We start from the raw sequence: 57,494 nt of genomic DNA, 5'->3' as shown, positions 1-57,494 counted from the left end.
TCACAGCCGGACAACCGCTTCCTATCGTCCTGGATCATGAGCCCTCCCGTCGCACCCCCCGGTTGGAGCCGCTGGCTCGTCCCGCCGGCCGCCCTGTCGGTCCACCTCTCCATCGGCCAGGCCTACGCCTGGAGCGTCTTCAAGCCGCCGCTCGAATCCGCGCTCGGTCTCAGCGGGACGCAGAGCGCGCTGCCCTTCCAGCTCGCCATCGTGATGCTCGGCCTGTCGGCCGCGTTCGGCGGCACCCTCGTCGAGCGCAACGGCCCGCGCTGGGCCATGACCGTCGCCCTGGTCTGCTTCTCGTCCGGCTTCCTCATCTCCGCGCTCGGCGCGGCCACCGAGCAGTACTGGCTGATCGTCCTCGGCTACGGCTTCGTCGGCGGCACCGGCCTCGGCATCGGCTACATCTCACCGGTCTCCACACTGATCAAGTGGTTCCCGGACCGGCCAGGAATGGCCACCGGCATCGCGATCATGGGCTTCGGCGGCGGCGCGCTGATCGCCTCGCCCTGGTCCGCCCAGATGCTGAAGTCGTTCGGTTCCGACTCCTCCGGGATCGCCGTCGCCTTCCTCGTGCACGGACTGTCGTACGCCGTGTTCATGACCCTCGGCGTGCTGCTGGTGCGCGTCCCGCGCGGCGAGACACCGGCCCCGTCCGGGCCGAGCGCCCTCGACGGGGTCCAGGTCTCCGCCCGCAACGCCGTCCGCACCCCGCAGTTCTGGCTGCTGTGGGTCGTCCTGTGCATGAACGTCACCGCGGGCATCGGCATCCTGGAGAAGGCCGCCCCGATGATCACGGACTTCTTCGCGGACAGTTCCACTCCGGTCACCGCCACCGCGGCGGCCGGATTCGTCGCCCTGCTCTCCGCCGCCAACATGGCCGGCCGGATCGGCTGGTCCTCGACCTCCGACCTGATCGGCCGCAAGAACGTCTACCGGGTCTACCTCGGGGCCGGCGCCCTGATGTACGCGCTCATCGCGTGGTTCGGAGATTCCTCCAAGCCCCTGTTCATCCTGAGCGCGCTGGTGATCCTCTCCTTCTACGGCGGAGGCTTCGCCACGGTCCCGGCCTATCTGAAGGACCTGTTCGGCACGTACCAGGTCGGCGCCATCCACGGACGGCTGCTCACCGCCTGGTCCACCGCCGGCGTCCTCGGGCCGCTGATCGTGAACCGGATCGCCGACCACCAGGAGGCCGCGGGCAAGCACGGCTCGTCCCTGTACGGACTGTCGTTCCTGATCATGATCGGGCTGCTCGCCGTCGGCTTCGTCGCCAACGAGTTCGTCCGCCCCGTGCACCCCCGCCATCACATCCCCGCGCCCAGGGAGGCCGCCGATGTCGCACGACAGCAGTCCGAGTCCGCCTGACGCCGCCGGTGTCCCCGCCGCTGTCCCGGGCCCCCGCGCCCGGCCGGCCCTGACCGCGTTCGCGTGGCTGTGGGTCGGTGCGCCCCTGTGCTACGGCGTCTACGAGCTCGTACAGAAGGCCACTCAACTGTTCTCGGGGTAGTTGTTCGGACGTCCCAAGGTCTGACAGAAGCCGACAAGCCTGGCGGCGCAATCCTGTGGCATCACCTGCCGTCGTACCCGCGAGTCACTGATCAGACTGGTGGATCCCGCTACCCGAAGCACGAGGGGGACCACATGAACGGCACACGGATCGCCGCCGTCGGCCATTATCAGCCCGCCAAGGTACTCACCAACGAGGATCTGGCGGGCATGGTCGACACCAGTGACGAGTGGATCCGGAGCCGTGTGGGCATCCGGACCCGCCATGTCGCCGGGCCCGACGAACCGGTCGACGAGCTGGCGGCGCACGCGGCCGCCAAGGCGCTCGCCTCGGCCGGTCTGACGCCCGGCGACATCGACCTCGTCCTCGTCGCCACCTCCACGGCCGTCGACCGGTCCCCGAACATGGCCGCCCGGGTCGCCGCCCGTCTCGGCATCCCCTCCCCGGCCGCGATGGACGTCAACGTCGTCTGCGCCGGGTTCACCCACGCCCTCGCCACCGCCGACCACACCGTGCGGGCCGGCGCCGCGACCCGGGCGCTCGTCATCGGCGCCGACAAGATGACCGACGTGACGGACTGGACCGACCGCACCACGTGCGTTCTCGTCGGCGACGGCGCGGGGGCCGCCGTGGTCGAGGCCTGCCCCGCGGGCGAGGAGCCCGGCATCGGGCCGGTGCTGTGGGGCTCGGTCCCCGAGATGGGGCACGCGGTGCGCATCGAGGGCACCCCCTCCCGGTTCGCGCAGGAGGGACAGAGCGTCTACCGCTGGGCCACCACCCAGCTCCCGCCGATCGCCCGGAAGGCCTGCGAGCGCGCCGGCCTCGCCCCCGAGGACCTGGCCGGGGTCGTCCTGCACCAGGCCAACCTGCGGATCATCGAGCCGCTCGCCCTGAAGATCGGCGCGGTCAACGCGGTCGTCGCGCGCGATGTGGTCGACTCCGGGAACACCTCGGCCGCCAGCATCCCGCTCGCCTTCTCCAAGCTGGTCGAGCGCGGCGAGATCTCCACCGGCGACCCCGTCCTGCTGTTCGGCTTCGGCGGCAACCTCTCCTACGCGGGGCAGGTCGTCCGCTGCCCGTGAGGCGGACCGGACGGCGGACCGGCCCTTCGCGGGACGGAGCCGTCGCTGAGGTGATCCGGGCCGTCCGCGGGTCCGAGCCGTCCGCCCGGCGCCCGGGTCCCCGGGTGTGACAAGCCCAACTCCCGTGCCGGTCGGCTCGTTTGTGCGCCGTAGACTGTAGGCGAAAGACAATTGATAATCGACTTTCCTTATCGCGGCGACGACGCTGCCCAGGGAGGGACCGTGATGTTGTCGACAGGCCTGCCTCAGGGAGCGGTACCGAAGCTGGAGCGGCCCGGCCCGCTCCGTGACCGTGTCTACGAAGCGCTGCTCGAACTCATCACCACCCGCGCCCTCCAGCCGGGCCAGCACCTGGTCGAGAGCGAGCTCGCCGGTCATCTCGGAGTGTCACGGCAGCCGGTGCGCGAGGCCCTGCAACGGCTGAGCACGGACGGCTGGGTCGACCTCCGGCCCGCCCAGGGCGCGTTCGTACACGAGCCGACCGAGGAGGAGGCCGACCAGCTCCTCACCGTCCGTACGCTCCTGGAGGCGGAGGCGGCCCGGCTCGCCGCCGCCAACGCGAGTCCGGCGGCCGTCAGCGCGCTCGAAGAGCTGTGCACCGAGGGTGAACGGGCGGTCGCCGCCGACGACGTCGACGCCGCGGTCGCGACGAACGCGCGACTGCACGCCAAGGTCATGGAACTCGCGGGCAACGCGGTCCTCGCCGAACTCGCCGCGCAGGTCGACCGCCGAGTCCGCTGGTACTACACGCCGGTGGCCCGGCAGCGCGGGCGGCAGTCCTGGATCGAGCACCGCGAGCTGATCGCCGCGATAGCGGAGCGCGACGGACAGCGGGCCACCACGGTCATGCGCGCGCACACCGAGCACACACGGCAGATGTACCACGACCGCGAAAAGTAGCCGAGACGGCGGACGCCGCCGTCTCGGCTGGTCCTCTCCTGGCCCTCTTCTGGTCCTCTGCTTGTCGTCTCCGCTCGTCAGCCGGTGGGCGCCGGCGCCGTCCGGGGGCCGGGTCGGGAGGGTGACCAGCGGGCCTCCGCGCCGAGCATCACCACCAACACCCCCACCAGCGCCAGCAGTTCGGTGACCGCCGAGAAACGGATGCCGAGCAGCGCCGTGGCCGCCGCGACGGGCACCGCGACCGCGCGGAACGTCACCGGCCACAGCCGCAGCACCGAACGGAACGCCACGTCCCCGGCGAGGAACAGGGCGACCCCGCCCGCGAGCGTCAGCGCGGGCCCGGTGGCGGACTGCTCGGTGAGATGGCCGAGCGTCTTCTTCACCCCGGTCGCGCAGTAGGCGATGCCGAGCAGCATGGGCAGGAAGGCGTAGTAGTACGCGTTCATCGCCAGGCGCCAGCGACGGTCCGGCGGTGTCGCCGTGAACACGGCCTCCGCCGCGTGCTCGTCGCGTACGAAGTACGTCCACCACAGGGCACCGGCCAGCGCGAGCGCGAGGAAGGCTCCGACGAACAGATCCACGGTGAGCGGCCGGCTCCCGATCCCGATGCCGATCGCGATGACGGACTCGCCGAACGCGACGATGAGCAGCAGCCCGTGCCGCTCGACGAAGTGGGCCGGGTCGAGCGCGCCCAACTGTGCCCGCAGCACCGCGGCGTCCCGCCCGCCCCGGCGCCTGGCCCCGTGTTCGGCGAAGAACGGCGTGACGAACTGGAGGACCACGGCCAGCAGCCACAGACCGTCGGCGCCCGGGCCGTCGAACAGGCCAGCCGCCGTGACGGCCAGCGCGGCGAGCGCGTTCGGCACCGCGTACCAGATGACGTCACGGCCGTGGCTGCGGGTGTAGAGCGCGCTGTGCACGAGGACGACGCCCAGGAAGCCCAGGCCGAAGACCACACCGCCGTCGTCGAAGGCGCGCGGGATGGCCAGCGCGCACACCAGGAACGCGCCCATGCCGAGCATCAGCAGGATCCGCCGTGAAGGCCGGTCCGGCGGAACCTGGTTGGTGAGATACGCGTACGCGCCGTACATCCAGAACAGCACCACGAAGATCAGCGCGACGCGGGCCGCCGTCGCGAACGACAGGTCGGCGGCGAGCAGCACCGTGAGCTGGGTGAGGGTGAAGACGAAGACGAGGTCGAAGAAGAGCTCCAGCGTACTGACGCGCCGCCCCGCCTCGTCGCCCGCGGGCCGTCCGGTCCCGCCGACCTCGTCGCCCGTCGGCTGTCCGGTCCCGCCCGCCGAGTACGTGGTCCCCGGCACCTCGGACGGCTCAGCCTCGGCCACCGGCCCGTGCCCCGGCGCCTCGGACGGCTCAGCCTCGGTCACCGGCCTGGGCCCCGCACCGTCCCCTGTCCTGTTCATGTGTCCCCCCGTGACAGATGGTCTGCGGAGATCGTAAGGGGCCGCCTGGCCTCGAGCCCGGTCCTTCGCCCGCCGATCTCCCTTTGTCCTGGGAGTGGGAAAAGTCTGCTGCAATCCGTGCACGACTTCTTCCAACTCCCGGCAGCCGCTGCTACGTTCCCCTCGAAAGCGCGACCGGTGACGGTGGCCGGAATGTGACCGACGCAGGTGTCGGCCGAGGCGGGAGGGGTTCGTGAGACGGATGACGGCACGACCCGCGAACGCCCATCAGGCCCGGCTGCTGCGTCTGTTGCGTGACGGCGGCCCCAACTCCCGTGCCCAGCTCGGCGATCGCGTCGACCTCTCCCGGTCGAAGCTGGCCGTCGAGGTGGACCGGCTCCTGGAGACCGGCCTCGTGGTGGCCGACGGACTCGCCGCCTCGCGGGGCGGCCGCCGTTCCCACAACGTCCGGCTCTCCCCGGCGCTGCGGTTCCTGGGCGTCGACATCGGGGCGACGTCGGTCGACGTGGCCGTCACCAACGCGGAGCTGGAGATCCTCGGGCACCTCAACCAGCCCATGGACGTACGCGAGGGACCGGTCGCGGTCTGCGAGCAAGTGCTCTCCATGGCGGCCAAGTTGAAGGCCTCGGGGATCGCGGAGGGGTTCGACGGGGCGGGGATCGGCGTTCCCGGTCCGGTCCGTTTCCCCGAGGGGGTCCCGGTCGCCCCGCCGATCATGCCGGGCTGGGACGGCTTCCCGGTCCGTGAGGCACTCGGCCAGGAACTCGGCTGTCCGGTCATGGTCGACAACGACGTGAACCTGATGGCCATGGGGGAGCAGCACGCGGGCGTCGCCCGCTCCGTGGGCGACTTCCTCTGCGTCAAGATCGGTACCGGCATCGGCTGCGGCATCGTCGTCGGCGGAGAGGTCCACCGCGGCGCGACCGGCAGCGCGGGCGACATCGGGCACATCCAGGCCGTGCCCGACGGGCGTCCGTGCGCCTGCGGCAACCGGGGCTGCCTGGAGGCCCACTTCAGCGGTGCCGCGCTGGCGCGCGACGCCGTGGAGGCGGTCCAGCAGGGCCGCTCGGCCGAACTCGCCGCACGGCTGGCGGCGAACGGCGCGCTGAGCGCCGTCGACGTCGCCGCGGCCGCCGCGGCGGGCGACGCCACCGCGCTCGATCTGATCCGGGAGGGCGGCAACCGCACCGGACAGGTCATCGCGGCGCTCGTCAGCTTCTTCAATCCCGCCCTGGTGGTGATCGGCGGCGGGGTGACCGGTCTCGGCCACACCCTGCTCGCCGCGATCCGCACCCAGGTCTACCGCCAGTCGCTGCCGCTCGCGACCGGCAATCTGCCCATCGTCCTCGGGGAGCTGGGCCCGGCAGCCGGAGTCATCGGCGGGGCCCGGCTGATCAGCGACCACCTGTTCTCGCCCGCGTAAGCCACCTCCTCCCGCGCGCGCACCAGCTCCTCGCGCCCGCACCAGCCGTCTCCGCACCAGCCGTCTCCGCACCGACCGTCTCCAGGAATCGGACCACCGGCGCCGCGACCGGCCGCCCCCGTGCCCGAACCACCCCCCGCCCGTACGCGCACCGCCCGGCAACCGGCCCGCACGCCTGCCCCAGGGAACCGTCATGGCACCAGAACCACCACTGCTCACGATGTCCGGCATCACCAAGTCGTTCCCCGGAGTCCGGGCCCTCGACGGCGTCGACCTCGACGTCCAGGCCGGCGAGGTGCACTGTCTGCTCGGCCAGAACGGCGCCGGGAAGTCCACCCTCATCAAGGTCCTGTCCGGTGCCCACCAGCCCGACGACGGCACCATCACCTGGCGCGGCGAGCCGGTCACCCTCAAGTCCCCGATCGCCGCCATGCGCCTCGGCATCGCCACCATCTACCAGGAACTCGACCTGGTGGAGGGCCTGTCGGTCGCCGAGAACGTCCACCTGGGACACGAACCGACCACCGCGGGGTTCGTCGTCAGGGGCAAGGCCGCCAGGACCGCGACCGCGCTGCTGCTCGAACGGCTCGGCCACCCGGAGATCGACTCGGCCCGGCTCGTCGGTGAACTCTCCGCCGCCCAGCGGCAGATCGTCTCCATGGCGCGGGCGCTCTCCCACGACGTACGGCTCATCGTCATGGACGAGCCGTCCGCGGCGCTCGACCCCGACGAGGTCGGCAACCTCTTCCGGATCGTCGCCCAACTGACCGCTGACGGCGTCGCCGTGGTCTACATCTCGCACCGCCTGGAGGAGATCCGGCGCATCGGCGACCGGGTCACGGTCCTGAAGGACGGACGCGCGGTCGCGGGCGGGCTGCCCGCCCGATCGACCCCCACCCGCGAGGTGGTCTCCCTCATGACCGGGCGCAGCGTCGAGTACGTCTTCCCCGACCGGCCCCGTGAACGGCCACCGGCCGAGCCGGTGCTCTCGGTCCAAGGACTCTCCCGCCAGGGCGAGTTCGCCCCGTTCGACCTCGACGTACGACCGGGTGAGATCGTCGGACTGGCCGGGCTGGTCGGCTCGGGCCGCTCCGAGATCCTGGAGACGATCTACGGAGCGCGCAGGCCCACCACCGGCCGGGTGAGCGTCGGCGGGAAGCCGCTGCGCACCGGCAGCGTCCGGGCCGCGGTGCGCGCCGGCCTCGGACTGGCCCCCGAGGAACGCAAGGCGCAGGCCCTGCTGATGCTGGAGTCGGTCACCCGCAACGTCTCCGTCTCCTCCATGTCCCGCTACGCGCGCGGGGGCTGGATCGACCGGCGGGCCGAGCGCGGAGCGGCACGGGCCGCCACCCGTGAGCTCTCCCTGCGCCCCGACGATCCCGCCCTCCCGGTCAGGACCCTGTCCGGCGGCAACCAGCAGAAGGCCGTGCTGGCGCGCTGGCTGCTGCGCGGCTGCCGCGTCCTGCTCCTCGACGAGCCCACCCGCGGCGTCGACGTCGGGGCGCGCGCCGAGCTGTACGCGGTGATCCGCCGGCTCGCCGACGAGGGCCTCGCCGTCCTCATGGTCTCCAGCGAGGTCCCCGAGGTGCTCGGACTCGCCGACCGCGTCCTGGTGCTGCGCGAGGGCCGGGTCGTGCACACGGCGCCCGCCCGGGACCTCGACGAACACCGCGTACTCGACCTCGTGCTGGAAGGAGGCCCCGTGGCCAGTGAAGGGAGTCAGGCGTCATGACGCAGTTCGTGTCCCCGCCCCGGGACGGCACCGGCAAGGTGCCCGCCACGGGCGAAGCCCCCGCGTGGCGCACCGTGGTGGCCCGCGCCGACGTCCGCACGCTCTCGCTCCTCGGCGTCCTGGCCGTCCTCGTCGTCATCGGCGGCGTCACCCGGCCCGACGAGTTCCTCGACACCCGCAACCTCCAACTCGTGCTCACCCAGGCCTCGGTGATCGGCGTCGTCACCGTCGGCATGACCTTCGTCATCACCTCGGGCGGCATCGATCTGTCGGTGGGCGCGATCGTCGCCCTCGCCTCGGTCTGGGCCACGACGGTCGCCACCCAGGAGTACGGCTTCACCGGCATCCTCGTCACCGCCGTGCTCGTCGGACTCGGCTGCGGCCTGGTCAACGGACTGCTCGTCGCGTACGGCGGGATGGTCCCCTTCATCGCGACGCTCGCCATGCTCGCCTCGGCCCGCGGGCTGGCCCTCCAGATCACCGACGGCCGGACCCAGATCGTCACCGTGGACGGAATCCTGAAGCTCGGCGAACGCGACTCCTACGTCCTGGGCGTCCCGCCGCTCGTCCTGGTCTTCGCCCTCGTCACCGTCATCGGCTGGCTGGTGCTCAACCGCACCACCTTCGGCCGGCGCACGGTCGCCGTCGGAGGCAACGCGGAGGCGGCCCGGCTCGCCGGCATCGACGTACGACGCCAGCGCCTGTACCTGTACCTGCTCTCCGGACTGTGCTGCGGCATCGCCGCGTTCCTGCTGGTCATCCTGTCCGGCTCGGGCCAGAACACCAACGGCAACCTCTACGAGCTCGACGCCATCGCGGCGGCGATCATCGGCGGCACCCTGCTCAGCGGGGGCCGCGGCACCATCACCGGTTCGGTGCTCGGCGTGCTGATCTTCACGACGATCACCGACATCTTCGCGCTGAACAACCTCCAGAGCGACGTCCAGCAGATCGCCAAGGGCGCGATCATCGTCGCCGCGGTCCTGGTCCAGCGGCGCACAGCAAGCACGACCTGACACGGGAAGGGTCCACCGCCATGCCAGTACCAACGAGCCCGACCAGCCGCAGAGGACTTCTCCTCGGGACCGCCGCCGTCTCGGCCGGTGCCCTCCTCACCGGCTGCACCAGCAACGACACCAAGGACGCGAACCCCGCCGCGAACTCCGGCCCGGCCGCCGACGGCAAGCCCGGCAAGCACGTCACGATCGGCTTCGCCGGGCCCCAGGCCGACCACGGCTGGCTCAACGCCATCAACGACAACGCCAAGAGCCGCGCCGGGAAGTACAAGGACGTGACCCTGGAGATCACCGAGGGCTCCAACGACACGGCGGCGCAGATCGGCCAGATCGAGACCCTGATCAACAAGAAGGTCGACGTCCTGGTCGTGCTGCCCGCCGACGGCAAGGCGCTGACCCAGGTCGGCCTCAAGGCGATGCGCGCCGGCATCCCGGTCGTCAACCTCGACCGCATCTTCAACTCGCCCCAGGCGTACCGCTGCTGGATCGGCGGCGACAACTACGGCATGGGCCTCAGCGCCGGCCACTACATCGGCGAGAAGCTCAAGGGCAGGAAGAACGCCAAGGTCATCGAGCTCGCGGGGCTCGACAACCTGGAACTCACCAAGCAGCGCACCGAGGGCTTCGACGCCGCTCTGAAGAACTACCCGAACATCACCAAGGTCGCCCGCCAGGCCGCCGAGTTCACCGTCGAGTCCGGCCAGGCCAAGATGTCCCAGCTCCTCCAGGCCCAGCCGGAGTTCGACGCGCTGTGGAACCACGACGACGACCAGGGCGTGGGAGCGCTGCGGGCCATCAAGCAGGCCGGCCGCGACGGCTTCCTCATGGTCGGCGGAGCCGGAGCGCTCTCCGCCTTCCAGGCCATCGACGCCGACAACAGCGTCCTGAAGGCCACCGTCCTGTACCCGCCGACCATGGCGGCCTCCGCGATCGACCTCGCCCGCACCCTCGGCCAGGGCAAGGGCATCAGCGGGCTCGCCGAGTTCGAGATCCCCGCCTCGCTCACGCTCTACTCGGCCGTCGTCGACAAGGACAACGTCCAGCAGTACATGGCCACCGGCTTCCGGTGATGCGAACCGCCGCCCGCGGGGCCCGGTCCGGCGGGACCGGGCCCCACCCCCACCGCGCCACGACCACGAGGAGGACCACCGCATGGGACAGCCGGACCAGGGCGACGAGGCCGCGAAACCGCCCCTGGGCGTGGGCATGGTCGGTTACGCGTTCATGGGCGCCGCCCACTCACAGGGCTGGCGCACCGTGGGCCGCGTCTTCGACCTGCCGCGCCGCCCGGTCCTCGCCGCCGTCTGCGGCCGCGACGAACAGGCCGTACGCGCCATGGCCGGCCGGCACGGCTGGGGAGCCGCCGAGACCGACTGGCGCGCCCTGATCACCCGGGACGACGTCGACGTCGTCGACATCTGCACCCCTGGCGACAGCCACGCCGAGATCGCCGTCGCCGCGCTGGCCGCGGGCAAGCACGTGCTGTGCGAGAAGCCGCTCGCCAACACCGTCGAGGAGGCGGAGGCGATGGCGGCGGCCGCGGCCGAGGCCGCCGCACGCGGCCAGATGTCGATGGTGGGCTTCAACTACCGCCGCCTCCCCGCCACGGCGCTGGCCCGCGCGATGGTGGCCGAGGGCCGCCTCGGCACCCTGCGGCACGTGCGGGTGACGTACCTTCAGGACTGGCTGACCGACCCCGAGTTCCCGCTCACCTGGCGGCTCCGCAAGGAGAGGGCCGGCTCCGGCGCCCTCGGCGATCTCGGGGCCCACATCGTCGACCTCGCGCAGTACCTGGCGGGGGAGCCGCTCGGCGGGGTCTCCGCGCTCACCGAGACCTTCGTACGCCGACGGCCCCTGCCCGCACGGCCGGCCGGCGGGCTGTCGGCCTCCGGGCCCGCGCGGGGATCCCGTTCGGACGCCGTCACCGTCGACGACGCCGCCCTGTTCACCGCCCGCTTCGCCTCCGGCGCCCTCGCCTCCTTCGAGGCCTCCCGCTTCGCGGCCGGGCGCAAGAACTCCCTGCGCCTCGAACTCAACGGAGACCGCGGTTCGCTGGCCTTCGACCTGGAACGGCTCAACGAACTCTCCTACCACGACCACACCGAACCCGCCGCCCACGCCGGCTTCCGGCGCATCCTCGTCACCGAGCCCGACCACCCCTACCTCGACGCCTGGTGGCCGCCGGGCCACGGTCTCGGCTACGAGCACACCTTCGCGCACCAGGCCCGCGACTTCGTGCGGGCCATCGCGGACGGGCGGCCACCCGAACCGTCCTTCGCCGACGGACTCCAGGTCCAGCGCGTCCTCGCCGCGGTCGAGGAGAGCGCCGGCAAGAACTCCACGTACACCCCCGTAGCGGTCTGAGGAGGCCCCGAAATGCCGCGCGACTTCACGCTCTTCACCGGCCAGTGGGCCGACCTGCCTCTCGAGGAGGTCTGCCGGCTGGCCCGCGACTTCGGCTACGACGGACTCGAACTCGCCTGCTGGGGCGACCACTTCGAGGTCGACAAAGCGCTCGCGGATCCCTCCTACGTGGAGTCCCGGCGCGCGCTCCTCGACAAGTACGGTCTCAAGTGCCTGGCGATCTCCAACCATCTGGTCGGCCAGGCCGTCTGCGACGCCATCATCGACGAACGCCATCTGGCGATCCTGCCCGCCCGTGTCTGGGGCGACGGCGAACCGGAGGGAGTCCGCAGGCGGGCCGCCGCCGAGATCGCCGACACCGCCCGCGCGGCGGCCGCCCTCGGCGTCGACACCGTCATCGGATTCACCGGCTCGGCGATCTGGCACCTCGTCGCCATGTTCCCGCCCGTGCCCGAAGCGATGATCGAGCGGGGTTACGAGGACTTCGCCACCCGCTGGAACCCCGTCCTCGACGTCTTCGACGCCGAGGGCGTCCGCTTCGCGCACGAGGTCCACCCGAGCGAGATCGCCTACGACTACTGGACCACGCACAAGGCCCTGGAGGCGATCGGCCACCGGCCCGCCTTCGGCCTCAACTTCGACCCCTCCCATTTCGTCTGGCAGGACCTCGACCCCGTCGGATTCCTCTACGACTTCCGCGACCGCATCTACCACGTCGACTGCAAGGAGGCCCGGACCCGCCTCGACGGCCGCAACGGACGGCTCGGCTCCCATCTGCCCTGGGGAGACCCGCGCCGCGGCTGGGACTTCGTCTCGGCGGGCCACGGCGACGTCCCCTGGGAGGACGTCTTCCGCATGCTGCGCTCCATCGGCTACGCCGGGCCCGTCTCGGTCGAGTGGGAGGACGCCGGCATGGACCGCCTCCACGGCGCGCCCGAGGCCCTGGCCCGGCTCAAGACGTACGACTTCGAGCCGCCGTCGGCGTCGTTCGACGCGGCGTTCGGCGGCAACGGCTAGGCCGGGGGACCGGGGGATCGGGGGGCGTAGGCCCGGGGGCGGGGAACAGGACCCCGGGAACGCGGGGGAGGGGCCGGGTACGGGGGTCCCGGCCCCTTGCGCGGAAGCGGCCCCCCTCGCCACACGGCGAGGGGGACCGCTTCTCCGCGGGGCCCGCCGCCGCTCAGCCCACCGGCTGCGGCTGCGGTGCCGAGGTGTCCGCGGTACTGCGCCCCGGCTGCCGCAGCAGCAGGGCGACCGCGGCCGCCACCATGGAGATGCCGCCGGCCAGCGCGTACGCGCCGTCGTAGCCCCAGGCGGCGACCACCATCGAGCCGAGTCCGCCGCCGAACAGACCGCTGATCAGCTTTCCGCTGTACACCAGCCCGTAGTTGGTGGCGTTGTAGTTCTCGCCGAAGTAGTCCGGGGTCAGCGCCGCGAACATCGGGTAGAACGCCCCGCCGCCGAATCCGGAGAGGAAGGCGAAGAACAGGAACAGCGCCTCGCTGTGGACGTCGCCGGCCCAGATCACGCCGAACTGCGCGAGTCCCAGGACCACGATCACGAAGACCAGCGTCTGCTTGCGCCCCCAGGTGTCGGAGAGCCAGCCCACCACACCCCGGCCCACACCGTTGACGACCGCCATCACTCCCATGGACGAGGCCGCCACCAGCGGTCCGAAGCCCACCTCCTTGGCGAAGTCGACCTGGAAGGAGATCCCGAAGATCGACACACCGGCGGTCATCACCAGCGCGACCCACATCAGCGGGAGCATGCCGGTCCTGATCGCCTCCTTGGGGGTGTACTGCTTCACGGCCGGAGGGTTCTTCGCGAGGCCCGCGGCCGCCTTCCCGGAACCGCCGTGGGCCAGCGGGTCGACGTCCGCCGGCCACCAGTTCTTCGGCGGGTCCTTGAAGAAGAACGCGGCGGTCAGCACCACGACCATCACGTAACAGCCGATGAGGTCCAGCACGCGGTGGTAATTGGCCGTGTCGAAGGCGTAGTTGAAGATGAAGATGAACGGCAGGGAGCCGTACGCGAAGCCGCCGTTGACGAACCCCGTCCGCGCGCCACGCCGTTCGGGGTACCACTTCCCGACCATGTTGATGCAGGTCGCGTACACCAGACCGGACCCGACACCGCCGACGACGCCGAAGCCCAGGATCGCCAGGAGCACGTCGTCCAGATGAGACAGGGCCAGGAACCCGGCCGCGCACATGACCGAGCCCACGTACATGGCCTGACGTGCCGTCAAGATGCCCCTCTCCCGCAGCCAGCCCGCCGGGAAGGCGATGCCGGCCTGGAAGAACACCCAGACGCTGAGGATCCAGAAGGTGTTGCTCTGCGTCCAGCCGTGGGCGTGGGACAGGGTGTCCTCGGCCGAGCCGTAGGCGTACTCGAAGACACTGATGGCCATCATGGCGACCCAGGGCAGGTAGACCATGAACGCGCGCGAATGGCCGAGGATGTCCCGGTCGCTCTCGCCGACCCGGTAGACGCGGCCCCGGGCGTCCGTCAGCTCCCGGTACGCGCGCCCCCGGGCGCCGGGCTCGTCCGGCGAGTCCTTCGCCGCCGTCGGTTCCGCCGTCATGACGCCATCTCCTCGCCGAGCGGGTGTGGATTGGGGACGATGCCGCGGGCCGTGGGCCGGCCCGGCGCCTTGAGGAACAGGGCCAGCACGGCGGACGCCAGACCGATGGACCCGGCGAGCACGAAGGCTCCGTGGTAGTCCCACGCGCCGACGACGACCGCGCCCATGCCGGAGCCCACGAGGCCCGAGATGAGCTTCGAGCTGTAGACCATCCCGTAGTTCGAGGCGTTGTTGTTCTCACCGAAGTAGTCCGCGGTCATGGCCGCGAACAGCGGGAAGATCGCGCCGCCCCCGAAGCCGGAGACCATGGAGCAGAACAGGAAGAACGGCATGCTGCCCATCTGGCCCGAGACCAGCACACCGAACTGGGCCGAACCCAGCACCAGACACACGATGATCAGCGTGTGACGCCGTCCGGCGCGGTCGGAGATCCAGCCGATGACCCCGCGACCGGTGCCGTTGACGATCGCCTTCAGCGACATCGCCGTGGCCACGATCCCGCCCGCGAAGCCCATGTCCTTGCCGAACGGGACCTGGAAGGCGATGCCGAAGATGTTGATCCCGGCCGTGCACAGCAGACAGAACCACATCATCCACAGAACAGGGGTACGCGCGGCCTCCTTCGGGGTGTACTGCTTCACGGCCGGCGGGTTCTTCTCCAGCGCCCGCCGGATCCTCGGGTCGTCCGGCACCTTCAACGGGTCCACGTCCGGCGGCCACCAGCCCTTCGGCGGGTCCTTGAAGAACCAGCCGGCCGCCGCGACCAGGGCACAGCAGACCAGGCCGACGCCCACCAGGACGCCCCGGTAGTTGCCCAGGTCCATGTACGAGGTGAACAGGAAGACGAAGGGCACGGACCCGTAGGCGAAACCGCCGTTGACGAAGCCCGTCTTGCCGCCCTTGCGCTCCGGATACCACTTGCCGACCATGTTCACGCAGGTCGCGTAGACGAGACCCGCTCCGATGCCGCTGCACATGCCGAAGCCGAGATAGGCGACCGCCACATGCGGGGCGAACGCCAGGGACACATAGCCGAGCAGCGTGCCGAGCGCGCCCAGCAGCATGGCCGTACGGGCGGGGAGCCTGCCGCTCTCCCGCAGCCGCCCGGCCGGGAAGGCCACGGCCGCCTGGAAGAAGATCCAGACGCCCATCAGCCAGAAGATGTGTCCGCTGCTCCACAGATGAGCCTCGTGAAGGGTGTCCTCCGCGGAGGTGAACGCGTACTCGGCCGAGCTGATGCCCAGCATGCCCGCCCAGGGCAGGACGACCATCCACGCGCGTCTGCGGCCCATGATGTCGATGTCGGTCTCGCCGACGCGGTACACGCGTCCGTTCCGGTCCTTCACCTCTCGGGGTGGAACCGATGTCGAGTAGCCGGTGGTTGTCATGTCGATCGAGATCCCCTTGCGTCGAAAGATCTGGTCAGCGCCCCCTGCCACATGCCTTTCGTGCGCTCACGGGTCCCGGGGGCGGCCGACGCGCACCGTCGGCCGGCCCCCCGCGTCCTCAGGTCATGAACGACCCCCCAACAGGCCCGCAGCACGCGCCCAGCGGTACTTCGCGCCGAGGACGGCCACCGGCATCTCGGTGGTGTACGGGTAGGCCACGACCCCCCGCTCGTACAGGTACCGGCACGCCTCCTCGACCTCGACGTCGCCCGCGAGCGACGCCACCACGGGCTTCTCGACGCCGCGTTCGCGGAACTCGGCCACCACGCGCGCGGTGAGCTCGGCGAAGACCATGGGCGGGGTGACGACGGTGTGCCAGTAGCCGAGGACCAGCGCGTGGACGCGCGGGTCCTCCAGACCGAGCCGGATCGTCGCCTCGTACGTCGACGGCGGTTCGCCGCCCGTGATGTCCACCGGGTTGCCCGCGGCCCCGAAGGGCGGGATGAACTCCCGGAAGGAGGCGTCGAGGTCCGGCGGGATCTCCATCAGGGACAGCCCGTTGTCCGTGACCGCGTCCGACAGCAGCACCCCGCTTCCGCCCGCTCCGGTGATGATCACGACGTTGTCGCCCCGGGGGGCGGGCAGCACCGGCAGGGCGCGCGCGTACTCCAGCATGTCGGTCAGGCCGGGAGCCCTGATGACCCCGGCCTGCCGGAGGATGTCGTCGTACACGGCGTCGTCGCCCGCGAGGGCCCCGGTGTGCGAGCCCGCGGCCCGCGCGCCGGCGGCGGTCCGCCCCGCCTTCAGGACGATGACGGGCTTCTTCGGGACGGTGGCGCGGGCCGCCTCCACGAAGGCGCGGCCGTCCTTGAGGTCCTCCAGGTGCATCGCCACGCACCGGGTGTGCGGGTCCTCGCCGAACCAGGTGAGCAGGTCGTCCTCGTCCAGGTCCGCCTTGTTGCCGAGCCCGACGATCGCCGAGACACCCGTCTTCGTCGTCCGGGCGAACCCCAGCACGGCCATGCCGATCCCGCCGGACTGCGAGGAGAGCGCGACACCGCCCTTCACGTCGTAGGGCGTGCAGAACGTGGCGCACACGTCGTGCCAGGTCGAGTAGTAGCCGTAGATGTTCGGACCGAGCAGCCGGATGCCGTGGCGCTCGCCGATGGCCGTGATCTCGTCCTGGAGGGCCGCTTCGCCGGTCTCCGCGAAACCGGAGGGGATCAGGACCGCGTTGGGGATGTTCTTGCGTCCGGCCTCCTCCAGGACGCGGGGCACCGCGCGGGCGGGGACGGCGAAGACCGCGACGTCCACCTCGCCGGGGACGTCCGTGACACTCGCGTAGGCCTTGCGGCCCTGGATGTCGTCGGCCTTGGGGTTCACCGGGTGGATCTCGCCCGCGAAGCCTCCGTCGACGAGGTTGCGCAGCACCGCGTGACCGATCTTGCCCGGGACGTCGGAGGCGCCGATCACGGCGATCGACCTCGGCCGCATCAGCCGGTCCATGGAGGCGAGGATCTCCTCACGGGTGTACCGGCGCCGCCCGGCCGGGGCGCTCGCGCCGAGGATCACGCGGATGTCCGCCGCGACCGCGCCGTCCGGGGACGCGATCACCGGGTTGAGGTCGACCTCGGCGATCTCGGGGAAGTCCGTGACGAGTTCGGAGACGCGGCGGATCTGTTCGGCGAGGGCCGTCCGGTCCACCGCCGGCCCGCCGCGCACCCCGCGCAGGATCTGCGCCGAGCGGATCGAGTCGAGCATCGACAGCGCCTCGTCGGTGTCCACCGGAGCGAGCCGGAAGGTGACGTCCTTGAGCACCTCGACGAGCACACCGCCGAGCCCGAAGGCGACGACCTTCCCGAAGGTCGGGTCGGTCACCGCGCCGACGATGACCTCCTGTCCGGGCGGGATCAGCTCCTGCACCTGGACGCCGTCGACGCGGGCGCGGGCGTCGTACGAGCGGGCGTTGGCGACCAGCGTCCGGAACGCGGCCCGTACGTCCGCTTCCCCCTCCACACCGACCAGCACCCCGCCCGCGTCGGTCTTGTGCAGGATGTCGGGGGAGACGATCTTCATCACCACGGGGCCGCCGAACCCTTCCGCGTGGCGCACGGCCTCGTCCTCGTCGCGGGCGGTCTCCTCACCGGGCACCGCGATCCCGTAGGCGTCGGCGATCCGCTTGCCCTCGGGGGCCGTCAGCGCGGTGCGGCCCTCGCGCCGTACGCCGTCGAGGAGCGCCCGCACCCGTGCCACCCGGTCCTGAGTCGCCACCTCAGATCACCCCGCCCGTCCGGAGAAGCCGCAATTCCTCGTCACCGAGGCCGAGTTCGCCGATGTAGATCTCCTCGTTGTGCTCACCGAGCAGCGGGGAGGCGGTGATGTCGACGGGGGAGTCGGAGAGTTTGAGCGGGCTGCCGACGGTGACGTACGAGCCGCGCTCGGGGTGCGGCACCTCGACGACCATGTCGTTGGCGGCGAGCGAGGCGTCCTCGATGATCTCCTTGGTGGACAGGATCGGTCCGCACGGGATGTTCTCGGCGTTGAGCTTCTCCAGCACCTGCCATTTGGGCAACGTCGTGGTCCATTCCTCGATGAGCTGGAACATCTTGGCGAGCCTGGGCAGCCGGGCCCGCGGGGTGGACCAGCCGGGGTCGTCGGCCAGTTCGGGGCGGCCGATCAGCCGGGTGATCGGTTTCCAGCCGGTGGGCTGGACGATGACGTAGACGTAGTCGTTGGGGCCGCCCGGCGCGCACTTGACGGCCCAGCCGGGCTGGCCGCCGCCGGAGGCGTTGCCCGAGCGGGGGACCTCGTCGCCGAAGTCGTCGTTCGGGTACTCGGCGAGCGGACCGTGGGCCAGGCGCTGCTGGTCGCGCAGCTTGACCCGGCAGAGGTTGAGGACGGCGTGCTGCATGGCCACGTTGACGCGCTGGCCGCGTCCGGTGCGGGTGCGCTGGAGCAGCGCGGCGAGGACGGCGGCGACGGCGTGGACGCCGGTGCCCGAGTCGCCGATCTGGGCGCCGGTGGCCATCGGCGGCCCGTCCTCGAACCCGGTGGTGGCCATGGAGCCGCCCATCGCCTGCGCGACCACCTCGTACGCCTTGAAGTCGGTGTACGGGCCGTCCCCGAAGCCCTTGATGGACGCGTAGACGATCCGCGGGTTGATCTCGCGGATGCGGTCCCAGGTGAAGCCCATGCGGTCGATCGCTCCGGGGCCGAAGTTCTCCACCAGGACGTCGGATCGGCTGATCAGCTCGGTCAGGAGCTGTTTGCCGCGCTCGGTCTTGGTGTTGAGGGTGATGCTGCGCTTGTTGCTGTTCAGCATGGTGAAGTAGAGCGAGTCGGCGTCCGGGATGTCCCGCAGCTGGGTGCGGGTGATGTCACCGCTCGGCGCCTCGAGTTTGACCACGTCGGCGCCGAGCCAGGCCATCAACTGGGTCGCCGAGGGGCCGGACTGAACGTGCGTCATGTCCAGGACCCGGATGCCTTCGAGAGCCTTGGTCGTCACAGGTCACCTCACTTGTCCGTTGCCTTGAGCCGCTGCGGTGCGGCGGCGGGTGGGCCAGGTTCGGTACATTGCATACAGTCGACGAATACTGTATGAAGAGTGTTATCCCGCATCCGATGGGTGATGTCCAGGGGTCGTGCACCACTTTCAGGACAGGAGCCGAAACGTGGACCTGTACGAACATCAGGCGCGGCAACTCTTCGAGGAACACGGCATCTTGGTGCCGCGCGCCGAGGTCACCGACTCACCCGGCCGGGCGGGGGACATCGCCCGCCGACTCGGCGGCCGGGCCGTCGTCAAGGCCCAGGTGAGGACGGGCGGGCGCGGCAAGGCGGGCGGAGTGCGGCTCGCCGAGGACCCGGAGGCCGCCGAACGCGCGGCCCGCGAGATCCTCGGCATGACCATCAAGGGCCACCCCGTCCGCTCGGTCATGCTGGCCCGACCCGTCGACATCGAGGCCGAGTTCTACGTCTCGTACGTCCTCGACCGCGCCGCCGGGCGCTTCCTCGCGATCGCCTCCGCCGAGGGCGGCACCGAGATCGAGGAGGTCGCGGCGGCCAGGCCGGAGGCGGTGACGCGCGTCCCCGTGGACCCCGCGGAGGGCGTCACCCCGCAGAAGGCCGCCGCCATCGCCCGGGCGGCCGGACTGCCCCCGCGCGCCGCCGACGTCCTCGTCCGGCTCTGGCAGGTACTCGTCCGCGAGGACGCCCTCCTGGTCGAGGTGAACCCCCTCGTCCGCACCGCCCAGGGGCAGCTCACGGCCCTGGACGGCAAGGTCACGCTCGACGACAACGCCCGCTACCGCCAAGCACGTTGGGAGCAGAAGGAGGAGACCTCGCACGACGACCCGCTGGAGGCCGCGGCCGCCGCCAAGGGCCTCAACTACGTGAAGCTGGACGGCGAGGTCGGTGTCATCGGCAACGGCGCCGGTCTCGTCATGTCGACGCTCGACGTGGTCGCCGGAAGCGGTGCCCGCCCCGCCAACTTCCTCGACATCGGCGGCGGGGCCTCGGCGCGGATCATGTCCGACGGTCTGTCCGTCGTCCTGTCCGACCCCGGCGTTCGGTCCGTCCTCGTCAACGTCTTCGGCGGCATCACCGCCTGCGACGCCGTCGCCGACGGGATCGTGCGGGCCCTGGACGCCGTACGGCCGACCAAACCGATCGTGGTCCGGCTCGACGGCAACAACGCGGCCCGGGGCCGCGCCGTCCTCGGCGACCGCGCCCACCCCCTGGTGCACCAGGCCCCCACCATGGACGCCGCCGCCCGCCTGGCCGCCCGCCTGGCCCACACGAACTGAAGGAAGAGGGACATGGCCGTCTTTCTCACCCAGGAGTCCAAGATCCTCGTCCAGGGCATGACCGGCGCCGAGGGCATGCGGCACACCCGGCGCATGCTCGCCGCCGGCACGGACGTCGTCGGCGGCGTCAATCCGCGCAAGGCCGGTCTGACCGTGGAGTTCGACCTCCCCGGTCCCGAGGGCCGCCCCGGGGCCCCGCGGACCGTGCCCGTCTTCGGGTCGGTGCGCGAGGGGATCGAGGCGACGGGAGCCGACGTGAGCGTCGTGTTCGTGCCGCCCGCCTTCGCCCGCGCGGCCGTGCTGGAGGCCGCCGACGCCGGGATCGCGCTCGCCGTCGTCATCACCGAGGGCATCCCCGTCCACGACTCCGTGGCCTTCTGCGCGCACGCCGCCGCCCGCGGGACCCGTGTCATCGGCCCCAACTGCCCCGGCCTCATCTCCCCCGGACGGTCGAACGCGGGCATCGTCCCCGCCGACATCACCGGCCCCGGGAGCATCGGCCTGGTCTCCAAGTCCGGCACCCTCACCTACCAACTCATGCACGAACTGAGGGACGTCGGCTTCTCGACCTGCGTGGGCATCGGCGGGGACCCCGTCGTCGGCACCTCGCACATCGACTGTCTGGCGGCCTTCGAGAAGGACCCCGACACCGAGCTGATCCTTCTCATCGGGGAGATCGGCGGCGACGCCGAGGAACGGGCGGCGGCGTACGTACGCGATCACGTCACCAAGCCCGTCGTCGGCTACATCGCCGGATTCACCGCCCCCGAGGGCCGGACCATGGGCCACGCCGGCGCCATCGTCTCCGGCTCCTCGGGCACCGCCGAGGCCAAGAGGAAGGCCCTGGAGGCGGCCGGGGTCCAGGTCGGCGGCACCCCGACGGAGACGGCCCGGCTGGTCCTCGCGCGGCTGGCGGAGCGCGCGACGCCGAGCGATGTCACTCATAGTTGATCCGTGGTGACTTCCGGAAGCCGCCCGCCCCCGCCGCCTCCCCCTTCCTTACGCGACCTCCTTTACGCGACCTTCCTCACGCGACCTTCCTCATGCGACCTCCGTACGCGACGACTGTTCGCGAGGCCCGATCGACCTACCGTCCGGCAGGGGCCGGGCCCCCGCCCCCGACCGTGCACCGAGAGCGGAGACACTCGTGACCACCCCCGGCCCGACCCCGTCCGGCCCGACGCCCCGTCGCGGCCCCGACGCTCCCGCCCCCCTCGTCCTCAAGTCCGGCACGTCCTGGAGCGACGCCTGGCGGCGGTCCCTCGCCGCCGCCCCCGAGGCGTTCCGCGACGACCGGGTGCTCAACCTCTGGAACGCCGGCTGGCAGGCCGACGGCCGGGCCCTGCCCGCCACCAGCCCCGTCGACGGCGGCCCCGTCGCCGGACCGCCACGCCTGGACGCCACCACGGCACGGCAGGCCGTCCGCGCCTCGCTCGACCAGCACCGCGCCTGGCGGCACGTGCCCCTCGCCGAACGCCGGGCCCGCGTGGCGGCGGCCCTCGACGCCCTCACCGAACACCGTGAACTGCTCGCGCTGCTGCTCGTCTGGGAGATCGGCAAGCCCTGGCGGCTGGCCCAGGCCGACGTGGACCGCGCGATCGACGGCGTGCGCTGGTACGTCGACGGCATCGAACCCATGGTGGAGGGCCGGACCCCGCTCGACGGCCCCGTCTCCAACATCGCGAGCTGGAACTACCCGATGAGCGTCCTCGTCCACGCCATGCTCGTCCAGGCACTCGCGGGCAACGCGGTCATCGCCAAGACCCCGACCGACGGCGGGGTCGCGTGTCTCACCCTGGCCTGCGCGCTCGCCGTACGCGAAGGACTGCCCCTCACCCTTGTCAGCGGCAGCGGGGGCGAGCTGTCGGAGGCGCTCGTGCGCGCGCCCGAGATCGGCTGCGTCTCCTTCGTCGGCGGCCGCGACACCGGCGCCGCGGTGGCCACCGCCGTCGCCGACCTCGGCAAGCGCCACGTCCTCGAACAGGAGGGGCTCAACACCTGGGGCGTCTGGAACCACAGCGACTGGGACGCGCTGACGGCGGTCGTCCCCAAGCTCTTCGACTACGGCAAGCAGCGCTGCACCGCCTACCCGCGCTTCGTCGTCCAGCGCGCCCTGTTCGACGACTTCCTCGCCGCGTACCTGCCGGCCGTCCGCACCCTGCGCACCGGCCATCCGCTCGCCGTCGAGCACCCAGACGACCCCTACCCGTCGCTGGACTTCGGCCCCGTCATCAACGCGGCCAAGGCCAAGGAACTCGACGACCAGGTCACCGAGGCCATCGACCGCGGCGCGGTCCCGCTGTACCGGGGCAAGCCGTCCGACGCCCGCTTCCTGCCCGGCCAGGACACCGCGGCGTACGTCCAGCCCGTGACGCTCCTCAATCCGCCGCCCTCCTCACCGCTGCACCACGCGGAGCCCTTCGGCCCGGTCGACACGATCGTCCTGGTCGACACCGAGGCCGAACTGCTCGCCGCGATGAACGCCTCGAACGGGGCGCTGGTCGCCACCCTGTCCACGGACGACGAGGCGACGTACGACCGGCTGGCCCCCCAGATCCGCGCGTTCAAGGTCGGCCACGGCAGGCCCCGCTCCCGCGGCGACCGCGACGAACTCTTCGGCGGCTTCGGAGCGTCGTGGCGCGGCGCGTTCGTGGGCGGGGAACTCCTGGTGCGCGCGGTGACGCGGGGCCCGGCGGGGGAGCGGCTGCCGGGGAACTTCCCGGAGTACCACTTGATGCCGTGAGCCGGGCGGGTCGGTGAATCGGTGCCTTCCGGTCGGCTAACCGATGCCCTGCCGGTCCGGGTGCAGGGCGAAGGCGCGGTCCGAGGGCTCGGCCACGGAGCGCTCGACGGCCTCGACGAGCAGGGCGCGGTGGCGGAGCAGGGGCTCGCGGCGGTCCGCGGGAGCGATCGCGGCGAGGTCGTCCAGGCCCGCCACGATGCGCCGGGTGACCTGCGGAGTGCCCACCGCGCAGCCCCGGATCTCCGCGAACCCGAGATCGACCAGCTCCGTCCAGCCCGGCACGGGCTGCACCAGCCGAACCTTCCCGCGCCGGTCCCGGTGGAGAGCGGTGTCGAGGGGCCGGCCGGCGACGGCGGCCAGGAACTGCACGATGCGGTCGATCGCCTGCACGGCCGTGGTCGGGTCGTTCACCGCGGCCGACAGCGCCCGCAGCCCGATGTCGGCGAGCTGGCGCAGTCCGAACGCGAAGTCCTGGTGGAAGGTGCGGTCCACGCCGACGGACACGGTGTAGCTCAGCGACCGCCCGGCCGGGGCGGGGCCTCCGTGCACGGCGAACAGCGGAGTGCCCGGTACGACGAAGTCCCCGATCCGCGGGAGCAGCCGCAGCACGACGTCCTCCTGCCCGGCCGCCCGCACCAGCCGGGCGATGTTCACGTCCCGAAGGACGCCGGCCCGTCCGTGGTGGGCGACCCGGGCCGTCTCGGGCCCGAGCGTGTCCTCCTCGCCGGTCGAGCGGGCCACGGGCATGCGCGCGACCACCTTGAACGCCTCGCGGGTGATGCGGTCGATGACATGGCTGATGCGCATGAGCCGCAGGGTCTGGTTCACGTACAGCACGAAGAGCAGCAGGCTCAGCCCGAGCATGGTGAGCGTCAGCACCGACTGGACCAGCGGGATCGAGGTCACGTACCGCGCTTCGGCCTGTCCCTCGTACGAGGTCAGCACGAGGAGCGACAGCAGGAAGGTGGCGAGGAACACCGCGAAGGTGGCCTTGGTGATCCGGCTCCGTACGAAGATCCGCACCACGCGCGGACTGAACTGCCCGCTCGCCATCTGCACGGCGACCAGCGAGATGCTGAAGACCACGCCGATGAAGGTCATCATCGCCGAGCTGACCACGGTCACGACGGCCTTCGCGTCGTCGGCCAGGCGCAGCAGATCGTCGAGGGTGTCGTAGTCGCGGGCGTCGTGCAGCGCGTCGACGATCGCGGTGTCGATCTCCGTCGCCACCGCCCACACCACGAAGACCAGCACCATGGCCGCGGTGGGCGCGAACCAGAACGTGTCCCGCAGGTGCTCCCGCAACGGCGACAGCGCTCTCGGCCGCCGCCCTTCCCGCAGACCACCGGTAGTCATCCAGTCACCCATGGTGAGACTGTAGGCGCACCCCCACTCCGCTCCGCGGACCCGCTCCGGGGGACGGATATGCAGGTGAAAGGCACTCCGAAACCTTGGTATTGTTATCCATGTCGCCGCGGGGAACGCCCCGGTCAGGCGGCAGACACCTTGTCCGGGTGGCGGAATGGCAGACGCGCTAGCTTGAGGTGCTAGTGCCCTTTATCGGGCGTGGGGGTTCAAGTCCCCCCTCGGACACTCTCTGTAGTGATTCACGAACGAGGACCCCGACCTGATGGTCGAGGTCCTCTTCGCGTTTTCCTCACTCGGGGCTCCTCGGAGGGTCCTCCGGGCGTCCCCGGCGCCGTGGGCGGCGGCCGGTGGTGTGCCGGCCGCCGCCTGGCGGGAGGGATGCGGGCTCGCGTGCCCGTGGGGGTGTGGCGTCAGTTCGACGTGCCGCCCGAGACCCACTGGCTCCACGGCATGTTCCAGTCGCTGAAGCCGTTGCCCGGGGCCACGGTGGCCTTGTCCGCGGAGTTCTTGACGATCACGACGTCACCGGTCAGCGAGTTGTCGAAGAACCACGCGGCCGGCATCTTGCCGTTGCCGGCGTTCCTGACGTCCTTCAGGCCGACGCAGCCGTGGCTGGTGTTGACCTTGCCGAAGACGGAGTCGCCGCCCCAGTAGTTGCCGTGGATGAACGTGCCCGAGTCGGTCAGGCGCATGGCGTGCGGCACGGCCTCGATGTCGTAGGAGGGCTTGCCGTTCTTCTCCGTGAGGCCGACGGTCGCACCGTTCATGTGGATCTGCCGGTACTTCTCGGAGATGACCATCTGGCCGTTGTACGTCGGGTGCTCGGCGCTGCCGGACGAGATCGGGATGGTCCTGATCGTCTTGCCGTCCCGCTTGACGGTCATCTGCTTCGTCTTGGCGTCGACGGTGCTGATCTGGCTCCGGCCGATCTTGAACGTGACCGTCTTCTCGACACCGTCGAGGTTCATCCTCACGGTGACGGTGGAGCCGGGCTTCCAGTAGTGCTCGGGGCGGAAGTCCAGGCGGCTGCCGCTGAGCCAGTGGCCGACGACCTGCTCGCCGCTGCTGGTGCTGACCTGGATCTTCGACTCCATGGCGGCCTTGTCGGCGATCGCCCTGCCGAAGTCGAAGCTCACCGGCATGCCCACGCCGACGGTCGAGCCGTTCTCGGGGGAGAGGTGGCCGAGGAAGTCGTTGGCCGGGGAGACCGTGGAGATCGAGGCGTTCTCGGTGGCGGCGCGGCCCTTGGCGTCCACGGCCTCCGCGGCGACCTGGTAGCGGGTGGCCTGCTTCAGCGGGCCGTTCGCCGTCCAGGACGTGCCGTCCGCGGACAGGGTGCCCTGCACCTCGGTGCCGGTCGCGACGGCGGTCATGGTCACCTTGGTGAGTCTGCCGTCGCTGACGGTGACGCTCACGGGGTCGTCCGTCCCGACGCCGTGGGCCGGACCGGGCGTGATCTTTATTCGGGCGTCGGAGACGTCCTGGGCGTCCGACTGGGTCGCCTGTGCCCGCGTCTCCGGGTGGGACCCGGTGTCATTGGTGGCTGCGTAGCTGGTACCGCCCAGCGCCGTGAGTGCGAGTGCTCCGGCCGTAGCCATCAGCCCGGTGCGTCGCTTGCGTGCGGTGATCAAACGCTTCTCCCATGCCACTGGTGGTTGAATCCCCCGGCCGATCGCCAGGGGGCAATCAGCTTCAAAGAAGCATTTTTGCGCATTAGTCCGATTTGTTGGGTGGTTTGTGGCGGGTCTCACGCGCCACGTGTGCGCCGCCTTGCCGCCAGATCCGCCAGTGGGCCGCCTTGCCGCCAGATCCGCCAGTGGGCCACCTGGCCGCTGGATCGCCGTCGGGCCGCCCGGTCGCCGGATCCGCCATCGGGCCGCCCGGCCCGGTCGGCCGGCGCCTCACCTCTCGGAGATCACGGAGAGCCACGCCGTGTCCTCCGGGCCGGGAGTCTCCGGGTCCGGTGCGGGGAGTCGGCGGAGCTCGCCCGTGCTCAGGGCGATCGTGGCCCGGGGGCGCATCGGCCCCTGGCCCCTGCGGGAGAGCAGGACGAGCTCCCAGACCGTCGCCGTCATGGCGTCGAGCCGGGCGGCGCAGTCGGCGCCGACCCGCAGTGGATCACGGGTCCGGCCCAGGGACAGATGGGGGGTGAAGCTCCTGGCGGGCCCGTCGCCGTGCGGGAACCGCTGCCGCAGTGCGTGGTGCAGGTCCGCCCAGGGGGCTTGGCCGGCCGCCGCCGGGTCGAGCCACACGGTGGCGTACGCCCTGTGCCGGAAGGTCCGTACGCCGTCCAGTCGCGCGGTGAACACCGGCACCTCGGCGCTCGCCGCGGCGAGCAGCGGGGCCGCCCGCTCGAAGTCGGACTCGGGCACGAACGGGAAGAGGACGTTGACGTGGGGCGGCCAGCGGTGGATCTGAGGGTCGTAGTCCCGGCGGATGCCCTGGATGGGCGGCCACAGGTCGGCGGGCGGGATCCAGGCCACCGCCGAGCGGCGCATCTCGTCGCTGGTTCGCATCAGGCGTCCTCTCCCGTCACACCCCCTCCTTCAGGGTGCCGCGCGCCCGGTCGGAGACATGTTTCCGTGACGTCAAACGTGATGTTGAATACGGAAACAATGTTGACATGAACACTTCCGTCAAGTGGTTGCCTGTTGTACCAAATGAGGGCCAGCTTTCCCGCTCAGGGAGGTCCTGTGAGACGCGTCAAATTGCGATCCACCCTTGTCGCCTTCGGTCTCGCGATGATGTTCGGCCTGGTGCTGACCGGCCCGGCGCACGCCGCCGGGCCGGCGTATGTCGCGCTGGGGGATTCGTACTCGGCCGGCAACGGCGCAGGGAACTACGACAGTTCGAGCGGAGGCTGCCACCGCAGCCTCAGCGCCTACCCCTACCTGTGGAAAAACGCGCACGCCCCGTCCTCGTTCGCCGACACGTCCTGCTCGGGAGCGGTCACCACGGATGTGACGAACAGCCAGCTCGCCCCGCTGAACTCCGCCACCGGCCTCGTCTCGCTCACCATCGGCGGCAACGACGCCGGCTTCTCGGACGTCATGACCACCTGTGTCACCGGGTCGGACACCGACTGCGTCAACCGCGTGAACACAGCCGAGAACTACGCCCGGAACACCCTCCCCGCCCGCCTCGACGCCACGTACGACGCCATCCGCGCCAAGGCCCCCAACGCCAAGGTGGTCGTCCTCGGCTACCCGCACATGTATACGCTCAACGTCTTCTGCGTCGGTCTCAGCGCCACCAAGCACAGCAAGATCGACGAGGCCTCTGACGTCATCGATGGTGTCATCGCCGCCCGCGCCGCCGCCCACGGCTTCGTCTTCGGAGACGTCCGCACCGCGTTCGGCGGCCATGAGCTGTGCTCCAGCGACGGCTGGCTGCACTCCCTGGTGGTCTCCCCGAGCTGGGAGTCGTACCACCCCACCGCCACCGGCCACGCGAGCGGCTACTACCCCGTCCTCAACGCCAACAGCTGACCTCCCCCGGGGGCGAGCCGGCCCGGCCCGCCCCCGGACCGCCGGCGTCGAACGACGGGCCGGACCCGGTCGCCGCGTCGCCCGGGAGCCCGGACCGGCCCGTCCTGAGCCGCGCCCACCGGGGCCGTCACTGATACTGATGAAATGGGCAAACTTGGGCGATACGTCCCAGCGAGCCGACGGGGTGACCGGGTACCGCCGAAGGCCGGGCCGTCGGAATCCGGCCCGGAGGCCCATCGACCATCGGCCGGCCGGCGTGTCCGGTCGATGCTGACTCCGCGCAGCGTCGCCGGTCAGGTCTTCCTGCTGCAACTGGCGGTCGTTCTGCTGCTCATCGCCACGGCCGTGGTGGTGCTCGTGTTCCAGGACCGCAACCGCGCGATCCGGGAGGCCGGCGACCGGTCACTGGCGGTGGCCCAGACGTTCGCGAACGCCCCGGGCACCGCGGCCGCGATGAAGAGCAAGGACCCCACGGCGGCACTCCAGCCCCATGCCGAGGTGGTGCGCAAGAAGACCGGCGTCGACTACGTCGTGGCGCTGAGCCCGTACGGCTTCCGGTGGACCCACCCGGACCCGGACCAGATCGGCAAGCACGTCTCCACCTCCTACGGCGAGGCGCTCGGAGGCCAGCCCCACCAGACCACGTTCGACAGCAGCCTGGGCAAGGCGGTCGACTCGACGGTGGCCGTCTTCGACGACAAGGGGACCGTCGTCGGCCTCATCACCGTGGGGGTCACGGTGGACAAGGTGGCCAACGTGGTGCAGAACCAACTGCCGGTGATCTTCGCCGCCGGCGGTGTGGCGCTGCTGCTGGCCGCGGGTGGGTCGGCACTGGTCAGCGGGCGACTGCGGCGCCAGACCGCGGGCCTCGGGCCGGTGGAGATGACCCGCATGTACGAGCACCACGACGCCGTCCTGCACGCGGTCCGCGAAGGCGTGATCATTCTGGACGGTGACGGAACGCTGCTCCTGGCCAACGACGAGGCACGCCGGCTGCTCGCGCTGCCGCCGGAGGCCGAGGGCAGACCGGTCACCGCACTCGGCCTGAGCCCGGCCCTGGCCGCACTGCTGGGATCGGGCCAGGTGGCCACGGACCAGGTCTTCCTGGCCGGGGACACCCTGCTCGCGGTCAACGTGCGGCCGGTCGGCCCGAAGGGGGGCAGCGTGGCCACCCTGCGGGACACCACGGAGCTGCGCGCCCTCGCGGGCCGCGCGGACGTGGCGGGCGGGCGCCTGAGGCTGCTCTACGACGCCAGCACGCGGATCGGCACCACCCTGGACGTGAAGCGCACCGCCGAGGAACTGGCCGAGGTGGCCGTCCCGCGCTTCGCCGACTTCGCCACCATCGAGCTGGTGGAACCCGTGCTGCACGGTGGTGAGCCGACGGGGTCGAACATGGAGATGCACCGCGTCGCGTCGGCGGGCATCCGCGACGACGCGCCGCTGTCGCCCGTCGGGACCCGCATGCACCACGTGCCTGGCAACCCTGTGGCCATCGGTATCGTCACCGGCCGGCCGGTCCTGGTGGAAGACCTCGCCACGGCCGACGGATGGCGGGCCCAGGACCCGGAGCGGACGCGGAAGATCACCGAGTACGGCATCCACTCCATGATCTCGGTGCCGCTCCAGGCGCGGGGGCAGTTGCTGGGGGTCGTGGAGTTCTGGCGTTCGGAGCAGGACGCGTTCGAGCCGGACGACCTGTCCCCCGCGGAGGAGCTCGCCGCCCGGGCGGCCGTGTGCATCGACAACGCCCGCCGCTACACCCGCGAGCACATCACGGCCGTCACGCTCCAGCGCAGCCTGCTGCCCGGCGTGCTCCCCGAGCTGTCCGCGCTGGACGTCGGGCACCGGTACCTGCCCGCCCAGGCGGGGGTGGGCGGCGACTGGTACGACGTCATCCCGCTGCCGGGAGCCCGGGTGGCCCTCGTGGTCGGCGACGTCGTCGGACACGGTCTGCACGCGGCCGCGACGATGGGGCGCCTGAGGACCGCGGTGCACAACTTCGCCGCCCTCGACCTGCCCCCGGACGAGATTCTCGGGCACCTGGACGACCTGATCACCCGGATCGACGAGGACGCGGCGGCGGAGGCCATCACCGGCGCGACCTGTCTGTACGCGGTCTACGATCCGGTCACCGGGCGGTGTGTCGTCGCCCGGGCCGGCCATCCCGGGCCGGCGCTGGTGTCCCCCGACGGCTCCGTGACCTTCCCCGACATCCCCGTCGCCCCGCCCCTGGGCGTCGGGGCGGGTCTGCCGGTCGAGACGGCCGAACTGCTGCTGCCCGCCGACAGCCGGCTGGTCCTCTACACCGACGGCCTGGTCGAGGCCCGCGGCCGTGACATCGACACCGGGCTCGGCATGCTGAAGGACGCGCTCGCCCACACGGACGGCACCTCCCCCGACGACACCTGCCGCACGGTGCTCGACGCGATGCTGCGCACCAGGGCGAGCGACGACGTCGCCCTGCTCGTCGCACGCACCCGGCTGCTCGACCCGGACCAGGTCGCGGAGTGGGACGTACCGGAGGACCCCGCGGCCGTCTCGCGGATCCGCGCCGAGGCCACGGACCGGCTGGAGGCCTGGGGGCTCGGCGAGGCCGCCTTCACGACCGAGCTGATCCTCAGCGAACTGGTGACGAACGCCATCCGGTACGGCGGGAGCCCCATCAGTCTGCGGCTGCTGCGCGATCGCGACAGCCTGATCTGCGAGGTCGCCGACGGCACCAGCACCTCCCCGCACCTGCGCCGCGCGGCCTTCACCGACGAGGGGGGCCGTGGTCTGTTCCTCGTCGCGCAGATGTCCCGCCGCTGGGGGACCCGCTACACCGACCGGGGCAAGATCATCTGGGCCGAGCAGGCGCTCGACGCCCCGGCCGCCGGGGACCTGGGAAGTCTCCTGCTGGCGGACCTGTGAAACGGGGCGGAACCCGGCCGCCGTGCCGTGCGGGAGCGTGGGTTCGCCGCGTACGGCGGGGTGCCGGGTGTGCCGGGGCGTTCAGGAGCCCTGCTTCACCGTGAAGTACGGGATCTTGTCCGGGTCCTGGCCGAAGGCGGCCCCGAGGTAGACGACCGACAGTTTGGCGAGCGTCCCGTCGTCGATGAGCTGCTTGATGATCCGGTCCACCTCGTTCCTGTTGGGCGAACCCTTCGGGAACAGGGCGCCGTAGCCCTGGTCGGTCCGGTACTGGCCCACGATGCGCACCCTGCCCTCCCGCTTCTGGGGGTACGCCAGCAGGATCGTCGTGTCGTGGACGACCGCGTCGATCCGGCCCTTCTCCAGCGCCGTGACCATCTCCGGGTCGTTGGCGTAGGCGGTGACGGGCTTGGTCGGCTTGAGACGGTTCTTGACGAACGCCTCGCCCGTGGTGCCCTCGGCGACCCCGATACGGACGTCGCGGAGGTTGTTCTCGTTGATCTTCTCGCCGTCCCTGATCAGCACTCCCAGGGTGGAGTCGAGGTAGGGCGGGGAGAACTCGGCGACCTTGCTCCGTTCCGGGGTGATCGTGATCTGCGCGAGGGCCAGGTCGAAGTTCGTGGTCCGGCCGGACACGACCTCGGGGAAGGGGGCGTTCTCCACCTTCAGCCGGTCGAGCCCGGACCGGTAGGCGATGTTGGCGGCCATGCAGTACTCGTAGCCGCTCTTGACCTCGGCCGGCGTGTTGCCGTTCCACCAGCCGGGGGCGGGCAGGGTCGTCTTGACCGTGAGGGCGCCCGCCGTCCGGGGCGAGAGATGGAACTCTCCGTGGTGCCCCGAGACCTCGCAGTCCCCGTACTGGGCCTTCGACGACTCGGGCTCGCCCTCGTCACAAGCCGATGTCGCGACGATGAGCGCCACGCTGACAGCCAGAGAGCCGATCGCTGCCGCGGCGCGCATCATTGCACCTCCGGTCGGGGCATCCTCCTGGAGTCACCATAAATCACCCCGAACCCGGCGTCGCGCGTTCTGCGGCCGCCAGCCGTGCGGCGTGATGCCGCGTGGCCTGCGGATGGGCGGGGTCGTGACCGTGCCCGGCACGTCCGCCGGGGTGGCCGCGGCCGTCTCCCTGGTGAGGCGTCCGTGCTCCGTGGTGAGGCGCGCCCGCGCTCCACGGCGATCCGCCCGCGCTCCACGGCGAGGCGCCCGCGCTCCACGGCGAGGCGCCGGGGCGGACACCGTCCGTCCTTCCCGTCGGATGGCGCGACGGCTTCGTAAGGGGTCGGTGAGAACGTGGGTTATCGCATATCGCATACATGGAAGGGGTAGAGGTCTCCCCGGTCTCCCCGTCATCGACCGGAGTGAGGTAGCCCCGCAATGTCGACTTCAGCATCCCGTCGTCCCGCCCCGTCCGCGGACCGCCTTCCGGGTGACGGGACGGTCATCGACCGGCTCGTGGCGGCCAACCGCGCGTATGCCGCCGGGTTCGTGGATCCGGGCCGGGACGCGCGGCCGGTTCAGCGTGTCGCCGTCGTGGCCTGCATGGACGCCCGCATCGATCTGCACGCCGCGCTCGGCCTCCGGTTGGGCGACTGTCACACCGTGCGCAACGCGGGCGGTGTCGTCACCGACGACACCATCCGGTCCCTGACGATCAGTCAGCGTGCGCTGGGGACGCGCAGCGTCATACTCATCCACCACACCGGCTGCGGTCTGCAGAGCATCACCGAGGAGTTCCGGCACGAGTTGGAGATGGAGGTCGGGCAGCGGCCGGCCTGGGCGGTCGAGGCGTTCCGGGACGTCGACCAGGACGTACGGCAGTCGCTCCAACGGGTGCGTACCTCGCCGTTCCTGCCGCACACCGACGACGTCCGCGGCTTCGTCTTCGACGTCACGACCGGGCTGCTGAGGGAGATCGACCCGCGAGGCTGAGGGCTCCGGTTCCGTTGGTCGCCGGTCGCCGGTCGCCGGTCGCCGGTCGCCGGTCGCCGGGTCGCCGGGTCGCCTGGATTCGCCCTTCCGCCTCTCTGGTGCACTGCGACAGGGCGCTGCATACTGTATGCAGTTCCATTGGGAAGCTGTTCGCGAGGAGGGGGTCACCCCGTGTCCTACCGCACTTCTCTCTCGGCCGTCCTGGCCGAGGTCGTCGCGCCCGCCGCCGAACTGACGGCTCGGGAAGGCCGGTTCCCGCGTGACGCGGTGGCCGCCTTCGGCCGTGCCGGACTCCTCGGTCTGACCCTCCCTCAGGAGTCCGGCGGCGCCGGCCTCGGGCTGTCCGAGGCGGCCGACGTGGTCGCGCGGACGGCCCGCCTGTGCCCCGCCACCGCCACTGTGCTCGCGTCCCACTTCGCCGCGGTCGCCGCCGTCGAGTCCTGCGGCGGTTCCTGGGTGCGGGAGGAGATCGCCGCGGGGCGTCACCTCATGAGCCTTGCGCTGGATGAGGATCCGCACGCGACGACGTACGAGACGGCGTACGAGATGACGTACGAGATGACGTACGAGGCGAGGTACCAGGGTTCGTACGAGGGCTCGCGCGCGGTGTCCTGCTCGGCCGCCGCCAGGTTCGCCGACGTGGTCGCCCTGCGGGGCCGCAGGCGGCGGGTGGTCGCGGCGGGCGAGGCCGACAGCTACCTCTGGTCCTCGCGCCCGCTCGCGGGGCGGGACGGTGTGACGCTGTGGGTCGTCCCGGCGCAGGCCTCGGACCTGTTCGTGCCGGCCCGGTCCGGCGGGGGAGGGCCCAGGGGCAGCGCCACCTCCACCCTGCACGCGGATCCGGTGCTCGTGCCCGCCGACGTGATGCTCGGACGGGACGGAGGGGGACTGGACGTCGTGCTGCGCACCGTGCGGCCGTGGCTCCTGGAGCTGACGGCGGCGGCGGACGGCGCGCTTCCCGGACGCGGTCCTGGACCAGGATCCGGACCTGGACCTGGACCGGGACCGGGATCCGGGCCTGGACCGGGACTCGGAATCGGACCGGGACTCGGACCCGGGCCCAGCGCTCCACGGTCCGTGGGTCGGCGCCTCCGTCCCGCCCCCGCGGCATGACGCCGCGGACGCGCGTCATGACTCCCGTGCGAGGGCCCCTCCGGTCAGTCCTGGCTCGTCCCGGCGGCGATCTGCTTGCGGTAGAAGCCGGTCGTGCGCTCGGTGTGCTTGCGCATGACCTCGCCGGCGCGGTCGGAGTCGCCCTTGGCGATCGCCCTGATGAGCTGGGCGTGTTCGTTCCACGCTTCCTTGCCGCGGGGCCGGGCGATCGGCGTGTAGTACCAGCGCACCTTCTGGCCGACACCCGCGATCAGCTCGGCCAGTACGGCGTTGGCGCCGATCGAGGTGATGAAGGCGTGCAGGGCGGTGTTGGCCGCGACCAGCCGCTCGACGTCGCTCGCGGCGAGGGCGTCGACGCCCTCCTGGTGCAGCTCCCAGAGCTTCTCGACGTCCTCGGGTTTCGCGTGCTGGGCGGCGAGTTGGGCCGAGTAGGTCTCCAGCACCGCCCGGACGCCGAGGAGTTGGGCGGCCTCCTCCTCGGTGGGGGAGTGGACGAAGGCTCCCTGGGCGGGACGCAGATCGACCCATCCGTCGGTCTGGAGTCGCTGCAGGGCCTCCCGTACGGGCTGCCGGCTGACCCCGAGATGCTCGGCGAGCTCGGCCTCGACGAGATGCTGGCCGGGCTTGAGGGAGCCGTTGACGATCAGCTCGGTCAGGGCGTCGTACACGGCCTGCCGCAGTGGCGCCGGGCGGGTGACGCGCCGGGTCGCGGCGGCCGTGAGTGCCTCACGCATGGGAGCCCCGTTCCGCCACCGGGCCCGCGGGGCCGACGGCTCTGCCAAGAGGTGGCCGCCGAAAGGGTTCCCGACGGCTGCGTCAGCATACAGGTTTTCGTATGCAAGACGGTGGGGCGGTCGAGAGGCGATCCCAGGTCGGCGGGGGTGCCTGAACGGGTGTCCGCGAGCCACGGGCCGCGCGCGAGGTGCCCGCGGTCGTCCGTTCCCGCGGCCAAGTGCCGCCCCGCCGAAGGAGGTTGATTCGGATTGAGTTCTGTATACAGAAGCCTGTATGGGGTAGTGTCCCGGTCTCGCAGGCATCGCCGGGAACCCGCACGACGGAAGGCGGAGCGATCATGACGGCCAGCGTGGACGACGTGACGGTCGAGAGCGTGGTCCGGAGGGCGGCGGCCGCGCACCGGGATCAGCGCGGCGCGCTCCTTCCCGTACTGCACGCCGTACAGGCCGAGTTGGGGTGTGTGCCGCGAGAGGCGATTCCCGTGCTCGCCGACGAGTTCAACCTCTCCCGGGCGGACGTCCACGGAGTGGTGACCTTCTACCACGACTTCCGCGCGGAACCGGCCGGACGCACCACCGTGCGCGTCTGCCGGGCGGAGGCCTGCCAGGCGCTCGGCGCCGAGGGTCTGGTGCGACACCTGCGGGAGGCCGGACTGGAGCTCGGCGAGACGAGCGCGGACGGAGCCTTCACCGTCGAGCAGGTCTTCTGCCTCGGCAACTGCGCGCTGGGCCCGTCCGTCGAGGTCAACGGGCGGCTGTACGGGCGCGTCGGACCCGCCCGGCTGGGCTCGGTCCTGGACGGGACGGTCTCCTCGTGAACGGCGACGGTACGGCACGCCCCACGACCACCGTCTACGTCCCCCGCGACTCCGCGGCCCGGTCCGTCGGCGCCGACGACATCGCGGACGCCCTGCGACGGGCCGCCGTGCGCGACGGCCTCCCCCTCGACGTCGTACGCAACGGCTCGCGCGGCATGCTCTGGCTGGAGCCCCTGATCGAGGTCGTGACCCCGCACGGCCGCGTGGGATACGGCCCCGTGGCCCCGTCCGACGTCGAGGACCTGCTCGCCGCGGGCCTGCTCGACGGCGCCGACCATCCGCTGCGGCTCGGCGTCGTGGAGCAACTCCCCTGGCTGGCCCGGCAGAACCGGGTCACCTTCGCCCGGGTCGGTGTCACCGACCCGCTGTCCACGGACGACTACGTGGCGCACGGCGGCCTCGCCGGACTGCGCGCGGCGCTGGAGCGGCCGCCCGCGGACGTGGTCGCCGAGGTCACCGCGTCCGGTCTGCGCGGCAGGGGCGGCGCGGGCTTCCCGGCCGGCGTCAAATGGAAGACCGTCCTCGACCGCGCCGACGACCTCAAGTTCGTCTGCTGCAACGCCGACGAGGGCGACAGCGGCACCTTCGCCGACCGGATGGTCATGGAGGGCGACCCGTTCATGCTCATCGAGGGCATGACCATCGCCGCGCACGCGGTCGGGGCGAGCGAGGGCTACCTCTACATCCGCTCGGAGTACCCGGACGCGGTGGCCACGATGCGGGCCGCGATCGGCATCGCCCGCGAACGCGGCTGGCTCGGCGCGGACATCCTCGGCTCCGGACTCGCCTTCGACCTGCACGTGCGCGTAGGCGGCGGCGCGTACATCTGCGGCGAGGAGACCTCCCTGCTGGAGAGCCTGGAGGGCAAGCGCGGCACGGTCCGCGCCAAACCCCCGATCCCGGCGATCGAGGGCCTGTTCGGCAGACCGACCGTGGTGAACAACGTGCTCACCCTCGCGACCGTCCCCGTCGTGCTCGCGGACGGCGCGCGGGCCTACGAGGAACTCGGTGTCGGACGCTCCCGCGGCACCCAGGTCTTCCAGCTCGGCGGCAACATCGCGCACGGCGGCATCGTCGAGACCGCGTTCGGCGTCACCCTGCGCGAACTGGTCGAGGAATACGGCGGCGGCACGTTCTCCGGGCGTCCGGTGCGCACGGCGCAGGTCGGCGGACCGCTCGGCGCCTACCTGCCCACGTCGATGTTCGACCTGCCCATGGACTACGAGGCCTTCGCGGAGGCAGGCGCGATGGTCGGCCACGGAGGCGTCGTCGTCTTCGACGACACCGTCGACATGGCCGCCCAGGCCCGCTTCGCGATGGAGTTCTGCGCCGCGGAGTCCTGCGGCAAGTGCACACCGTGCAGGGTCGGTTCGGTACGCGGCGTCGAGGTCATCGACAAGATCGTGGCCGGTCGGCACCCGGACGAGAACCTGGCGCTCCTGGAAGACCTGTGCGACCTGATGACCGACGGCTCGCTGTGCGCGATGGGCGGACTGACACCGATGCCCGTACGGAGCGCCCTCACCCACTTCCCTGACGACTTCCTCGCCCGTGAGGCCGGCCGGGAGGCCGACTCCCGCCCGCCGAGCGGCGCGAGGAGGGAGGCCACGTCATGACCCTGCTCAAGGAACCCGACTTCGGAACCCCCGAACGGCCCGGGGCCGCCACCGTGTCGGTGGAGGTCGACGGGCTGGCGGTGACCGTCCCCGAGGGCACCTCCGTGATGCGCGCCGCCGCGCTCGCCGGTGTCGACATACCCAGACTGTGCGCCACCGACAGCCTGGAGGCCTTCGGCTCCTGCCGGCTGTGCGTGGTGGAGATCGACGGCCGGCGCGGCACCCCCGCCTCCTGCACCACCCCGGTGACGGACGGGATGACGGTCAGGACCCAGACACCCAAGGTCGAGAAGCTCCGCCAGGGCGTCATGGAGCTGTACATCTCCGACCACCCGCTGGACTGTCTCACCTGTCCCGCCAACGGCGACTGCGAACTCCAGGACATGGCGGGCGTGGTGGGCCTGCGCCAGGTGCGGTACGGCTACGAGGGCGAGAACCACCTCGACGCGCCGAAGGACACCTCCAACCCGTACTTCGACTTCGACCCCGCCAAGTGCATCGCGTGCTCCCGCTGCGTGCGCGCCTGCGGCGAGGTCCAGGGCACCTTCGCGCTCACCATCGAGGGACGCGGCTTCGACTCCAAGGTCTCACCCGGCGCCGCCGAGACGTTCATGGACTCCGAGTGCGTCTCCTGCGGCGCCTGCGTCCAGGCCTGCCCGACCTCCACGCTCCAGGAGAAGTCGGTGGTCCAGCTCGGCATGCCGACCCGGTCGGTGGTCACCACATGCGCCTACTGCGGGGTCGGCTGCTCCTTCAAGGCCGAGCTGCGCGGCGACGAACTCGTCCGCATGGTGCCGTACAAGGACGGCGGCGCCAACGAGGGCCACTCGTGCGTGAAGGGCCGCTTCGCCTTCGGCTACGCCACCCACCCCGACCGGGTCCTCAAGCCGATGGTGCGCGACCGCGTCACCGACCCCTGGCGCGAGGTCGGCTGGGACGAGGCCATCGGCACGGTCGCCCGCCGGATGCGGGACATCCAGAGGCGCCACGGCCAGGGGGCGATCGGCGCGATCTCCTCGTCGCGGTGCACCAACGAGGAGGTGTACGTCGTCCAGAAGATGGTGCGCGCCGCGTTCGGCAACAACAACGTGGACACCTGCGCCCGCGTCTGCCACTCCCCGACCGGATACGGACTCAAGCAGACCTTCGGGGAGTCGGCCGGCACCCAGGACTTCCGCTCGGTGGCGCAGGCCGACGTCATCATGGTGATCGGGGCCAACCCCACCGACGGACACCCGGTGTTCGCCTCCCGGATGAAGCGGCGCCTGCGCGAGGGCGCGGAGCTGATCGTCGTCGACCCGCGCCGCATCGACCTGGTGCGCTCCCCGCACATCGAGGCCGCGCACCACCTCCAGCTCCGCCCCAGCACCAATGTCGCCGTCGTGAACGCCATGGCCCACGTGGTCGTCACCGAAGGGCTCGTCGACCGGACCTTCGTGGACACGCGGTGCGAAGACTTCGACGCGTGGGCGGAGTTCGTCGCCCGGCCGGAGAACAGCCCGGAGGCCACCGAGGGGATCAGCGGCGTCCCCGCCGCCCAACTGCGCGCCGCCGCACGGCTGTACGCGACGGCACCCAACGGCGCCATCTACTACGGCCTCGGCGTCACCGAGCACAGCCAGGGCTCCACCATGGTCATGGGGATGGCCAACCTCGCGATGGCGTGCGGCAACATCGGCCGCGACGGCGTCGGGGTCAACCCCCTGCGCGGACAGAACAACGTCCAGGGCTCCTGCGACATGGGCTCGTTCCCGCACGAACTGCCCGGCTACCGCCATGTGTCCGACGACGCCGTCCGCGAGGTGTTCGAGAACCTGTGGGGCGGCACCCTTCTCGGCGAACCCGGACTGCGCATCCCCAACATGTTCGACGCGGCGATCGACGGGACGTTCCGCGGCCTGTTCGTGCACGGAGAGGACATCGCGCAGTCCGACCCCAACCTCCAGCACGTCACCGCCGCGCTCGAAGCCATGGAACTCGTCGTCGTGCAGGACCTGTTCCTCAACGAGACGGCCAGGTTCGCCCACGTCTTCCTGCCCGGCGCGTCCTTCCTGGAGAAGGACGGCACCTTCACCAACGCCGAACGCAGGATCAACCGGGTGCGCGCCGTGATGAAGCCGAGGACCGGCAGGCACGAGTGGCAGATCGTGTGCGAGATCGCCACCGCCATGGGATACCCGATGTCGTACGACCATCCGGGCCGCATCATGGACGAGATCGCCGCCGTCACCCCGACGTTCACCGGAGTGTCCTTCGGTCTGCTCGACAAGCTGGGCAGCGTGCAGTGGCCGTGCAACGCCTCCGCCCCCGAGGGGACACCGGTCATGCACGTCGACGCATTCGTGCGCGGCAAGGGCCGGTTCGTCGTCACCGCCTACGTGCCGACCGACGAACGCAGCACCCGGCGCTTCCCGCTCGTGCTCACCACCGGGCGCATCCTCAGCCAGTACAACGTCGGCGCGCAGACCCGGCGGACGGGCAACGTCGCCTGGCATCCCGAGGACGTCCTGGAACTGCACCCGCACGACGCCGAGGTCCGCGGCATCACCGACGGCGCGCTGGTGACGCTGGCCAGCCGTGTCGGGAGCACCAGCCTGCGGGCGGAGATCTCCGACCGGATGCCGGCCGGCGTCGTCTACACCACGTTCCACCACCCCGTGACCGGCGCCAACGTGGTGACCACCGAGAACTCGGACTGGGCGACCAACTGCCCCGAGTACAAGGTGACCGCCGTACAGGTCGGGCTCGCCCACCCGCTCGGGCACCCCGCGCGGACACCGGAACGCGCCGCCGACGACGTCCTCACGGCGGGGGACTGAGATGACGGCGACCGTGCCCCCGGAGCGCCGCATGGCCAACGACATCGCCCGCAACCTCGGGCATCTGCCGGAGGAGGCGGCCGCCGAGGCCGTCGCGGGACACATCGGCCGCTTCTGGGACCCCCGCATGCGCTCCCGCCTCCTCGCGTACGCCGACACCGGAGCCGACGGGCTGCATCCGCTGGTGATCGCGGCGGTACGGCTCCTGCGCTGAGCGAGGGTGGCCACCCCGGAGTGGCCACCGCCAGAACCGAAAAGCCACCAGGACCGGCCCGCGGCAGAACCGAAGACCACCAGGACCAGCCCCCGCTGGACCCGGGAGCCACCAGGACCGGCCCCCGCTGAAGCCGGAAACCACGGGACCGAAACCGACAGAACCAGCCCAAGGAGGACCTCGGACCATGACCGCTCCCTCGACACCGGAGACCGCGGCGGACACCGACGCGCCGACCGAGCTCACCGACGGCTACCACCTGGTCGTCGACGCGCTGCAGATGAACGACGTCGACACGATCTACGGGGTCGTCGGCATCCCCATCACCGACCTGGCCCGTCTCGCGCAGGCGCGGGGCATCCGCTACATCGGGTTCCGGCACGAGAGCAACGCCGGTCACGCGGCGGCGGCCGCCGGCTTTCTCACCAGGAAGCCCGGCATCTGCCTGACCGTGTCCGCGCCGGGGTTCCTGAACGGTCTGGTCGCCCTGGCCAACGCCACCACCAACTGCTTCCCCATGGTGCAGATCTCCGGTTCCAGCGAGCGGCACCTGGTCGACCTCCGGCAGGGTGACTACGAGGAGATGGACCAGCTCGCCGCCGCGCAGCCGTTCTGCAAGGCCGCCTACCGGGTCAGCCGGGTGGAGGACATCGGCCGGGGCATCGCCCGTGCCCTGCGCACCGCGGTCTCGGGGCGCCCCGGCGGCGTGTATCTCGACATCCCCGCCGCGGTGCTCGGCTCCGTCATGGACGCGGAGACGGGCGCGCGGACGCTGAGCCGGCTCGTCGACCCCGCGCCGCGCCAGTTCCCGGGACCCGAGGCGGTGGACCGGGCCGTCGAACTGCTCGCCGGGGCGGAACGGCCGCTGCTGGTGCTCGGCAAGGGTGCCGCGTACGCGCAGGCCGACGAACGCGTCCGCGAGTTCGTGGAGTCCACCGGCATCCCGTTCGTACCGATGTCGATGGCCAAGGGCCTGCTGCCCGACGACCACCCGCAGTCGGCGGCCACCGCCCGTTCGCTGGCACTGAAGCGGGCCGACGTCGTGATGCTCGTCGGCGCCCGCCTCAACTGGCTGCTGAACCACGGCCAGGCACCGCAGTGGAACCCCGATGCCCGGTTCGTGCACGTCGACATCGAGGCCAGGGAGATGGACAGCAACCAGCCCATCGCCGCCCCGCTCGTCGGAGACATCGAGTCGGTGCTGGACGCGATCGCCGAGCGCGCCAAACCCGGCCGGATCACGGCCCCCGCCGCCTGGCGCGCGGAACTGGAGGCGCGCTCGGCGCTGAACGTGGCCAAGATGGCGGAGCGGCTGAACGCGGATCCGCATCCCATGCAGTTCATGGGCGCGCTGAGGGCCGTACGCGACGTCGTGCGCGAGCACCCGGAGACGTACATCGTCAACGAGGGCGCGAACGCCCTGGACATCGCGCGCAACGTCATCGAGATGCGCGTACCGCGGCATCGCCTCGACAGCGGCACCTGGGGCGTCATGGGCATCGGCATGGGCTACGCGATCGCCGCCGCCGTCGAGAGCGGCGGCGCCTCGGTCGTCGCCGTGGAGGGCGACAGTGCCTTCGGGTTCAGCGGCATGGAACTGGAGACGATCTGCCGGTACGGGCTGCCCGTCGTCACGGTCGTCATGAACAACGGAGGCGTCTACCGCGGCGACGACGTCAATCCCCTGGGCGACGCGCCGTCCCCGACCACGCTGATGCGCTCGGCCCGCCACGACCGGATGATCGAGGCGTTCGGCGGCAAGGGCTACCGCGCGACCACACCCGCCGAGGTCACCGCGGCCCTCACCGAGGCGCTGGCCTCCGGAGGCCCGGCGCTCGTCGACTGCGTCATCGACCCCTCCGCCGGCACCGAGAGCGGCCACATCGCCCACCTGAACCCGAAGGGCATCACGGGCGGGAACATCGGGTCCGCCGCGAGGTGAGCGGGGGCCGGCCTCCTCGGGATCGTGCCCCTCTGGTGATCGGGAGTCCGGCGTGGGATCGTTTCGCGGTGACCGATACCGCGCCCGGAACGACCGCGTCGGGGCGACCCGACGACCGCGTGCCGTCCGTCCTCCGCTTCACGACGGAGATCGTGGCCTGGGTGGCCACCCCGTGGGCGCTGTCGGACCGTTCGTGGCTGCTCGCCGTGGCGTCCGTGGTGCTGCTCATCGGTCTGCCGACGGTCTTCGCGACACCGGGGGACAAGGCCGACGTCGTCGTGCCGGTGCCGGGCTGGGCGACCGTGCTGCTGGTCCTGCTGCAACTGGTCGCGGCGGTGGTGTCCTCGTGGCTCACCTGGCCCGCCTGGGCGGCGGTCCCGGTCACCGTGCTGGCCGCCGCGACCTGCGTGACCGAACGCCGGCGCTGGCAGTGGCTGTTGACGAGGGCCGGGCGGGAACGCCCGGCGGGCTGAATTCCCGGACCGGCGGGGCCCGTTCAGGTCCGCCCGCGGCGCGGGGTCAGCCCGTCGCGCCGAAGTGGCTGCCGGTGATCTCGCCGTCGTCCGTCTCCGCCGCGGCCACGCAGCGGAACACCCTGAGGCCCTCGGCCCACTGCGGGGCGGTCGGCGGGAGGACGTCCACGTCCCAGCGGGTGCCGTCCGAACGGCGCGCGGACGCAAGGGAGTCACGCATCACCCGCTGCGAACACAGCGCCTTGACGTCGGGATGCCTCACGAGATCCCGCGCGTTGTACGTCATCCCGTCCTTGGGCAGCGGGGCGACGGCGAAGGTCTGCCACACGTGCGCGACGTGGCAGTCGGCGCGGCTGACGGTGATCGTCCCCGAGATGTCGGTGATGCCGCTCCAGCACTCGGGGGTCGTGACGCAGCGGCCGCCCACCCCTTCGACGCCGGCGGCCGGGCAGCCGCTCCGCGTGGTCCGTACGCCGCCGAAGGCCGCGTCGGCGCCCGGCGAGGCCTTGCCCGAGGCGCCCGGGGCCGGGGATCCGCCCGTGGACGAGCCGGGACCGTCCGGCGACCCGTACGTGTTGACCACCCAGGTGACGGACACGCTCACCGAGACCACGACCGCCGCCAGCACGCCGATCAGACCCGGCCGCCACCGCGAGGACCCGCGGGCCCCCGGCTCCGCCACCGTGCTCGCCGCGCCACCGCCGGCGGAGTGGTCGCCCGGGGCCGCCGGGCCCGGTGCGTGCGGGGCCGCGGGCGGTGGGGGAAGCGTGGTGGGCGGGGTGGGGGAGGCGGGAGGCGTGTCGCGGTGGGCGGGGACGGTGGTGGCCGACCGGGGCGCCGGTCCGAACACGCCCCGGGCCGCGCTGTCGACGTCGACCGCGGCCAGAGCGTCCCGCAGCGCCGACGCGTCCCGCGTCCGTGAGGACGGATCCGTCTCCAGGGCCTGTCTGAGCACCTCGTTGAGCGCACCCGGCACGCCCGGCAGGTCGGCGTAGGGCCAGGTGTGCCGGACGATGAGCTCCGCGAGACTGAGCTGGGTGCCGTCGTCGGGGTGGTGCGGCGGGCGGCCGCGCAGGAGGGCGTAGAGCGTGGCGGCGAGCGAGTACACGTCGCCCGTCGTGGTGGGCTCGGCCAGGTGGAAGGCCTCGGGCGGCGCGTACGCCGGGGTCAGCGCCTCGCGTGTCACCGACAGCTCCCGGCCGGGCCTCGGCATGGCGGCCAGACCGAAGTCGGTGAGGGCGGCCCCGCCGTACCGGTTGACCATGATGTTGCCCGGCTTGATGTCGCGGTGCAGCACTCCGGCGGTGTGGGCCGCGGCCAGCGCGTCGGCGATGCCGAGCCCGATGTCCCGGGCCTCCTTGACCGAGAGCGGTCCGTGGCGGTGCAGGCGGTCGCCGAGCGAGCCGCCCGGACACAGCTCCATGACCATGTACGGGCGGTCGTCACCGAGGACGCCGGCGTCGTACACCGGCACCACGTGCGGATGTCCGGACAACCGGCCCGCGGCCGTGACCTCGCGCAGGAAGCGCTGCCGGTCGCGGTCCGTGGCCAGGACCCTGCTGTCGACCTTGAGCGCGACCTCGCGGCCCACCGCCACCTGATGGGCCCGGTAGACCGTGGCGAAGCCGCCCCTGCCGAGGACCTCCTGGATCTCGTACCCGGAGAGTTCCACGTGTTCGTACCGCATGGTGCCGTCATCCCCCAACGCACAGCCCGCCCACGGCAGAACCTCCGACCGGGGACCGCGCCGACTCTAACCCAGCCGTGCCGGCTCCCCTTCGCCGACGACGAGTGCGGCGAACTCGTCCAGCAGGTCCGCCGCCACGGTCACGTCGTCGGTGAGGGGGCGGTCCCGCATGTCCGGGTCCAGCGCCGCCGCGGCGCGCAGGTAGGCGCGGCCCGCCGGGGTGCCGGGCGCCGGCGGCGTGCCGCGCAGCCGCAACGCCCGTACGGTCGCGACGAGTTCGCAGGCCAGGACCAGCCGGTACGCCCTCGCCGCCCGCAGCGCCTTGCGCGCGGCCTGGGTCGCGAACGTCGCCGCCTCCTCCATGCCCTGGGACAGCACGACATGTCCGAGCGAGGCCGGGGTGGCGCACGCCTGGATCTCCGCGAGGGCGGACGCGGCGCTGTACTCCAGGATCATCATCCCCGACCCGGCCGAGGAGGCGTCGGCCAAGTAGGAGCGCAGTCCGGTCAGTTCGGGACGGCCGAGGGCGGACAGCCGGGCCGCGGAGAGCCGGGCCGTGCCGAGCACGGCGAGGACCGACTGGTCGAGCGCGAGGGTGAGCGGCGCGGTGAAGAAGCCGCCGTGATGCCGGGCGGCGGGAGCGCCCGTGACGTCGTCCCAGCCGATCAGGGGATTCTCGGTGGCGGAGTTGAGGTCGATGGACAGCACCCGTTCCAGGCCGGACCACGTCTCCATCGCGGGACCGTGAGCCTGTGGGAAGCACCGGAAGCCGAAGGGGTCCTGCACCCGTGCCGGCACCCTGTCCGCCCGCCCCGGAGCGCCTGTCCCCGATCCGGTCGCCGCGCCGAGCAGCCATCGGACGTGTTCCGCCGCGCGCGCGATCGCCGGGTGCGGATGGGCCGCGTGGACCTCCGGTGCGTACGGTTCGAGGGAGCCGTCCACCGCGTGCAGGGCGAGCGCGGCCACCACATGGGAGGCACGCAGCGGTGCCCCGAGGTCGTGCCAGGCGAGCGCGGACTCCCCGAGGGTGAGGGCGTTGCTGCTCAACAGGGCCAGGGCGTCCCCGCGTCGCAGCGGCAGGGGTTCGGGAGCCCACTGCCCGGCTGACGGCTTCTCGGCCGACGGTCTCTCGGTCGACGGTCTCTCGGCCGACGGTCTCTCGGACGGGGGAGTACGGGGCGACCACGTGTCGTGGCCGAAGAGCGCGAGCCCCAGACGGGCCAGCGCGGTCAGGTCACCGGTACCCACGGACCCGTACTCGGGCACCCGGGGACGCACACCCGCCCCCAGCGCCCGCGTGATGGCCGTGGCGATCTCGGGGGCCGCCCCCGAGCCGCCGACGAGGAGCTGGTTGGCGCGTACCACCATCATCGCGCGGACCTGGCGGGCGGGCAGTTCCTCACCCACCCCGCCCGCGTGGCTCAGCAGCAGCCGCAGATCGTGGCCCGCGCCGTCGTGTTCCTCGACGGCCAGTCCCCGGTGCGCTCCCACGCCGGTGCTGCGTCCGTAGACGCGGGCACCCTCGGCCGCCAGCCGGTGCGCGGCCCGCCGGGTGTGCTCCATCGTCGCGAGTGCCGCCGGACACACGGGGGGTGGCGGCGCCCCGTCGGCGACCCGGGCCACCGTGGCGGCGTCGAGCCCCCGGCCGTCGAGGGCGGCGCCGGACGGCGCGCTCCACGAGGCCGGCCCGACCGGGGCGGCCTGGGCCGTGCGCTCGAGCATGACGGACCTCACTCCTCAGCCGTACTCCGTCACCGTCGACAGACGAACCGGGCCGGGAGGCCCGTCTCCCGGCCCTGGGCGTCCGGCGTCCGGGCCGCCGGTGCCGGGGTCAGCTCAGTCCGGCCGAGGCCAGCCAGTTCTTGGCGACGTCCAGCGGGTCCTTGTTGCCGTTCTGCACGTCGCTGTTCAGCTTCACCAGGGCTTCGGTGTCGAGCTTCGCCGAGACGTCGTTGAGGACCGAGACCCCGGCCGCGGGCAGACCGCTCTTGTATGTCAGCGGAGTTACGTTCTCGAACCCGAAAAGGTTCTTGGTGTCCTGCAGCACGACGAACTTGTTCTTGCTGATTCCGGGGTCCGTCGTGAAGATGTCCGCGGCCTGGATGCTGTTCCCCTTCAGCGCCGCCACGGTGAGCGGGCCACCCGCGTCCAGCGCCTTGAAACTCTTGAAATCGAGACCGTATACGGACTTCAGGCCCTTCAGGCCCTGCTGCCGGGTCTGGAATTCGGGCGAGCCGCCGACGACCAGGTCCTTCGCCACGTCGGCGAGGTCGCTGATGCTCGACTTCTCCGTGAGGTTGTACTTCTTGGCCGTCGCCTCGTTCAGGGCGATCGCGTCCTTGTCCTGGGCCTCGGACGGCTGCAGCAGGGAGAGCTTCGCGTCGAGCTTGGCCGAGATCGCCGAGCTGGTCTCGTCGACGGACGTCGGCGCGGCCTTGGCGTCCAGGTAGGCGAGCAGCGCGCCGTTGTACTCCGGCAGGACCGTGATCGTGCCGTTCTTGATCAGTCCGTACGTGGTCTCGCGGCTGCCGATGTTCAGCTTGTAACTGACCTTGATCCCCTTGGCCTTGAGGGCCTCGCCGTAGATGTCGGCGAGCAGGATGCTCTCGGGGAAGTTGTTGGAACCGACGACGACCGTACCGGCCTTGGCGGTGTCGCCCTTCAACGGGTCCTTGTTGCCCGAGTCGTCGGAGGATCCGCAGCCCGTCAGCGCGGCGGCGGCCACAACCAGCAGAGATACAGCGGAGGTTGCGGAGGTACGAGTGCTTCTGGCGATGGTCACTTGTTCATCCAGACTTGGCAATCGGCGGGGCGGTGGTGGCTGGTGGGCTCGGGTGACGGTCCTGACGATCCAATCGAGCCGCCTCAACTACCGTCAAGACACGAATAGATCACTGATGGGGACCGGGCCGCTTCAGCCCGTAGGCGCAACGCGACTGAAACATGAGCGAACCAGGCGTCTTTGCGTGCCACTTTTCGGTTGATCATGGCCGTACTCTGACGGCAGCCGCTAGTGTTGGCCGCGTCGAGGGCCCCCTTCCACTTGTCGGCCCGATCGCGCTGCTCGTGACCATTGATCCACGCAAGCCTGTCTTCGGGATGCCAACGGGGAATGACGTCAAGGAGGTTGGGTGCCCGCGCACAGAAAGGCCGCCTCGGGGCAGCCGTCCACTGCTCTCGGGACCGGCCGGACACCATCTCTGCTGGACCGCTGGCCTTTCCGCCGGAAACTCAACGTCCTGGTGATCGTGCCGCTCGCCGTCATCTCCGTGATGCTCGCCTATGTCGTGTCCGGGGAAATCGGCAAGGCCAGATCCGCCGCCGAGACCGCCCAACTCGTGCGCGACAGCGCGCAGGTGACGCAACTCATCGACGCCGTGCAGACCGAGCACCGGCAGGCGCTCCTGGTCTCCCTGCGCTACGAGGCCGCCGGTTCGGGCAAGGGGAAGAGCGCCCCGGACACCGCCGCCTATCTGGCCGCGCAGGACAAGGTCGGCGCCCGCATCGCGGCGGTCCGCTCCGCCTACGGCGACCGGCTGCCCGCCGGCGAGGCCGAGGCGCTCAAGGAGCTCGAAGGCCTGGACAGCCTCCGCACGACCGTCGAGCAGGGGCCGATCCCCGCCGACAACATCGACCCGGCGTACGGATCGGTGATCGAGGGACTCATCGACGGCCTCGGTCTCGGCCGCTCGGGCAGCGAGTCCTCCGCGTCCGCCGGCAATCTGCTCGACGCCCTGCTGCGCGCCGACACCGCCCACGCCTCCTTCGAGACCAGCGTCTTCGCCGCCCGCACCCGTGACGCCAACGCGCTCATCGAGTTCACCGGCGCCGTCGGCGACTACGACCAGTACACCTACCAGGCCGAGCGGTTCACCCGGTTCGCGGGCCCCGAACAGGGCACCGACCTCGCCGGGATCGAGCACAGCCCCTACCAGAGCGTCATCACCCAGCACTGGGCCGCGCTCCAGGTCGACACCGGAGCGCTGGTCGCCGAGAACGCGACCCAGCTCCGGGCCGCGCTCGACGAGGCGCTGCGCGCCGGGCCCACCTATGAGCGGCAGGCCGAGAACCGGCTGAAGATCGTCCAGTCGCTGATCGGCGGGATCGCGGGGAACGCCCAGTCCGCGTCGAACTCCGCCTGGTGGCGGGTCGCCTGGCTGATCGCCGGCATCCTGGCCGCCTTCGCGGGCTGGCTGGCGTTCTCCGTGCTGACCCGGCGATCCGTGGTGCGGACCGTACGCGCCCTCACCTCCGCGGCCCAGCACGTGGCCGGCGCCGCCAAGAGCGAGCTCGCCCGCGTCGCCGACGACGACGCCGACGACGCGAGCCCGCCGCGCCTGGAGGCCGTTCCCGTGCCGGTGCGCGACGAGATCGGTGAACTGGCCGAAGCCTTCAACCAGGTTCAGGTCACCGCGAGCGCGCTGCTGGAACGCCAGGTCGTCGGCCGGCGCAACATCGCCGAGATGTTCGGCAACGTCGGCCGCCGCGTCAGCAACCTGACGGCCCGCCAACTCGCCCTGATCGACTCCGTGGAGCGGGGCGAGACCGACCCCGAGGTGCTGGACCGGCTCTACCGCATCGACCACATCGCCGTCCGTCTCCAGCGCAACGCCGACAGCCTCATGCTGCTCGCCGGGATCAGCGAGACGGGCCTCAACACCGAACCGATGCGGCTCAGCAACATCGTGCGCGCCTCGCTCGGCCAGATCGAGGGCTACCAGCGCGTCACCCCGCACGCCGAGGGCGATGTCACCGTCGTCCCCGACATCGTCGGCGACCTGACCCTCATGCTCGCCGAACTCCTGGAGAACGCCGTGATGTTCTCCCCGGCGACCAGCGGCGTCGAAGTCGTCCTGCGGCCCCGCCACCACGGCGGCGGAGCCCTCGTCGAGATCATCGACCACGGACTGGGCATGAGCCCGGAGCGCCTGGAACAGGAGAACGCCCGGCTGATCCGGCGCGAGCGCCTCGACCTGGCGCCCACCGAGGTGCTCGGTCTGTTCGTGGTCGGCGGCCTGTCCCGGCGCTGGGGCATCGAGGTCGTCCTGTCCCGTACCCCGGGCGGCGGTGTCACCGCCACCGTCGCCGTCCCCGCGGCCCACCTCGTGCCCGGCGACCAGGTGGCCGCCCCCGTGCGGGCCCCGCGCATGCAGCCACCGGCGCGCCGCCCCGGACCCGCCGAGCCGCGCAAGGCGCGGATCGAGACGCCGGCCGGACCCGCGGGCCTGCCCCGCAGGGTGCCCTCCTGGTCCCGTACCGCCGAGTCCCCCGGCCACGCCCGCCGGTCGGAGACGGCGGACACCGGCGCCGAGCGCGCGGCCACGCACGGCGGCGCCAGGCCCGGCAGCGGGGCCGACCCGGCACTCACCGGACCGGCACCCACCGGACCGGCGCGCTCCGGCGAGACCGGTCCGCTGCGCCGCCGCGTGCGCGGGGCGACCCTGTCGGCCGGCACCGCGGCGAGCCGGCTGCCCCGGCCCACCGAACCCCCCACCCACCGCAGGCCGCCGTCCTGGCAGCCGACGGACGCCGAGGCCGCGCGCTCCGAACTCGACGAGTTCGAGGCCGCCGTCCTGCGGGCCGAACGCGAGAGCGCGGCCGAGGACCGCACGACCTTGGTGACCCGGCCGGGCGGCAGACCCGGCGGCCCGGCCGGGACCGACGACCAGAACAGAAGACCCTCTTCTCCGGAAGGCATGAGCACGTGACCATGTGGACAGGCGGACCCGAGTCCCGGACAGCGGAACCCGCGGCGGACGTGAAGACGGCCGCTGCCGACTTCAACTGGCTGCTCAACCGATTCGCCACCGAGACCGCCGGGGTCGTCGACGTGATCGGTGTCTCCTCCGACGGGCTGCTCATCGCGGTCTCCCAACTGCGCGGCCAGGCCGACTCCGAGCGGCTCGCGGCGATCGTCTCCGGCATCACCAGCCTCGCCATGGGGGCCTCCGGCAACTACGGCCTCGGCAGCCTCAACAAGGTCATCATCGACCTGGAGGAAGGGCACGTGCTGGTGTCCTCGCTCGGCGCCGGTGCGGTGCTCGGCGTGGTCACCTCGAAGGAGGCGAAGCTCGGCAACATCGCGTACGAGATGACGCTGTTCGCCAACCGGGCCGGTGCGGTGCTCAGTCCGCAACTGGTGATGGAGCTGAAGCGAACCGTGGGTGTCGCACCGGCCGGTTGACCACCGGCCGGCCGCTGTCCGAGGGCACGTCACACGACCGGTGACGCGCGCCGAGTTGAAGGGGGAGGACGTGATGACGTCCGGCGAGCCATTGGCCGGCGGCGACGCCGAGGGGGGAGCGGAACGCCCTGCCTCGGTCGTCCGGCCGTTCCTGCTGACCGCGGGACGGATCGCCGGCGGAGACAGTCTCGTACCGCCGATACCGATCGAGACACAGGTGGTGGCCACGCGTGTGGGGCTGGCGGCACTGGACCGCTTCGTCTTCGACCAGCACCGCGACATCATCACGGTCTGCCGCGAGCCGCAGTCGCTCGCGGAGATCGCGGCGAGGCTCCGGATGCACTTGAATGTGGTCCGGGTTCTCGCCGACGATCTGCGCGCCGACGGGCAACTGGCCCTGTACGCGCCGCAGGCCCGTTCCAACCGCGATGTCACTGTTCTGCGAAGGGTGATCGATGGTCTCCGAGCTGTCCCCGACTCCCGGGGCGCGATCCGTGAGGGATGACGACGAGCGTCCCCGGCCGCCCCTGCCCGTGAAGATGGTGATCGCCGGCGGCTTCGGCGTGGGCAAGACCACGACGGTGGGGGCCATTTCGGAGATCGAGCCGCTGACCACCGAGGCGTCCATCACCTCGGTCGCCGCCGGCGTCGACGACCTCAGCCACACCCCGGAGAAGGTGACGACGACCGTCGCCATGGACTTCGGCTGCGTCACCCTCGACCCGACGCTCAAGCTCTACCTGTTCGGCACGCCCGGCCAGGAGCGGTTCGGGTTCATGTGGGACGACCTCGTCGAGGGCGCGCTCGGCGGGCTCGTCATCGTCGACACCCGGCGGCTCGACGACTGCTACGCGGCCGTCGACTACTTCGAGCACCGCGACATCCCCTTCGCGGTGGCCGTCAACGCCTTCGACGGCAGGGTCGAACACGATCTGGACGACGTGCGGTGGGCCCTCGACGTCGCCGACCACGTGCCGCTGACCGTGTTCGACGCACGCGACCGGGGGTCCGTGCGGGACGCGTTGCTCGTCGTCCTGGAACACGCCCTCGCCCGGGCCGAGGGCGGGGCACACGCTCGGGGAGAGTAGACGGACACGGATGCGGGGAGGGGGACGGCGTTCAGGCCGTCCCCCTCCCCGCATCCCTGTCCGGTCTTCCTACGAGGCCCGGCGTCTGCTCACTCCGGGGGAGACCGCCACCCGGTCCACGCCCCAGAACAGCACGAGGACGAGCAGCGCGAGGACGGCCGTGACGGCGGCTCCGCCGGCCACCTTCTCGTAGTTGTGCTGGTAGAGGCCGTCCAGGATGTACCGGCCGACCCCGCCGAGGGACACATAGGCCGCGATCGTGGCCGTGGAGACGATCTGGATCGTCGCCGAGCGCAGCCCGCTGAGGATCAGCGGCAGTGCCGCCGGAACCTCGACCTGGAACAGGATCCGCGCCTCCGGCATGCCCATGCCGCGGGCGGCGTCGACGGGGGAGGGGTCCACGGTGCGGATCGCCTCGTAGGTGGTGATGAGGACCGGCGGGACCGCCAGCACAACGAGCGGGATCATCACCGGCACGATGCCGAGGCCCAGCCACACGAACATCAGGACCAGGAGTCCGAAGGTCGGCAGCGCCCGGGCCCCCGCGGACAGGAAGGCGAGCGTGTTGCCGCCGCGCCCGGTGTGCCCGGTGACCAGCCCGATCGGCAGCCCGATGGCCGAGGCGATCGCGAGGGCCGCGGCCGTGTACTGGACGTGCTCCCAGACACGCTGCGGGATGCCGTCGTAGCCGTGCCAGTGGGAACCGTCGCTGAAGAAGGCCTGCATGAAGTGCAGTACGTTCACGAGGCGGCCTCCGGGACGGGGGTGGCGTCCGCGGCCGTGGCCCCGAAGCGCCCGGTGCGGGCGGACGGGGGCTGCCAGGGGGTGAGCACCCGCCGCAGCAGGACCAGCAGGGCGTCGATCACGACCGCGAGGACGGCCAGGGTGACCACCGCGGTCACGGCGAGGCGCGGGCGGCCGTACAACTGGGCGTAGGTCAGCAGGTTCCCGAACGCGCCCTGGTTGCCGATCAGCGCGCCGACGCTCACCAGGCTGATGCTGGAGGCGACGGCCACCCGCAGTCCGGCCATGATGGCCGGTACGGCGATGGGCAGTTGGACCTGGAAGTAGCGGCGCGCGAGGCCGATGCCCATCGCCGAGGCGGCGGCGTTCGTCTCCTCGGGAACCGACCGGACCCCGTCGACGACAGCCGGGACGAGTACGACCAGGCTGTACAGACACAGCGGGATCATCACGGTGAGCCGGCTCAGCCCGGTGTAGTCGATGAGGACCACGAAGAAGGCGATCGAGGGGATCGCGTAGAGGATCGTCGAGGTCCACAGGACCGGCGCGTAGAGCCAGTCGAAGTGGACGCAGAGCAGTCCGATCGGCAGGGCCAGCAGCAGGCCGGCCAGCACGGGGACGAGCGCCTCCTCCATGTGGAGGGCGATCAGACCGCCGTAGCTGTGCTGGATGGCGCTCGGTATCTCGAAGAACTCGTTCATCGCGCGGCCTTCGCCGTCGGCGTCTCCAGCGGGGCGTCCGCCGCCCGCCGTCGCCGGGCCGACCGGATCGCCGCGGCGATCGTCTCCTGCCCGGCGACCCCGAGGACCGTCCCCGAACCGTCGACCGCCACGGCCAGGCCGGTCGGCGACAGCACGGCCCGGTCCAGGGCGATCCGCAGCGAGTCCCGGCCCACCTCGAAGGCCGGGCCGTACGGTTCGAGGTCCCCGACCTCTCCGCCCCAGCTCCCCGGGTCGGCCCAGCCGAGCGGCCGGCCGTCGGCGTCGGTGACCAGCACGGGCGCACCCACGGGCTCGCGTGCGGCGATCTCGCGCCAGTCGGAGCCGACGGGGAAGACCCGGGAGCCGTCGAGTTCGAGATCGTCGGTGCCCAGGAACGACAGGCCCCGGATGCCCCGGTCGGAGCCGAGGAACTGCTCGACGAACGGATCGGCCGGCGCCGAGAGGATCTCGTCCGGGGCCGCGAACTGGGCCAGCTTGCCGCCGGTCCGCAGCACGGCGATGCGGTCACCGATGGTGATCGCCTCGTCCATGTCGTGGGTGACGAAGACGATGGCCTTGCCCAGTTCGATCTGGATGCGCAGCAACTCCTCCTGCAGTCCCCGGCGTACGACCGGGTCGACCGCGGAGAACGGCTCGTCCATCAGCAGGATGGGCGGATCGGCCGCCAACGCGCGGGCGACGCCGACCCGTTGCTGCTGACCGCCGGAGAGCTGGTACGGGTAGCGGCGGGCCATGGCCGGGTCGAGGCCGACCCGTTCCATCAGTTCCGTGGCGCGTTCCCGCGCCCGCTGCTTGGACCAGCCGAGCAGCCGGGGCACCGTGGCGATGTTGTCGACGACGGTCCGGTGCTGGAAGAGTCCGGCGTTCTGGATGACGTAACCCATGGAGCGGCGCAGGGTGTTGACCGGGCGGCTGCGGATGTCCTCACCGTCGACCCGGATCGTGCCGCTGCTCGGCTCGATCATCCGGTTGATCATGCGGAGCGTGGTGGTCTTGCCGCAGCCCGAAGGTCCGACGAGAACGGTGATGGAGTGGTCCGGTATCTGGAGGGACAGGCGATCGACGGCCACCGTGCCGTCGGCGTATCGCTTGCTGACATCTTCGATGGCTATCAAGCGTCGAGAACCCTTCGGGAACGGCCTTGCCCGCGCGTGGCGCGGTGACGTGCACGAGGGTGCGTAGTCTAGTCAGACGATGTTCGTTCCCGGCCATGACAGATCGTGAATGTCGTGCGCGCGTCCGCCTTTTTCCGGGCGCGTCCCGCTTCCGGACCCCCTCGGCCTCCGCCCGGACCCGTCCGGTCCGGTGCCGACTCCCGCTCGTACGCGGGGAGTTCGGGTCAGCCCTCGGAACCGACGGGCCCCCGGCCCGCGGTGACCAGTTCGCGCGGACGCTCGCTCGTCCGCGGCTGGTGGGTCCGCTCGACGGGTACACCGCCGCCCTGCCGCCACAGCCAGCCGATGTCGCGGCCGAACGACCACACGAGCAGGGCGAGCGCGGTCAGCACGGCGGCCATCTCCGCGTCGTACGGCAGCAGTCCGGAGCCCGCGACCAGCAGGATGACGCCCTGCAGCGCCGCCACCGTCTTGCGCGCCATGCTCGGCGGCAGCTCGCCGTTCAGCCACGGCAGCACCCGGGCGGCGGCGACGAACGCGTACCGCATCGTGCCGATCAGCAGCACCCACGGGCCGAGCGACATGGAGACGTACACGCTCAGCACGAGGATCAGGAACGCGTCCACCTCCATGTCGAAGCGGGCGCCCAGGGCCGACGACGTGCCGGTCCGCCGGGCCACCTTGCCGTCGACGCCGTCGAGGATCAGCGCGACCGCCGTCAGACCGACGAGCAGGCTCACCGGCGGCGAGCTCTCGAAGGAGTCCGCGACCAGCGCGGTGACACCGCCGACCAGGATCGCGCGGCCGAGCGTCACCCGGTTGGCGGGTCCGAAGGAGCGGGGCTGTGTGCGCCGCAGCGCGCGGGTCAGCACCGCCCAAGTGGCGAAGGCGAACACCAGACCGGTCAGCCAGCCCGCCGGCCCCATCCCGATCGCCGTGCCCAGCAGGGCCAGCACCAGGAGCTGCACACCGGCTCCCACCGTGGTCTCCTGCTGGGGGAGCCTTGCGCCGTACATGTTGTTCAGGGCCACCGCAGTTCCTCCGGCCGAATGACAGATTCGATCAACGCCGCGTACCGTGTGCGCGACTTGTCACTGCTCCGTACGTGAAGATCTGCGGAATCGTTCAGGGGAACGCTCATGGAACTCACAGCTCGCGCCTTCTGGCTCGCGTCTCCGGGCCACGGCGAGATCCGTGACGTCACCCTGAACGAGCCCGCGGACGGCGAGGTGCTCGTCCGTACGCTCTACTCGGGAGTCAGCAGAGGCACCGAGACCCTCGTGTTCCGCGGGGGAGTCCCGGAGAACCAGCACGCCTCGATGCGCGCGCCGTTCCAGGACGGGGACTTCCCCGCACCCGTGAAATACGGCTATCTGAGCGTCGGCCGGGTGGAGGAAGGACCCGAGCGGCTGCTCGGGCGGACGGTCTTCTGCCTCTACCCGCACCAGACGCGCTACGTCGTCCCGGTGAGCGCCGTGACCGTCGTACCCGAGTCGGTGCCCGCCTCCCGCGCCATCCTCGCCGGCACCGTCGAGACCGCGGTGAACGCCCTGTGGGACGCCGCCCCGCTCGTCGGCGACCGGATCGCCGTGGTCGGCGGCGGCATGGTCGGCTGCTCGGTCGCCGCGCTGCTCGCCCGCTTCCCCGGCGTACGCGTCCAGCTCGTCGACGCCGATCCGGCACGCGGTGCCGTCGCCCGTGCGCTCGGCGTCGACTTCGCGCTCCCCGAGGAGGCCGAGGGCGAACGCGACCTCGTCGTGCACGCCAGCGCCAGCGAGGCCGGACTCGACCTCTCCCTGCGCCTGCTCGCCCACGAGGGCACCGTCATCGAGCTGAGCTGGTACGGGGACCGCCGGATCGCCCTGCCGCTCGGCGAGGCCTTCCACTCCCGCCGGCTGACCCTGCGCAGCAGCCAGGTGGGTTCCGTCTCCCCCTCCGCCCGGGCCGGCCGCAGTTACGCGGACCGGCTGGCGCTGGCCCTCGACCTCCTCGCCGAACCGGCCTTCGACGCCCTGATCACCGGCGAGTGCTCCTTCGGCGAACTCCCCGACGTGATGGGGAAACTGGCCTCCGGATCGATACCCGCCCTGTGCCACCGAGTCGCCTACGAACAGGTTTGAGCCGACGAGAACCGGCCTGACCTCCACGGACTCCGAAGAAAGGGCGACGCGCGGCTGAACAAGGTGAACCGGGCAGCCGTACTACACGACGTGATCCCGGCAGGGGATCAGACGCACCGCACCTGGAGGGTCGTCCGTTGTTCAGCATCACCGTCCGCGATCACCTGATGATCGCCCACAGCTTCCGTGGCGAGGTCTTCGGACCCGCGCAGCGCCTCCACGGGGCGACGTTCCTGGTGGACGCCACCTTCCGTCGCCCCGAGCTGGACGACGACAACATCGTCGTCGACATCGGCCTGGCCACGCAGGAGCTCGGCGCCGTCGTGAGCGAGTTGAACTACCGCAACCTCGACAGCGAGCCGGACTTCAAGGACACCAACACCTCGACCGAGTTCCTGGCGAAGGTCATCGCCGACCGCCTCGCCGACCGCGTCCACGCCGGAGCCCTGGGCGCGGGCGCGCGGGGCCTCACCGGCATCACCGTCACCCTCCACGAGTCGCACATCGCCTGGGCGAGTTACGAGCGTGACCTGTGACCGACGTGACCCTCGACAAGGCGTCCCCGCCGTCCGGCCGTGCCGTTCAGGCCGCCGGATCCGGTGCCCTGAACTACGTGCCCGTGCAGAACGCGGCTCTCAAGAACGCCGAGATCATCCCCATGTCCCTGCGCACCGTGCACTTCGTCATGCCGGGCGGCGTCGACGACCCGGCCACGCCGAGCGGCGGCAACGCCTACGACCGCCGCCTGTGCCTGGACCTGCCCGGCTTCGGGTGGCACGTCCAGCGGCACATCCTCGCGGGCCAGTGGCCCCGCCCCGCCGCGGCGGCCCGTACGGAACTCGCCCGGACCCTGGCCGACCTGCCCGACGGCACGGTCGTCCTCCTCGACGGGATCGTCGCCTGCGGAGTCCCCGAGATCGTCGCCCCCGAGGCCGACCGGCTGCGTCTCGTCGTCCTCGTCCACCTGCCGCTCGGCGACGAGACGGGACTCGACCCCGCCGTGGCCGCCGAGCTGGACGCCCTGGAACGTACGACCCTGCGGGCCGTGTCGGCCGTCGTGGCCACCAGCGAATGGGCCGTGCGCCGGCTCGTCGCCCACCACGGCCTCGCCCCCGACCGCGTGCACGCCGCCGCGCCCGGCGCCGACATCGCGCCGGTCGCCTCCGGCACCGACGGTGTCTCGCGGTTGCTGTGTGTCGCCGCGGTGACCCCGCGCAAGGGCCAGCACCGGCTCATCGAAGCCCTCGCCACCGTCACCGACCTGCCCTGGAGCTGCGTCTGCGTCGGCGGACTCACCCAGGACCCGGCCTACGTCGACCATCTGCGCACCCTGATCGACCGGCACGGCCTCGGCGACCGGCTGCACCTCGCCGGACCCCAGGCCGGCGCCGAACTCGACGCCAGCTACGCGGCGGCCGACCTGATGGTCC

The 57,494-nt window shown here is 71.6% G+C and carries 47 protein-coding genes and 1 tRNA gene (1 of these 48 cut by a window edge); 31 read left to right on the top strand and 17 right to left on the bottom strand.

Translation table 11 applies throughout. The annotated features are described in order from the left end of the window. Positions 1-36: 36 nt before the first annotated feature. The 4 genes from ACZ4TO_RS05500 (at position 37) to ACZ4TO_RS05485 (ending at position 3,492) form a co-directional block, all read left to right on the top strand. Positions 37-1,368, top strand: coding sequence for an OFA family MFS transporter (locus ACZ4TO_RS05500; RefSeq protein WP_468023493.1), 1,332 nt, complete (start codon positions 37-39; stop codon positions 1,366-1,368). Next, entirely contained in the window at positions 1,337-1,510 is a 174-nt protein-coding gene (locus ACZ4TO_RS05495) for an MFS transporter small subunit (protein ID WP_385049089.1), read from the top strand. Before ACZ4TO_RS05500 ends, ACZ4TO_RS05495 begins: the two co-directional genes overlap by 32 nt. A gap of 134 nt (positions 1,511-1,644) precedes the next feature. Beyond that, on the top strand, positions 1,645-2,592 hold the full coding sequence (locus ACZ4TO_RS05490) for a beta-ketoacyl-ACP synthase III (protein ID WP_382795327.1): 948 nt from the start codon (positions 1,645-1,647) through the stop codon (positions 2,590-2,592). Positions 2,593-2,817: 225 nt separating this feature from the next. Continuing rightward, positions 2,818-3,492, top strand: coding sequence for a GntR family transcriptional regulator (locus ACZ4TO_RS05485; protein WP_382795330.1), 675 nt, complete (start codon positions 2,818-2,820; stop codon positions 3,490-3,492). A 77-nt stretch (positions 3,493-3,569) separates the two neighbouring features. On the opposite strand, the gene ACZ4TO_RS05480 is transcribed toward ACZ4TO_RS05485, so the two are convergent. After that, complete coding sequence (locus tag ACZ4TO_RS05480; protein WP_468023492.1) at positions 3,570-4,880, bottom strand: low temperature requirement protein A; 1,311 nt, start codon at positions 4,878-4,880, stop codon at positions 3,570-3,572. Between the two features lie 277 nt (positions 4,881-5,157). Between ACZ4TO_RS05480 and ACZ4TO_RS05475 the strand changes: the two genes are divergently transcribed. The 6 genes from ACZ4TO_RS05475 to ACZ4TO_RS05450 all read left to right on the top strand — a co-directional run bounded on the left by ACZ4TO_RS05475 (position 5,158) and on the right by ACZ4TO_RS05450 (position 12,468). Further along, positions 5,158-6,339 carry an ROK family transcriptional regulator gene (locus ACZ4TO_RS05475; protein ID WP_468023491.1) on the top strand — a complete coding sequence of 394 codons (1,182 nt, stop codon included), beginning with the start codon at positions 5,158-5,160 and terminating at the stop codon, positions 6,337-6,339. 193 nt (positions 6,340-6,532) lie between these two features. Continuing rightward, entirely contained in the window at positions 6,533-8,071 is a 1,539-nt protein-coding gene (locus tag ACZ4TO_RS05470) for a sugar ABC transporter ATP-binding protein (RefSeq protein WP_468023490.1), read from the top strand. Beyond that, the gene (locus ACZ4TO_RS05465; RefSeq protein ID WP_385049102.1) at positions 8,068-9,087 is read left to right on the top strand and encodes an ABC transporter permease; all 1,020 of its coding nucleotides are present in this window, start codon (positions 8,068-8,070) and stop codon (positions 9,085-9,087) included. Before ACZ4TO_RS05470 ends, ACZ4TO_RS05465 begins: the two co-directional genes overlap by 4 nt. A 20-nt stretch (positions 9,088-9,107) precedes the next feature. After that, positions 9,108-10,157 carry a substrate-binding domain-containing protein gene (locus ACZ4TO_RS05460; RefSeq protein WP_382795343.1) on the top strand — a complete coding sequence of 350 codons (1,050 nt, stop codon included), beginning with the start codon at positions 9,108-9,110 and terminating at the stop codon, positions 10,155-10,157. Between the two features lie 82 nt (positions 10,158-10,239). Next, positions 10,240-11,451, top strand: a complete 1,212-nt coding sequence (locus ACZ4TO_RS05455) for a Gfo/Idh/MocA family protein (RefSeq protein WP_468023489.1) — start codon at positions 10,240-10,242, stop codon at positions 11,449-11,451. Positions 11,452-11,463: 12 nt separating this feature from the next. After that, positions 11,464-12,468: a sugar phosphate isomerase/epimerase family protein gene (locus tag ACZ4TO_RS05450; RefSeq protein WP_385049108.1), complete on the top strand. Its 1,005-nt coding sequence runs from the start codon at positions 11,464-11,466 to the stop codon at positions 12,466-12,468. 163 nt (positions 12,469-12,631) lie between these two features. On the opposite strand, the gene ACZ4TO_RS05445 is transcribed toward ACZ4TO_RS05450, so the two are convergent. The 4 genes from ACZ4TO_RS05445 to frc form a co-directional block, all read right to left on the bottom strand. Further along, entirely contained in the window at positions 12,632-14,038 is a 1,407-nt protein-coding gene (locus ACZ4TO_RS05445; RefSeq protein WP_385049111.1) for an OFA family MFS transporter, read from the bottom strand. After that, positions 14,035-15,426, bottom strand: coding sequence for an OFA family MFS transporter (locus tag ACZ4TO_RS05440; RefSeq protein WP_385049114.1), 1,392 nt, complete (start codon positions 15,424-15,426; stop codon positions 14,035-14,037). The genes ACZ4TO_RS05445 and ACZ4TO_RS05440 overlap by 4 nt, the downstream gene beginning before the upstream one ends. A gap of 123 nt (positions 15,427-15,549) precedes the next feature. After that, positions 15,550-17,697, bottom strand: a complete 2,148-nt coding sequence (locus ACZ4TO_RS05435) for an acetate--CoA ligase family protein (protein ID WP_468023488.1) — start codon at positions 17,695-17,697, stop codon at positions 15,550-15,552. Position 17,698: 1 nt separating this feature from the next. After that, positions 17,699-18,931, bottom strand: coding sequence for a formyl-CoA transferase (frc, locus tag ACZ4TO_RS05430; RefSeq protein ID WP_385049120.1), 1,233 nt, complete (start codon positions 18,929-18,931; stop codon positions 17,699-17,701). 166 nt (positions 18,932-19,097) lie between these two features. Here frc and sucC point away from each other — a divergent pair, with 166 nt between their 5' ends. From sucC to ACZ4TO_RS05415, 3 genes are all read left to right on the top strand, one after another. Next, positions 19,098-20,231, top strand: coding sequence for an ADP-forming succinate--CoA ligase subunit beta (sucC, locus tag ACZ4TO_RS05425; RefSeq protein WP_468023487.1), 1,134 nt, complete (start codon positions 19,098-19,100; stop codon positions 20,229-20,231). Positions 20,232-20,243: 12 nt separating this feature from the next. Then, positions 20,244-21,182 carry a succinate--CoA ligase subunit alpha gene (gene sucD, locus ACZ4TO_RS05420; protein WP_468023486.1) on the top strand — a complete coding sequence of 313 codons (939 nt, stop codon included), beginning with the start codon at positions 20,244-20,246 and terminating at the stop codon, positions 21,180-21,182. Positions 21,183-21,378: 196 nt separating this feature from the next. After that, the gene (locus ACZ4TO_RS05415; protein ID WP_468023485.1) at positions 21,379-22,974 is read left to right on the top strand and encodes an aldehyde dehydrogenase family protein; all 1,596 of its coding nucleotides are present in this window, start codon (positions 21,379-21,381) and stop codon (positions 22,972-22,974) included. Between the two features lie 36 nt (positions 22,975-23,010). Here ACZ4TO_RS05415 and ACZ4TO_RS05410 read toward each other — a convergent pair whose 3' ends face one another. Next, the gene (locus ACZ4TO_RS05410) at positions 23,011-24,342 is read right to left on the bottom strand and encodes a DUF2254 domain-containing protein (protein WP_382795371.1); all 1,332 of its coding nucleotides are present in this window, start codon (positions 24,340-24,342) and stop codon (positions 23,011-23,013) included. Positions 24,343-24,482: 140 nt separating this feature from the next. On the opposite strand from ACZ4TO_RS05410, the gene ACZ4TO_RS05405 reads away from it, so the two are divergent. After that, positions 24,483-24,567: transfer RNA gene (locus ACZ4TO_RS05405), tRNA-Leu, on the top strand. 185 nt (positions 24,568-24,752) lie between these two features. Here the strand turns inward: ACZ4TO_RS05405 and ACZ4TO_RS05400 are convergent. Further along, positions 24,753-25,940, bottom strand: coding sequence for a L,D-transpeptidase (locus tag ACZ4TO_RS05400; RefSeq protein ID WP_382795430.1), 1,188 nt, complete (start codon positions 25,938-25,940; stop codon positions 24,753-24,755). Positions 25,941-26,243: 303 nt separating this feature from the next. Then, entirely contained in the window at positions 26,244-26,858 is a 615-nt protein-coding gene (locus ACZ4TO_RS05395) for a 2'-5' RNA ligase family protein (RefSeq protein WP_468023484.1), read from the bottom strand. 225 nt (positions 26,859-27,083) lie between these two features. Between ACZ4TO_RS05395 and ACZ4TO_RS05390 the strand changes: the two genes are divergently transcribed. After that, positions 27,084-27,830 carry an SGNH/GDSL hydrolase family protein gene (locus tag ACZ4TO_RS05390; RefSeq protein WP_468023786.1) on the top strand — a complete coding sequence of 249 codons (747 nt, stop codon included), beginning with the start codon at positions 27,084-27,086 and terminating at the stop codon, positions 27,828-27,830. Between the two features lie 267 nt (positions 27,831-28,097). Next, complete coding sequence (locus tag ACZ4TO_RS05385; RefSeq protein WP_468023483.1) at positions 28,098-30,743, top strand: SpoIIE family protein phosphatase; 2,646 nt, start codon at positions 28,098-28,100, stop codon at positions 30,741-30,743. Positions 30,744-30,824: 81 nt separating this feature from the next. On the opposite strand, the gene ACZ4TO_RS05380 is transcribed toward ACZ4TO_RS05385, so the two are convergent. Beyond that, positions 30,825-31,703 (bottom strand): ABC transporter substrate-binding protein, encoded by an 879-nt coding sequence (locus ACZ4TO_RS05380; RefSeq protein WP_382795379.1) that lies wholly within the window; start codon positions 31,701-31,703, stop codon positions 30,825-30,827. Between the two features lie 417 nt (positions 31,704-32,120). On the opposite strand from ACZ4TO_RS05380, the gene ACZ4TO_RS05375 reads away from it, so the two are divergent. Beyond that, positions 32,121-32,675, top strand: a complete 555-nt coding sequence (locus ACZ4TO_RS05375) for a beta-class carbonic anhydrase (protein WP_468023482.1) — start codon at positions 32,121-32,123, stop codon at positions 32,673-32,675. A gap of 171 nt (positions 32,676-32,846) precedes the next feature. Then, entirely contained in the window at positions 32,847-33,788 is a 942-nt protein-coding gene (locus ACZ4TO_RS05370) for an acyl-CoA dehydrogenase family protein (protein ID WP_468023481.1), read from the top strand. Positions 33,789-33,832: 44 nt separating this feature from the next. Here ACZ4TO_RS05370 and ACZ4TO_RS05365 read toward each other — a convergent pair whose 3' ends face one another. Then, positions 33,833-34,522 carry a GntR family transcriptional regulator gene (locus ACZ4TO_RS05365; protein ID WP_468023480.1) on the bottom strand — a complete coding sequence of 230 codons (690 nt, stop codon included), beginning with the start codon at positions 34,520-34,522 and terminating at the stop codon, positions 33,833-33,835. Positions 34,523-34,860: 338 nt separating this feature from the next. On the opposite strand from ACZ4TO_RS05365, the gene ACZ4TO_RS05360 reads away from it, so the two are divergent. The 6 genes from ACZ4TO_RS05360 (at position 34,861) to ACZ4TO_RS05335 (ending at position 42,404) form a co-directional block, all read left to right on the top strand. After that, the gene (locus tag ACZ4TO_RS05360; RefSeq protein ID WP_468023479.1) at positions 34,861-35,340 is read left to right on the top strand and encodes an NADH-quinone oxidoreductase subunit NuoE family protein; all 480 of its coding nucleotides are present in this window, start codon (positions 34,861-34,863) and stop codon (positions 35,338-35,340) included. Beyond that, positions 35,337-36,956: a formate dehydrogenase beta subunit gene (locus tag ACZ4TO_RS05355; protein WP_468023478.1), complete on the top strand. Its 1,620-nt coding sequence runs from the start codon at positions 35,337-35,339 to the stop codon at positions 36,954-36,956. Before ACZ4TO_RS05360 ends, ACZ4TO_RS05355 begins: the two co-directional genes overlap by 4 nt. Next, positions 36,953-39,775 (top strand): formate dehydrogenase subunit alpha, encoded by a 2,823-nt coding sequence (gene fdhF, locus ACZ4TO_RS05350; RefSeq protein WP_468023477.1) that lies wholly within the window; start codon positions 36,953-36,955, stop codon positions 39,773-39,775. Before ACZ4TO_RS05355 ends, fdhF begins: the two co-directional genes overlap by 4 nt. 1 nt (position 39,776) lies before the next feature. Further along, the gene (locus ACZ4TO_RS05345; protein WP_382795397.1) at positions 39,777-39,989 is read left to right on the top strand and encodes a formate dehydrogenase subunit delta; all 213 of its coding nucleotides are present in this window, start codon (positions 39,777-39,779) and stop codon (positions 39,987-39,989) included. A 187-nt stretch (positions 39,990-40,176) separates the two neighbouring features. Next, on the top strand, positions 40,177-41,931 hold the full coding sequence (gene oxc, locus ACZ4TO_RS05340) for an oxalyl-CoA decarboxylase (protein ID WP_468023476.1): 1,755 nt from the start codon (positions 40,177-40,179) through the stop codon (positions 41,929-41,931). Between the two features lie 68 nt (positions 41,932-41,999). Next, positions 42,000-42,404: a hypothetical protein gene (locus ACZ4TO_RS05335; RefSeq protein WP_468023475.1), complete on the top strand. Its 405-nt coding sequence runs from the start codon at positions 42,000-42,002 to the stop codon at positions 42,402-42,404. A 46-nt stretch (positions 42,405-42,450) separates the two neighbouring features. Here ACZ4TO_RS05335 and ACZ4TO_RS05330 read toward each other — a convergent pair whose 3' ends face one another. The 3 genes from ACZ4TO_RS05330 to ACZ4TO_RS05320 form a co-directional block, all read right to left on the bottom strand. Beyond that, entirely contained in the window at positions 42,451-44,091 is a 1,641-nt protein-coding gene (locus tag ACZ4TO_RS05330) for a serine/threonine-protein kinase (protein ID WP_468023474.1), read from the bottom strand. A 66-nt stretch (positions 44,092-44,157) separates the two neighbouring features. After that, entirely contained in the window at positions 44,158-45,813 is a 1,656-nt protein-coding gene (locus ACZ4TO_RS05325) for an aromatic amino acid ammonia-lyase (protein WP_468023473.1), read from the bottom strand. A gap of 109 nt (positions 45,814-45,922) precedes the next feature. After that, positions 45,923-46,867: an ABC transporter substrate-binding protein gene (locus tag ACZ4TO_RS05320; RefSeq protein ID WP_382795436.1), complete on the bottom strand. Its 945-nt coding sequence runs from the start codon at positions 46,865-46,867 to the stop codon at positions 45,923-45,925. 355 nt (positions 46,868-47,222) lie between these two features. Between ACZ4TO_RS05320 and ACZ4TO_RS05315 the strand changes: the two genes are divergently transcribed. The 4 genes from ACZ4TO_RS05315 to ACZ4TO_RS05300 all read left to right on the top strand — a co-directional run bounded on the left by ACZ4TO_RS05315 (position 47,223) and on the right by ACZ4TO_RS05300 (position 51,363). After that, a complete protein-coding gene (locus ACZ4TO_RS05315; protein WP_468023472.1) occupies positions 47,223-49,799 on the top strand; it encodes an ATP-binding protein in 2,577 nt (858 codons plus the stop codon). Between the two features lie 2 nt (positions 49,800-49,801). Next, complete coding sequence (locus tag ACZ4TO_RS05310; RefSeq protein ID WP_365485868.1) at positions 49,802-50,275, top strand: roadblock/LC7 domain-containing protein; 474 nt, start codon at positions 49,802-49,804, stop codon at positions 50,273-50,275. 73 nt (positions 50,276-50,348) lie between these two features. Beyond that, the gene (locus ACZ4TO_RS05305) at positions 50,349-50,780 is read left to right on the top strand and encodes a DUF742 domain-containing protein (RefSeq protein WP_382795440.1); all 432 of its coding nucleotides are present in this window, start codon (positions 50,349-50,351) and stop codon (positions 50,778-50,780) included. Beyond that, positions 50,731-51,363, top strand: coding sequence for a GTP-binding protein (locus tag ACZ4TO_RS05300; protein ID WP_382795412.1), 633 nt, complete (start codon positions 50,731-50,733; stop codon positions 51,361-51,363). Before ACZ4TO_RS05305 ends, ACZ4TO_RS05300 begins: the two co-directional genes overlap by 50 nt. 69 nt (positions 51,364-51,432) lie before the next feature. Here the strand turns inward: ACZ4TO_RS05300 and ACZ4TO_RS05295 are convergent, their stop codons facing one another. From ACZ4TO_RS05295 to ACZ4TO_RS05280, 4 genes are all read right to left on the bottom strand, one after another. Continuing rightward, a complete protein-coding gene (locus tag ACZ4TO_RS05295) occupies positions 51,433-52,107 on the bottom strand; it encodes an ABC transporter permease (RefSeq protein WP_382796012.1) in 675 nt (224 codons plus the stop codon). After that, positions 52,104-52,808, bottom strand: a complete 705-nt coding sequence (locus ACZ4TO_RS05290) for an ABC transporter permease (protein ID WP_382796015.1) — start codon at positions 52,806-52,808, stop codon at positions 52,104-52,106. Before ACZ4TO_RS05290 ends, ACZ4TO_RS05295 begins: the two co-directional genes overlap by 4 nt. After that, entirely contained in the window at positions 52,805-53,944 is a 1,140-nt protein-coding gene (locus tag ACZ4TO_RS05285; protein WP_468023471.1) for an ABC transporter ATP-binding protein, read from the bottom strand. The genes ACZ4TO_RS05290 and ACZ4TO_RS05285 overlap by 4 nt, the downstream gene beginning before the upstream one ends. 224 nt (positions 53,945-54,168) lie before the next feature. Beyond that, complete coding sequence (locus tag ACZ4TO_RS05280) at positions 54,169-54,975, bottom strand: CDP-alcohol phosphatidyltransferase family protein (protein ID WP_385045827.1); 807 nt, start codon at positions 54,973-54,975, stop codon at positions 54,169-54,171. Between the two features lie 108 nt (positions 54,976-55,083). On the opposite strand from ACZ4TO_RS05280, the gene ACZ4TO_RS05275 reads away from it, so the two are divergent. From ACZ4TO_RS05275 to ACZ4TO_RS05265, 3 genes are all read left to right on the top strand, one after another. Next, positions 55,084-56,064: a zinc-dependent alcohol dehydrogenase gene (locus tag ACZ4TO_RS05275; protein ID WP_382796021.1), complete on the top strand. Its 981-nt coding sequence runs from the start codon at positions 55,084-55,086 to the stop codon at positions 56,062-56,064. A gap of 137 nt (positions 56,065-56,201) precedes the next feature. Beyond that, entirely contained in the window at positions 56,202-56,600 is a 399-nt protein-coding gene (locus ACZ4TO_RS05270) for a 6-pyruvoyl trahydropterin synthase family protein (protein ID WP_382796023.1), read from the top strand. Then, a protein-coding gene (locus tag ACZ4TO_RS05265; protein WP_468023470.1) for a glycosyltransferase family 4 protein crosses the window boundary here: on the top strand, positions 56,597-57,494 show its 5' portion. The gene runs 326 nt beyond the window's last position; 898 of the gene's 1,224 nt are visible here — the first part of the coding sequence; its start codon is at positions 56,597-56,599; the stop codon falls past the right edge of the window. The genes ACZ4TO_RS05270 and ACZ4TO_RS05265 overlap by 4 nt, the downstream gene beginning before the upstream one ends.

This window comes from Streptomyces sp. NPDC028298, assembly GCF_055565895.1.
The sequence above is the reverse complement of the archived record's forward strand: the minus strand, read 5'-3'. Positions and strand labels throughout refer to the sequence as shown.

Excerpts from the sequence above, each read along its gene's own strand:
- ACZ4TO_RS05500 (WP_468023493.1), top strand. The coding sequence starts at position 37 with ATGAGCCCTCCCGTCGCACCCCCCGGTTGGAGCCGCTGGCTCGTCCCG.
- ACZ4TO_RS05495 (WP_385049089.1), top strand. The coding sequence starts at position 1,337 with ATGTCGCACGACAGCAGTCCGAGTCCGCCTGACGCCGCCGGTGTCCCC.
- ACZ4TO_RS05490 (WP_382795327.1), top strand. The coding sequence starts at position 1,645 with ATGAACGGCACACGGATCGCCGCCGTCGGCCATTATCAGCCCGCCAAG.
- ACZ4TO_RS05485 (WP_382795330.1), top strand. The coding sequence starts at position 2,818 with ATGTTGTCGACAGGCCTGCCTCAGGGAGCGGTACCGAAGCTGGAGCGG.
- ACZ4TO_RS05475 (WP_468023491.1), top strand. The coding sequence starts at position 5,158 with ATGACGGCACGACCCGCGAACGCCCATCAGGCCCGGCTGCTGCGTCTG.
- ACZ4TO_RS05470 (WP_468023490.1), top strand. The coding sequence starts at position 6,533 with ATGGCACCAGAACCACCACTGCTCACGATGTCCGGCATCACCAAGTCG.
- ACZ4TO_RS05465 (WP_385049102.1), top strand. The coding sequence starts at position 8,068 with ATGACGCAGTTCGTGTCCCCGCCCCGGGACGGCACCGGCAAGGTGCCC.
- ACZ4TO_RS05460 (WP_382795343.1), top strand. The coding sequence starts at position 9,108 with ATGCCAGTACCAACGAGCCCGACCAGCCGCAGAGGACTTCTCCTCGGG.
- ACZ4TO_RS05455 (WP_468023489.1), top strand. The coding sequence starts at position 10,240 with ATGGGACAGCCGGACCAGGGCGACGAGGCCGCGAAACCGCCCCTGGGC.
- ACZ4TO_RS05450 (WP_385049108.1), top strand. The coding sequence starts at position 11,464 with ATGCCGCGCGACTTCACGCTCTTCACCGGCCAGTGGGCCGACCTGCCT.
- ACZ4TO_RS05445 (WP_385049111.1), bottom strand. The coding sequence starts at position 14,038 with ATGACGGCGGAACCGACGGCGGCGAAGGACTCGCCGGACGAGCCCGGC.
- ACZ4TO_RS05440 (WP_385049114.1), bottom strand. The coding sequence starts at position 15,426 with ATGACAACCACCGGCTACTCGACATCGGTTCCACCCCGAGAGGTGAAG.
- sucD (WP_468023486.1), top strand. The coding sequence starts at position 20,244 with ATGGCCGTCTTTCTCACCCAGGAGTCCAAGATCCTCGTCCAGGGCATG.
- ACZ4TO_RS05410 (WP_382795371.1), bottom strand. The coding sequence starts at position 24,342 with ATGGGTGACTGGATGACTACCGGTGGTCTGCGGGAAGGGCGGCGGCCG.
- ACZ4TO_RS05400 (WP_382795430.1), bottom strand. The coding sequence starts at position 25,940 with ATGGCTACGGCCGGAGCACTCGCACTCACGGCGCTGGGCGGTACCAGC.
- ACZ4TO_RS05395 (WP_468023484.1), bottom strand. The coding sequence starts at position 26,858 with ATGCGAACCAGCGACGAGATGCGCCGCTCGGCGGTGGCCTGGATCCCG.
- ACZ4TO_RS05390 (WP_468023786.1), top strand. The coding sequence starts at position 27,084 with ATGATGTTCGGCCTGGTGCTGACCGGCCCGGCGCACGCCGCCGGGCCG.
- ACZ4TO_RS05385 (WP_468023483.1), top strand. The coding sequence starts at position 28,098 with ATGCTGACTCCGCGCAGCGTCGCCGGTCAGGTCTTCCTGCTGCAACTG.
- ACZ4TO_RS05380 (WP_382795379.1), bottom strand. The coding sequence starts at position 31,703 with ATGCGCGCCGCGGCAGCGATCGGCTCTCTGGCTGTCAGCGTGGCGCTC.
- ACZ4TO_RS05375 (WP_468023482.1), top strand. The coding sequence starts at position 32,121 with ATGTCGACTTCAGCATCCCGTCGTCCCGCCCCGTCCGCGGACCGCCTT.
- ACZ4TO_RS05365 (WP_468023480.1), bottom strand. The coding sequence starts at position 34,522 with ATGCGTGAGGCACTCACGGCCGCCGCGACCCGGCGCGTCACCCGCCCG.
- ACZ4TO_RS05360 (WP_468023479.1), top strand. The coding sequence starts at position 34,861 with ATGACGGCCAGCGTGGACGACGTGACGGTCGAGAGCGTGGTCCGGAGG.
- fdhF (WP_468023477.1), top strand. The coding sequence starts at position 36,953 with ATGACCCTGCTCAAGGAACCCGACTTCGGAACCCCCGAACGGCCCGGG.
- ACZ4TO_RS05345 (WP_382795397.1), top strand. The coding sequence starts at position 39,777 with ATGACGGCGACCGTGCCCCCGGAGCGCCGCATGGCCAACGACATCGCC.
- oxc (WP_468023476.1), top strand. The coding sequence starts at position 40,177 with ATGACCGCTCCCTCGACACCGGAGACCGCGGCGGACACCGACGCGCCG.
- ACZ4TO_RS05330 (WP_468023474.1), bottom strand. The coding sequence starts at position 44,091 with ATGCGGTACGAACACGTGGAACTCTCCGGGTACGAGATCCAGGAGGTC.
- ACZ4TO_RS05325 (WP_468023473.1), bottom strand. The coding sequence starts at position 45,813 with ATGCTCGAGCGCACGGCCCAGGCCGCCCCGGTCGGGCCGGCCTCGTGG.
- ACZ4TO_RS05310 (WP_365485868.1), top strand. The coding sequence starts at position 49,802 with ATGTGGACAGGCGGACCCGAGTCCCGGACAGCGGAACCCGCGGCGGAC.
- ACZ4TO_RS05305 (WP_382795440.1), top strand. The coding sequence starts at position 50,349 with ATGACGTCCGGCGAGCCATTGGCCGGCGGCGACGCCGAGGGGGGAGCG.
- ACZ4TO_RS05300 (WP_382795412.1), top strand. The coding sequence starts at position 50,731 with ATGGTCTCCGAGCTGTCCCCGACTCCCGGGGCGCGATCCGTGAGGGAT.
- ACZ4TO_RS05290 (WP_382796015.1), bottom strand. The coding sequence starts at position 52,808 with ATGAACGAGTTCTTCGAGATACCGAGCGCCATCCAGCACAGCTACGGC.
- ACZ4TO_RS05275 (WP_382796021.1), top strand. The coding sequence starts at position 55,084 with ATGGAACTCACAGCTCGCGCCTTCTGGCTCGCGTCTCCGGGCCACGGC.